Origin of the sequence: Agriterribacter sp. (assembly GCF_035497235.1) — a bacterium.
In the GTDB taxonomy this organism is placed as follows: domain Bacteria; phylum Bacteroidota; class Bacteroidia; order Chitinophagales; family Chitinophagaceae; genus Agriterribacter.
Map to the genome: position 1 here is coordinate 57,672 of NZ_DATJEB010000051.1, position 57,671 is coordinate 115,342.

General features: G+C 43.0%; 56 protein-coding genes, 2 tRNA genes and 1 pseudogene (2 of these 59 cut by a window edge). 42 read left to right on the forward strand and 17 right to left on the reverse strand.

All coding sequences use genetic code 11. The features are described 5' to 3' along the window. Positions 1–226: the 3' portion of a fluoride efflux transporter CrcB gene (gene crcB / locus VL121_RS17465; protein WP_325407745.1), read on the forward strand. It extends 146 nt beyond the left edge of the window; 226 of the gene's 372 nt are visible here — the last part of the coding sequence; its start codon lies off the left edge, out of view; it ends in the stop codon at positions 224–226. A 79-nt stretch (positions 227–305) separates the two neighbouring features. Then, positions 306–378: transfer RNA gene (locus VL121_RS17470), tRNA-Thr, on the forward strand. Between the two features lie 28 nt (positions 379–406). Here the strand turns inward: VL121_RS17470 and VL121_RS17475 are convergent. Further along, complete coding sequence (locus tag VL121_RS17475; RefSeq protein WP_325407747.1) at positions 407–781, reverse strand: helix-turn-helix domain-containing protein; 375 nt, start codon at positions 779–781, stop codon at positions 407–409. Positions 782–953: 172 nt separating this feature from the next. On the opposite strand from VL121_RS17475, the gene VL121_RS17480 reads away from it, so the two are divergent. From VL121_RS17480 to VL121_RS17490, 3 genes are read left to right on the forward strand one after another with little or no spacing between them, the layout of a single operon-like run. Beyond that, entirely contained in the window at positions 954–1,292 is a 339-nt protein-coding gene (locus VL121_RS17480; RefSeq protein ID WP_325407749.1) for a hypothetical protein, read from the forward strand. After that, a complete protein-coding gene (locus VL121_RS17485) occupies positions 1,279–1,875 on the forward strand; it encodes a hypothetical protein (RefSeq protein WP_325407751.1) in 597 nt (198 codons plus the stop codon). Before VL121_RS17480 ends, VL121_RS17485 begins: the two co-directional genes overlap by 14 nt. A gap of 1 nt (position 1,876) precedes the next feature. Beyond that, complete coding sequence (locus VL121_RS17490) at positions 1,877–2,158, forward strand: hypothetical protein (protein WP_325407753.1); 282 nt, start codon at positions 1,877–1,879, stop codon at positions 2,156–2,158. 134 nt (positions 2,159–2,292) lie between these two features. Here VL121_RS17490 and VL121_RS17495 read toward each other — a convergent pair whose 3' ends face one another. After that, complete coding sequence (locus tag VL121_RS17495) at positions 2,293–2,436, reverse strand: hypothetical protein (RefSeq protein ID WP_325407755.1); 144 nt, start codon at positions 2,434–2,436, stop codon at positions 2,293–2,295. A 366-nt stretch (positions 2,437–2,802) separates the two neighbouring features. On the opposite strand from VL121_RS17495, the gene VL121_RS17500 reads away from it, so the two are divergent. From VL121_RS17500 to VL121_RS17510, 3 genes are all read left to right on the forward strand, one after another. Then, on the forward strand, positions 2,803–3,243 hold the full coding sequence (locus VL121_RS17500; protein ID WP_325407757.1) for a VOC family protein: 441 nt from the start codon (positions 2,803–2,805) through the stop codon (positions 3,241–3,243). Between the two features lie 285 nt (positions 3,244–3,528). Continuing rightward, the gene (locus VL121_RS17505; RefSeq protein ID WP_325407759.1) at positions 3,529–3,828 is read left to right on the forward strand and encodes a hypothetical protein; all 300 of its coding nucleotides are present in this window, start codon (positions 3,529–3,531) and stop codon (positions 3,826–3,828) included. Further along, positions 3,803–4,228: a hypothetical protein gene (locus VL121_RS17510; protein WP_325407761.1), complete on the forward strand. Its 426-nt coding sequence runs from the start codon at positions 3,803–3,805 to the stop codon at positions 4,226–4,228. The genes VL121_RS17505 and VL121_RS17510 overlap by 26 nt, the downstream gene beginning before the upstream one ends. Positions 4,229–4,419: 191 nt before the next feature. Here VL121_RS17510 and fbp read toward each other — a convergent pair whose 3' ends face one another. The 5 genes from fbp to VL121_RS17535 all read right to left on the reverse strand — a co-directional run bounded on the left by fbp (position 4,420) and on the right by VL121_RS17535 (position 9,006). Then, the gene (gene fbp / locus VL121_RS17515) at positions 4,420–5,433 is read right to left on the reverse strand and encodes a class 1 fructose-bisphosphatase (RefSeq protein ID WP_325407763.1); all 1,014 of its coding nucleotides are present in this window, start codon (positions 5,431–5,433) and stop codon (positions 4,420–4,422) included. A 431-nt stretch (positions 5,434–5,864) separates the two neighbouring features. Continuing rightward, positions 5,865–6,209, reverse strand: coding sequence for an L-rhamnose mutarotase (locus VL121_RS17520; protein ID WP_325407765.1), 345 nt, complete (start codon positions 6,207–6,209; stop codon positions 5,865–5,867). A gap of 9 nt (positions 6,210–6,218) precedes the next feature. Then, positions 6,219–7,031, reverse strand: a complete 813-nt coding sequence (locus VL121_RS17525; protein WP_325407767.1) for a sugar phosphate isomerase/epimerase family protein — start codon at positions 7,029–7,031, stop codon at positions 6,219–6,221. Between the two features lie 6 nt (positions 7,032–7,037). After that, a complete protein-coding gene (locus VL121_RS17530) occupies positions 7,038–8,057 on the reverse strand; it encodes a zinc-binding alcohol dehydrogenase family protein (RefSeq protein ID WP_325407769.1) in 1,020 nt (339 codons plus the stop codon). 10 nt (positions 8,058–8,067) lie between these two features. Continuing rightward, a complete protein-coding gene (locus VL121_RS17535) occupies positions 8,068–9,006 on the reverse strand; it encodes an aldo/keto reductase (protein WP_325407771.1) in 939 nt (312 codons plus the stop codon). A gap of 187 nt (positions 9,007–9,193) precedes the next feature. On the opposite strand from VL121_RS17535, the gene ric reads away from it, so the two are divergent. The 8 genes from ric to VL121_RS17575 all read left to right on the forward strand — a co-directional run bounded on the left by ric (position 9,194) and on the right by VL121_RS17575 (position 16,134). Next, positions 9,194–10,153, forward strand: a complete 960-nt coding sequence (gene ric / locus VL121_RS17540) for an iron-sulfur cluster repair di-iron protein (RefSeq protein WP_325407773.1) — start codon at positions 9,194–9,196, stop codon at positions 10,151–10,153. 140 nt (positions 10,154–10,293) lie between these two features. Beyond that, positions 10,294–11,652, forward strand: coding sequence for an NAD(P)/FAD-dependent oxidoreductase (locus VL121_RS17545; RefSeq protein ID WP_325407775.1), 1,359 nt, complete (start codon positions 10,294–10,296; stop codon positions 11,650–11,652). Continuing rightward, a complete protein-coding gene (locus VL121_RS17550; RefSeq protein ID WP_325407777.1) occupies positions 11,600–12,052 on the forward strand; it encodes a hypothetical protein in 453 nt (150 codons plus the stop codon). Before VL121_RS17545 ends, VL121_RS17550 begins: the two co-directional genes overlap by 53 nt. After that, positions 12,049–12,861 carry a DUF2249 domain-containing protein gene (locus VL121_RS17555; RefSeq protein ID WP_325407779.1) on the forward strand — a complete coding sequence of 271 codons (813 nt, stop codon included), beginning with the start codon at positions 12,049–12,051 and terminating at the stop codon, positions 12,859–12,861. The genes VL121_RS17550 and VL121_RS17555 overlap by 4 nt, the downstream gene beginning before the upstream one ends. Position 12,862: 1 nt before the next feature. Further along, a complete protein-coding gene (locus VL121_RS17560) occupies positions 12,863–14,152 on the forward strand; it encodes a cytochrome C oxidase subunit I (RefSeq protein ID WP_325407781.1) in 1,290 nt (429 codons plus the stop codon). Continuing rightward, positions 14,149–14,472, forward strand: a complete 324-nt coding sequence (locus VL121_RS17565; RefSeq protein ID WP_325407783.1) for a metal-sulfur cluster assembly factor — start codon at positions 14,149–14,151, stop codon at positions 14,470–14,472. Before VL121_RS17560 ends, VL121_RS17565 begins: the two co-directional genes overlap by 4 nt. A 3-nt stretch (positions 14,473–14,475) precedes the next feature. Then, complete coding sequence (locus tag VL121_RS17570; protein ID WP_325407785.1) at positions 14,476–14,907, forward strand: RrF2 family transcriptional regulator; 432 nt, start codon at positions 14,476–14,478, stop codon at positions 14,905–14,907. Positions 14,908–15,192: 285 nt separating this feature from the next. After that, positions 15,193–16,134 carry a hypothetical protein gene (locus VL121_RS17575; protein WP_325407787.1) on the forward strand — a complete coding sequence of 314 codons (942 nt, stop codon included), beginning with the start codon at positions 15,193–15,195 and terminating at the stop codon, positions 16,132–16,134. A gap of 9 nt (positions 16,135–16,143) precedes the next feature. Here VL121_RS17575 and VL121_RS17580 read toward each other — a convergent pair whose 3' ends face one another. Further along, positions 16,144–17,100, reverse strand: coding sequence for an SRPBCC family protein (locus tag VL121_RS17580; protein ID WP_325407789.1), 957 nt, complete (start codon positions 17,098–17,100; stop codon positions 16,144–16,146). Between the two features lie 389 nt (positions 17,101–17,489). On the opposite strand from VL121_RS17580, the gene rplM reads away from it, so the two are divergent. The 4 genes from rplM to tsf all read left to right on the forward strand — a co-directional run bounded on the left by rplM (position 17,490) and on the right by tsf (position 20,310). Then, on the forward strand, positions 17,490–17,933 hold the full coding sequence (gene rplM, locus VL121_RS17585) for a 50S ribosomal protein L13 (RefSeq protein ID WP_325407791.1): 444 nt from the start codon (positions 17,490–17,492) through the stop codon (positions 17,931–17,933). A gap of 51 nt (positions 17,934–17,984) precedes the next feature. After that, on the forward strand, positions 17,985–18,374 hold the full coding sequence (gene rpsI / locus VL121_RS17590; protein ID WP_325407793.1) for a 30S ribosomal protein S9: 390 nt from the start codon (positions 17,985–17,987) through the stop codon (positions 18,372–18,374). Between the two features lie 101 nt (positions 18,375–18,475). Continuing rightward, positions 18,476–19,423, forward strand: coding sequence for a 30S ribosomal protein S2 (rpsB, locus tag VL121_RS17595; RefSeq protein WP_325407795.1), 948 nt, complete (start codon positions 18,476–18,478; stop codon positions 19,421–19,423). A gap of 47 nt (positions 19,424–19,470) precedes the next feature. Next, a complete protein-coding gene (gene tsf, locus VL121_RS17600; protein WP_325407797.1) occupies positions 19,471–20,310 on the forward strand; it encodes a translation elongation factor Ts in 840 nt (279 codons plus the stop codon). Positions 20,311–20,795: 485 nt separating this feature from the next. Here the strand turns inward: tsf and VL121_RS17605 are convergent. Continuing rightward, positions 20,796–20,877, reverse strand: a tRNA-Leu gene (locus VL121_RS17605). A gap of 82 nt (positions 20,878–20,959) precedes the next feature. Between VL121_RS17605 and VL121_RS17610 the strand changes: the two genes are divergently transcribed. Continuing rightward, the gene (locus VL121_RS17610; RefSeq protein WP_325407799.1) at positions 20,960–23,203 is read left to right on the forward strand and encodes a RelA/SpoT family protein; all 2,244 of its coding nucleotides are present in this window, start codon (positions 20,960–20,962) and stop codon (positions 23,201–23,203) included. 83 nt (positions 23,204–23,286) lie between these two features. Here VL121_RS17610 and VL121_RS17615 read toward each other — a convergent pair whose 3' ends face one another. From VL121_RS17615 to VL121_RS17625, 3 genes are all read right to left on the reverse strand, one after another. Next, entirely contained in the window at positions 23,287–24,819 is a 1,533-nt protein-coding gene (locus VL121_RS17615) for a glycoside hydrolase (RefSeq protein ID WP_325407801.1), read from the reverse strand. Positions 24,820–25,065: 246 nt separating this feature from the next. After that, on the reverse strand, positions 25,066–27,048 hold the full coding sequence (locus tag VL121_RS17620) for a glycoside hydrolase family 2 TIM barrel-domain containing protein (RefSeq protein WP_325408055.1): 1,983 nt from the start codon (positions 27,046–27,048) through the stop codon (positions 25,066–25,068). Between the two features lie 17 nt (positions 27,049–27,065). After that, positions 27,066–29,564 (reverse strand): ligand-binding sensor domain-containing protein, encoded by a 2,499-nt coding sequence (locus tag VL121_RS17625; RefSeq protein ID WP_325407803.1) that lies wholly within the window; start codon positions 29,562–29,564, stop codon positions 27,066–27,068. 136 nt (positions 29,565–29,700) lie between these two features. On the opposite strand from VL121_RS17625, the gene VL121_RS17630 reads away from it, so the two are divergent. The 20 genes and pseudogenes from VL121_RS17630 to VL121_RS17725 all read left to right on the forward strand — a co-directional run bounded on the left by VL121_RS17630 (position 29,701) and on the right by VL121_RS17725 (position 52,636). Further along, positions 29,701–30,237 (forward strand): RNA polymerase sigma factor, encoded by a 537-nt coding sequence (locus VL121_RS17630; protein ID WP_325407805.1) that lies wholly within the window; start codon positions 29,701–29,703, stop codon positions 30,235–30,237. A gap of 70 nt (positions 30,238–30,307) precedes the next feature. Continuing rightward, on the forward strand, positions 30,308–31,321 hold the full coding sequence (locus tag VL121_RS17635) for a FecR family protein (protein ID WP_325407807.1): 1,014 nt from the start codon (positions 30,308–30,310) through the stop codon (positions 31,319–31,321). Positions 31,322–31,390: 69 nt separating this feature from the next. Next, positions 31,391–32,509, forward strand: a complete 1,119-nt coding sequence (locus VL121_RS17640) for a FecR family protein (protein ID WP_325407809.1) — start codon at positions 31,391–31,393, stop codon at positions 32,507–32,509. Positions 32,510–32,730: 221 nt separating this feature from the next. After that, positions 32,731–36,024 (forward strand): TonB-dependent receptor, encoded by a 3,294-nt coding sequence (locus VL121_RS17645; RefSeq protein WP_325407811.1) that lies wholly within the window; start codon positions 32,731–32,733, stop codon positions 36,022–36,024. 19 nt (positions 36,025–36,043) lie between these two features. Continuing rightward, positions 36,044–37,519: a RagB/SusD family nutrient uptake outer membrane protein gene (locus VL121_RS17650; RefSeq protein ID WP_325407813.1), complete on the forward strand. Its 1,476-nt coding sequence runs from the start codon at positions 36,044–36,046 to the stop codon at positions 37,517–37,519. Positions 37,520–37,535: 16 nt separating this feature from the next. Beyond that, positions 37,536–38,393: a LamG domain-containing protein gene (locus VL121_RS17655; protein ID WP_325407815.1), complete on the forward strand. Its 858-nt coding sequence runs from the start codon at positions 37,536–37,538 to the stop codon at positions 38,391–38,393. Between the two features lie 78 nt (positions 38,394–38,471). Next, positions 38,472–40,136: a glucoamylase family protein gene (locus VL121_RS17660; RefSeq protein ID WP_325407817.1), complete on the forward strand. Its 1,665-nt coding sequence runs from the start codon at positions 38,472–38,474 to the stop codon at positions 40,134–40,136. Between the two features lie 132 nt (positions 40,137–40,268). Next, a complete protein-coding gene (locus VL121_RS17665) occupies positions 40,269–41,723 on the forward strand; it encodes a glucoamylase family protein (RefSeq protein ID WP_325407819.1) in 1,455 nt (484 codons plus the stop codon). Positions 41,724–41,819: 96 nt separating this feature from the next. Further along, the gene (locus VL121_RS17670) at positions 41,820–42,983 is read left to right on the forward strand and encodes a Gfo/Idh/MocA family protein (protein ID WP_325407821.1); all 1,164 of its coding nucleotides are present in this window, start codon (positions 41,820–41,822) and stop codon (positions 42,981–42,983) included. Positions 42,984–43,095: 112 nt separating this feature from the next. Continuing rightward, positions 43,096–43,515 (forward strand): DoxX family protein, encoded by a 420-nt coding sequence (locus tag VL121_RS17675; protein WP_325407823.1) that lies wholly within the window; start codon positions 43,096–43,098, stop codon positions 43,513–43,515. Between the two features lie 266 nt (positions 43,516–43,781). Further along, a complete protein-coding gene (locus tag VL121_RS17680) occupies positions 43,782–44,339 on the forward strand; it encodes an REP-associated tyrosine transposase (protein WP_325407824.1) in 558 nt (185 codons plus the stop codon). A gap of 102 nt (positions 44,340–44,441) precedes the next feature. Beyond that, positions 44,442–46,208, forward strand: coding sequence for a family 43 glycosylhydrolase (locus VL121_RS17685; RefSeq protein ID WP_325407826.1), 1,767 nt, complete (start codon positions 44,442–44,444; stop codon positions 46,206–46,208). 383 nt (positions 46,209–46,591) lie between these two features. Further along, on the forward strand, positions 46,592–47,314 hold the full coding sequence (locus VL121_RS17690; protein ID WP_325407828.1) for a hypothetical protein: 723 nt from the start codon (positions 46,592–46,594) through the stop codon (positions 47,312–47,314). Between the two features lie 263 nt (positions 47,315–47,577). Next, positions 47,578–47,763 carry a hypothetical protein gene (locus tag VL121_RS17695; protein ID WP_325407830.1) on the forward strand — a complete coding sequence of 62 codons (186 nt, stop codon included), beginning with the start codon at positions 47,578–47,580 and terminating at the stop codon, positions 47,761–47,763. A 48-nt stretch (positions 47,764–47,811) separates the two neighbouring features. Then, a complete protein-coding gene (locus tag VL121_RS17700) occupies positions 47,812–48,240 on the forward strand; it encodes a hypothetical protein (RefSeq protein ID WP_325407832.1) in 429 nt (142 codons plus the stop codon). Positions 48,241–48,521: 281 nt separating this feature from the next. Further along, positions 48,522–49,496 carry a T9SS type A sorting domain-containing protein gene (locus tag VL121_RS17705; protein ID WP_325407834.1) on the forward strand — a complete coding sequence of 325 codons (975 nt, stop codon included), beginning with the start codon at positions 48,522–48,524 and terminating at the stop codon, positions 49,494–49,496. A 245-nt stretch (positions 49,497–49,741) separates the two neighbouring features. After that, positions 49,742–50,404, forward strand: a complete 663-nt coding sequence (locus tag VL121_RS17710) for a GDSL-type esterase/lipase family protein (RefSeq protein WP_325407836.1) — start codon at positions 49,742–49,744, stop codon at positions 50,402–50,404. A gap of 126 nt (positions 50,405–50,530) precedes the next feature. Continuing rightward, positions 50,531–50,749: a glycoside hydrolase family 3 N-terminal domain-containing protein gene (locus VL121_RS17715; RefSeq protein ID WP_325407838.1), complete on the forward strand. Its 219-nt coding sequence runs from the start codon at positions 50,531–50,533 to the stop codon at positions 50,747–50,749. Positions 50,750–50,761: 12 nt separating this feature from the next. Continuing rightward, positions 50,762–50,935: pseudogene (locus VL121_RS17720) on the forward strand (fibronectin type III-like domain-contianing protein); the annotation flags it as partial. A 276-nt stretch (positions 50,936–51,211) separates the two neighbouring features. Next, positions 51,212–52,636 carry a sulfatase family protein gene (locus VL121_RS17725; protein ID WP_325407840.1) on the forward strand — a complete coding sequence of 475 codons (1,425 nt, stop codon included), beginning with the start codon at positions 51,212–51,214 and terminating at the stop codon, positions 52,634–52,636. 58 nt (positions 52,637–52,694) lie between these two features. On the opposite strand, the gene VL121_RS17730 is transcribed toward VL121_RS17725, so the two are convergent. Together VL121_RS17730 and VL121_RS17735 are read right to left on the reverse strand one after the other, a co-directional pair. Further along, positions 52,695–53,054 (reverse strand): SAM-dependent methyltransferase, encoded by a 360-nt coding sequence (locus VL121_RS17730; protein WP_325407842.1) that lies wholly within the window; start codon positions 53,052–53,054, stop codon positions 52,695–52,697. A 28-nt stretch (positions 53,055–53,082) separates the two neighbouring features. Continuing rightward, positions 53,083–53,457 carry a VOC family protein gene (locus VL121_RS17735; RefSeq protein ID WP_325407844.1) on the reverse strand — a complete coding sequence of 125 codons (375 nt, stop codon included), beginning with the start codon at positions 53,455–53,457 and terminating at the stop codon, positions 53,083–53,085. A gap of 287 nt (positions 53,458–53,744) precedes the next feature. On the opposite strand from VL121_RS17735, the gene VL121_RS17740 reads away from it, so the two are divergent. Next, on the forward strand, positions 53,745–54,359 hold the full coding sequence (locus VL121_RS17740) for an HAD family hydrolase (RefSeq protein ID WP_325407846.1): 615 nt from the start codon (positions 53,745–53,747) through the stop codon (positions 54,357–54,359). Positions 54,360–54,498: 139 nt separating this feature from the next. On the opposite strand, the gene VL121_RS17745 is transcribed toward VL121_RS17740, so the two are convergent. From VL121_RS17745 to VL121_RS17755, 3 genes are all read right to left on the reverse strand, one after another. Continuing rightward, positions 54,499–55,536: an NAD(P)H-dependent glycerol-3-phosphate dehydrogenase gene (locus tag VL121_RS17745; RefSeq protein WP_325407848.1), complete on the reverse strand. Its 1,038-nt coding sequence runs from the start codon at positions 55,534–55,536 to the stop codon at positions 54,499–54,501. Between the two features lie 115 nt (positions 55,537–55,651). Then, complete coding sequence (locus VL121_RS17750; protein WP_325407850.1) at positions 55,652–57,058, reverse strand: efflux RND transporter periplasmic adaptor subunit; 1,407 nt, start codon at positions 57,056–57,058, stop codon at positions 55,652–55,654. A gap of 17 nt (positions 57,059–57,075) precedes the next feature. Continuing rightward, on the reverse strand, positions 57,076–57,671 hold the 3' end of the coding sequence (locus tag VL121_RS17755; protein ID WP_325407852.1) for a TolC family protein. The gene runs 865 nt beyond the window's last position; 596 of the gene's 1,461 nt are visible here — the last part of the coding sequence; its start codon lies off the right edge, out of view; it ends in the stop codon at positions 57,076–57,078.

Genomic DNA, 57,671 nt, shown 5'->3' on the forward strand with positions numbered 1-57,671 from the left:
AGGACTATTTTATGCCCTGGCGGCTAAGGATAATATGCTCAGTATGGAATGGCGGCTATTTTTAATTACCGGGATTTGCGGGGGCTACACTACCTTTTCCAGCTTTTCGTACGAGAATATGATGCTGCTGAAGCAGGGATATTACCTGCAATTTTTATTATATGCCGGGCTGAGTGTTTTGCTGGGCTTACTGGCTACGGTGGGCGGAATGGCAGCGGGTAAATAAGCCGGTTTTAAACAAGATAAAGAATAAATGATGCACTGCCATGGCCATTTATCCTGCAGATTATACCTTTACTTTTTACGCCAACTTAGCTCAGGTGGCAGAGCATTTCATTCGTAATGAAAGGGTCATCGGTTCGAATCCGATAGTTGGCTCTAATAAATCCCCGGTATTATTATTAGCTCATTCCTGCTTGTCTGATTTGTTTTGCGACAAAAGCAACTGGTCTATCTTTTCGTCTATCTGCTTTAATTGCCCCAATATTACCCATGCAGTAAGGCTATCTTCTTCATTTAATACGCTTTGCAGTCTGTCTTCTCCATTAAGTACATCCTTCAGGGAGCCATTTTCTAAGTCGCTCAGTAAAAGGTCATTAATATTAACTCCAAATATTTTGGATAATTCTATTACTTTCTCCAGCCCCGGCCGGCTTACATTGTTTTCATAATTAGACCAGGTGTTTGGCGAAATGCCGCACCTGTCCTTCATTTCGGACTGTTTCCATTTGTTTTTTTTGCGTAAAAACCTAAGATTTTTATGTAAGTAACTCCCCGTCATTCTATTTTTTTAAAAAAAAATACCAAATTTGTTTGGAAATAACAAGATATTTGATGTATCTTGGATGTAAGTTAAAGCTTCATAGGAAATACTACCAAATATATGAAAAACGAATCAAAAAATTACCCGGATAGCTACAATTCCCAAACGTATCATCTATAATTTTCCTTGCATGACAAATAAAGAATACAGGCTGTTAACAAGCCGGCCATCAAGAATGCAATCCAGCAATATAGATAACCCAAAAGATGCTTTGGAATCTTTCTTCAGCAGTTTTACGCTGGATGATTGCAGGAATAATTTATGGGAGCTGTATGAAAGATGTGTGATGAGTTATGCGCGGGAACACACCGTTCATGAAACGGCGTCTGATATTCTTTTCTTTTACACCCATACGGAAATGCTGATGGAAGCCGCATGGCTTATCAATAATAAGAATAAGAGAAAAATGAAGAAGAGCAAGCACATTTCTTCAGATCAGCAGCAACTGTTAAGCGGTGAAAAAAGATAATAGCATAAGCGAAAGATACCATAAATCCTACCACTTTTTGAACAAAGCGGGTGACGATCCTTTTTTGTGCCTTACAGCCATATTCGATGTTTTTCACCCCAACGACTTTCGGAGGGAGATTGCTTTTTGGCAACAACTGGCTTTGGCAAATGACCAGAGTGCTTATGATGAGGGAAATGTGCGGGAGGATATGATGGATTTTTGTTATGAGCTTTTACGGATCACAGAGGCCTTCTATGTTTTAAACAAGAACAGAAAGCCGGAACAAAAAGCGGAAAAGAAAAAGAGCGTGAAAAAAGAAACCGGGAGAACAACTAACCTGCTCCACGATCCAATATTGTTAAGCGCCAGGGAAAAGGCTGATCCGCGACTGGCTGTTAGCGCTTTTTGCAATACATTCCCGCACAACTATGCAAGGATTGAGCTATTGGATATGTTGGATGCCGTTATTACTTATGAAGGAAGAAAAAAAGTTTACAAGGGCAACCTTGTGCCGGTGTATCAATGTATGGAATCCCTGCTCCATCTTGCTTATATGATTACTAAGAATAAAAAACTATTACATAATCTAAAGCCATCCTGATATGATGAACACGCAATACGTCCACCATTCTTCTGCAGAGGAACTTTGGTACCGCTCTAAAGAGCCCGATGAAAACGCTCAAAAAGCCATCTGTAAGTTTTTTGATATGTATGGACTGGGCAGCGCGCATGAACGGCTTTGGGAGATGCTCAGGCTGGCGCTGAGCAGCGGGGAAATAAATGACTGGAATGAAGTGCAACGGGCAAACATTATCCATTTTTATGAGCTGCTGGCACAGTTAATTAAGGCTAATTATATGTTGTTTTTAAAAAATGAGCAATGAAACCCGAAAACTGGTTCGGGAAACGGTAAGCCCCTATGCGTTAGCCAGATCCCTGATATCAATTATCTCCAGGATATTATTCCCGTAACCCCGCACAACAGCATGGATCATTGCGCGCCCGACCTTTTACATGGTTAAAACACTTTTAGGCGAAAAGACTTTAATGAGCGATTAATAATGAGCACTTCCGCTACCTGCGGATTGCTGAGGCACTCAAACAAAACGCCTTCGCCCACCATGCCTGTTGCCCCGGTGATGATTACTTTTATACCTGCCATGGATTGTTGTATTTAGGGCAAAGGCCGGGAGAAAAGCGGGATGGTGATTTGTTAAAGCGCCGGGATTGGATACATTTCGCTCAAAGGCTGCCGGATAGTAGCGGATACCCCGCTGAAGGCGTTGTGTATTGGGTTTGCGGCGGAGTAGCAGCGTATAGCCGGATTTGCAGTTGCCTGTTGTGCTTAGGCCCACAGCCCCCGATAAAAACTGCGAGGTAAGCAATTGCGCTGTTTTGTATTATTTTCTGTCGTAAAGCACCCTTTAAATGTCGTTATCACCCATCCCTAAATCCCTGAGCGCTTTATACCTTTATTCTATCAAAAAGATAAAAAGCTCACTTATTATTCATCAAAAAAGTTATACTCATGGCAAGCGTTAGTACCTACCTTAATTTTTCCCGTAATACGGAGGAAGCGTTTAATTTTTATAAGTCGGTTTTTGGCGGTGCGTTTTTTGGCGATGGTATCATGCGCTTTGGCGATATCCCGGCTTCGCCCGGTAATCCGCCTGTGCCAGACGAAGATAAAAACCTGGTAATGCATGTGGAGTTGCGTATCCTGGGCAGCCATTCGTTAATGGGTACTGATGCGCCTGAATCCATGGGATTTAAGGTAAATTTTGGCAATAACAGTTATATCAATTTGCAACCGGATACCCGTGCAGAAACGAAAGAGTTATTTGATAAACTTAGTGCCGGCGGTAAGATTACTATGGAACTGCAGGATATGTTTTGGGGAGATTATTTTGGTTCCTGTACAGATAAATTTGGTGTGCAATGGATGTTTAACTGCGGTGAAAAAAAATAACCGGCTTTTATATACCAAAGTGTTTATTTCATTTTACTCAATTAAAGTTAGTGTATGCGTCAATTGATCTTTCAGGAATTCCTGTTTTTAGGGTGAAATGTTTTTTATTTTCCCGGAGGCGGCCAACGGCAACGGATAGTTGATTATGGTAACGTTGAATACCTGTATGGGCGCCTGGTGTAAAATATTGAACTCCGTACCAAAATGCAATGTCGCTCGGTATCCAGCAAGCAGTGAAGCATACCCGTTCTTTGAGCCCGGTGTTGAAAACCAGGGCGTCCATATATGCGCCGGCACAAAAAACACTTTGCGGGAAATGGACAATACGATTTTCAACGAAATCCTGAAGAAAATGAGAAGATAAAGGCAATGAAAAATAATGATCTTTTAGATGAAGTCCTGAAAGTGCTCCGGGGATGTAAAGACAACCGGGAGCAACTTGAAAAATTGCATCATTATATGCTGAATGAACTTTATGCAGCAGAAGACGCAGTAAGCGAAGCAATTATTATCCCTGAACGTTACGTATCGCTTATAAAAGATACGGCGGATAGTCTTAGTGGCCGGGATAGTTTGTTATATTAATCCTGCTACCCTGGAAAAAATAGATATTCCCCGCTCAGTTATTGATACCATGATATTTGAGGAACAAGATGCAGATGATGATGTGGAAGAAGAGGATCTTTTTCATAGAGACATGAAGCGTATTGACCGGGATTGGGAGCAAACGGTTACCATCAATCCACCGGAATCAGGGGTGTCATTTACCTTTATGGAACGATTTGTAGATACGCTGCAGGAAAGCCGTATCGGGGTAATGTTGTCGGAAGCCTTGTCCGGCCGAAAGCCTTTCCGTCATTTTAATCATATCATTCATCAATCGGATGAAAGAGAGACTTGGTTTGCTTTTCGTCAAAAATGCCTCGAAACATATGTAGCCGAAATACTCGCCGGAGAATTATGGAACAATGAACCCCGCAATTAAAAGCTCAAATCACTACATCACCTGTCAAAAGCCAAAAGGAAAATACCCTCGTAAAAATCTTATACAATAGGCGTTCCGCCTTTTAATTGAACCTTAGTGGAATTACAGCGTTTTGATATCGCCCGGGTCACCCTGCACTCCGTAGCAAGATTGTGAAGGCCCCGCCTGGGCAAACGCGGAAAGAAGCTATCTCACAAATCCGTTCTGCAGTTTTCCCATTCTTCCATCATTTGCCTGCTGCCTATAAATAAGGGAGAACGCTGGTGAAGAGATGCCGGCACAATATCCAATATGCGCTTATACCCATCCGTGGCCATGCCACCGGCAACCTCCACTATAAAAGCAAAAGGATTGCATTCATACTGGAGCCTTAGCTTTCCCTGTGGTTTATTTGTTGTGGCCGGGTACATAAAAATACCTCCTTTAAGAAGATTGCGGTGTACATCACTCACCATGCTGCCAATATAGCGTTGGGTATAGGGTCCGCCTTCTGCCGCTATTTTGGCCTGGCATTGATGAATGTACGTCCTTACCCTTTCTTCAAAAAGAAAAAAATTGCCATGATTAACGGAATATATTTTTCCCTGAACCGGGCATTTAATATCCGTATGGCTCAGGCAAAATTCACCGATAGAAGGATCTAAGGTAAAACCATTTACGCCCCGGCGGGTAGCATATACCAATATGGTAGACGATCCGTAAACAATATAACCCGCGGCTACCTGGCGGATGCCGGGTTGTATAAAATCTTCAAGGGTAACTACTGATCCTTTTGGGGTAGTACGATGATACACACTAAATATGGTGCCGATGGAAACATTAACGTCAATATTGGCGCTGCCGTCTAAAGGATCAAACAGGCAAATGTATTTGGATTGCCGGCTTACCGCATCGTCAAAAGCTACATAGTCGTCCCATTCTTCACTTGCTATACCGGCACAACTGATGCCATGTTGTAAAACACCGGTAAACTGGTTATTAGCGAACAGGTCTAATTTTTTTACTTCTTCACCCTGTACATTCATCATGCCGGCTTCTCCAAGTATATCCGCTAACCCGGCTTTGTTCACTTCCACGTTCACTCTTTTTGCCGCCAGGCCAATGTCCCTCAGCAAATCCGAAAGCTCGCCGGTGGCGTGGGGAAAATTCCTTAACTGCTGAATCGTGAATTCATCCAGGGTATATACTTTTCTGTTGATAGCCATACGGGTTTGCATTATACTAACGATCGTTAGGCAAATATTATGCTTTTATTGCTAATTACAAACTCTACTCATGAAAAGTGACCATATGTAGCCTTAGTGTTTGGATGGAAATGAGATTTTGAAATTTTTGCCGCCGGCCTCCGCAACACGCATGGGTTTGCTTTTCTGAGTCGCGCAGGGGGGATTCATAAAAAGCCATTGTGAGAAGCCATGAGACCCTGCGCTGAACATATCTTTTGCGGTATATATTTTACATTTTGCCATTTTAGATTAGCATAATACTTAGTTCCGCTATACGAAATCTCCCGACTTCGCTATTAATATGTTCTTCCGGGACTATGTCTCGCAATATAGAGCCGACATAATACTGCATACTATTGAAAGTTGGAAGCTGGTTCGTGAGACACGAACCAGGGCATTAGGTATACTGCTCATTTCCCTTCAAACTGGAAAATCTTTTCCATCAGCACCCATTTTTCACCGGGCTTCGCCCAGGGAATAGCCTGCTGGTATTTCCACATCAGCGCTTCCCATTCCTGCACTTTGGCGCAATGCGCGTCTAACTGTTTCTTTTTGTCAAATGAAAAGTTGTCATCCGTTTCCAGGATCATGAACATCCTGTTGCCCGTACGGTATATTTCGATGTTGGTAATGCCGGCATCCAAATCATTTTGCCGAACTCCCGGCCAGCCCACCCCGGGCTTGTGCCAGTTTTGATATTCCTCAATGCTTTTGGGGTCATCTATTAAGTCGAGCGTAAGACAAAATTTTTGCATAATTGTTTTTTATTTGAACCAGGTATTAAAGGCATTGATTGTTTGCCTGGCCGCCGCATCGCTGTTGGGCAAGGGAAACACTTCGGCGGAAAGGTACCCGCTGTACGATATGGATTGCAAAGCCTTTGCAATATCACTCATGGGTGTATGCCCCATGCCTATGGCGCGCCTGTTGCTGTCGGCAAAGTGTACATGGCCTATATAACTGCCATATTGGTAAATTGTTTCGGGTATGGAAGCTTCTTCTATATTCATATGAAACAGGTCGGCCAGCAATTGTATATTATTTGTATCAAGCGTTTTTAACCAGGCAACGGCATCCGCGAAACAATTGAATATATTGGTTTCGTAGCGGTTCAACGGTTCGTATATCAGGCGTACGCCTTTCTTTACCGCTTTATTAGCCAGTATGCTTATTCCTTCACCCAGCCATTGTAAAGCAATAGCTCTTTCAGTACCGTGTGGTATGTTTCCCTGCATGGAACCAATAATGGCAGGCGCACTAAAGGCTGCGCCAAAATCAATCATTTCACTTATAAACGCAATGGCACGGGCACGCACATCCGCATCAGCATCTGTAAGAGTTAAACCCTGCACCACCTTCCCGGCTCCTGTGCCAACTGCGCATATCCGTATATGATAGGTTTCTAAAAGTTGTTGCAGCAGGGTGGTATTAACCGCTGTTGCCGAAGCCGTAAAAAGCTCAACCGCGTTAAATCCCAAGGCTGCCGCTTTGGCAATGGAGTCTTCTATGTTTTCCCAGAATACCCATGGCCCGCTTTTTATTTGGGGTACCAGCGCTATCGTTACTGCAGATTTCATTTTTATTTACAATGTAAAATCAACCATGATCTTGGTAATATTACCCCTGTTTTCCGACCAGTCCTGTAATGCTTCGCCGGCGTTATCAAGCGACACGGTTTTTGATATAACGGCATCAACAGGAAACTTACCAAATTCCAGGTACTGAATAACAACCGGAAAATCATCCAAGCAATTGCGGGAACCCAGTATTTCAATTTCTTTTCTTACAAATACGCCGGTATTATATTCTACCGGCCTTTTGCCATAGCCTATATATACTACTCTTCCGGTATACGACACCAGTTCAACGGCTGCCCTGTATGTTTCATGATTTCCAACCGCCTCAATAATTACATCCGGACCATCGCCATTCGTCCATTCCGCTAAGGCTTCCTTTAAATTGGTGGTAGTGGTATTAATGGCCGTGGATGCACCTACAGCTTTGGCTATCCCTGTTTTATAATCGCTTATATCTGCTGCAAAAACTGTTGCTCCCCTGTTCAGCGATCCGGCAATGGCGCCCAATCCTACTATACCGCAACCAATAACCAATACCTTGTCGCCTGCGTGTACCCTTCCCCTGTTTGCAGCATGAAAGCCAACCGTAAGGGGTTCAACAAGCGCCAGTTCTTTATATGATAAAGTTGCTGATGCATGTAATTTCTTCCAGTTCACTGCAATGTATTCCGTCATGGCGCCCGGGCGTCTGACTCCCATTGTTTTATTATCTACACAGGCATTGGGGCGGCCTTTACGGCATGCAATACACAGGCCGCAGTTTAAATAAGGATTCAACGTAACTTTCATCCCCGGTGCAAAAGTGGCAGGCACGTTTTTTCCTGCTGCTTCTATTATACCACCCACTTCATGCCCCAGTACATTCGGGTATTCCTGCATTTCAAAAAGTCCTTTAAATCCGTTCAAATCACCTCCGCAAAAACCTACCATGCCAATACGCAGCAATACTTCCTCATCCGTTGGCACAGGCATTGATATTTCGCGGATCTCCGTTTTTCCGGGTTCAACCAAAACTAAAGCTCTCATATAAAAACTATTATTGTTTGGGTATATTGTTTTCGCTGCGGCCTTCAAACCACATCTTGTTTTTTACCGGCGCTACCAGCTTTTCCATATCATGTAACAGCGCAGCAGGAATATCAAGACTGGCGGCAGCTATATTTTGTTTAACTTTTTCCACCTCACACATACCCGTAATGGTACTTGTAATATGCGGGTGGGCAATGGCGTAAGATAGGGCCACATCGCTCAGCGCCAGGCCATATTCACGGCAAAGGCCGATGAGGGCCGGTTGTATAGCAATCATTTCCTTAGGCGACCGGTGCCAGGAAGGTAAGGAAGCATCCGTTAGTATGCGCTGTAAAAACGGGGCAGCATTCAGGAGTCCGAATCCTTTTTCCAAAGAAAGGGGTACCAGTTCATCATTGATCTCATCTTCCAATAAATTATAATGTGCCCACGAAAGTACCGTATCCACGTTGGTTTGCCGGGCTATATGCGCCAAATAGCGCACCGGCAATCCGGTAAATCCTATATAACGGGCCTTACCACTTTCTTTTACTTTTAATGCCGCGGGTATAGCCTCATTGAGTAGCTGCTCTTCCGTACCAAATTCTATATCATGGATTTGCAGTATGTCTACGTAATCCGTTCTTAATCTTTTTAATGATTCATCAATGCTGCTGAGTACACGCTGATAGGAGAAATCAAAATGAGTGGCATACCTGCAACATTTGGTAGCCAGTATAATGTCCTGCCTTTTTCCTTCCAAAGCCTTTCCCAGCCTGGTTTCAGCAAGTGTATCTCCATAAAACGGCGCCACGTCAAAAAAATTGATGCCATTGTCTATGGCATAATGAATAGCGTTTATGCCTTCCTGTTCTTCTACCGGCTCAAATACATTGCCTACCGGCGACACGCCAAAACCCAGCGTGGATAGGCTTAAACCCGTTTTACCGAGAATGCGGTGCTGCATAATGATTGTTGAATTGAATGATGTGTATGCTTTTACAGCGGTTGGCAAGTTACAACTTGGCTTTGATTTATGGGAGAGGGAAAATAGTCACTAAACTGTAAAATTATAATAATAAAAGTAATTAAATACTTTTATTATAAAAAAGGCTTAGCTTTGCGCCATACATTAAACTTAAAAAAGAACAGGTATGGAAACCATTACAGAGAATATGCTTAACGTAACGTTACTGGAACCCCGGCAAAAGCATCCTACTATTTTTGCCCGGTTTGACGAATTGGAAGAAGGAGAAAGTCTTACCATTCATAACGACCACGACCCCAAGCCGCTTTACTATCAGTTGCTGGGAGAAAGGGGTAATATTTTTATATGGGAATATCTTGAAGAGGGTCCACAATGGTGGAAGATACGCATCACTAAACGTATTACGGGTGAGCAGGAAGAAACACTCGGGGAAATTGCCGTTAAAGATTTGCGTAAAGCTGAAGTATTTAAGAAATACGGATTAGACTTTTGTTGTGGCGGTAAGAAAACAGTAAAAGAAGCCTGCGCGGAAAAAGGAATTGATGTAACTAAAGTTGAAAAAGAACTGCAACAGGCAGATAAGAACCCCGCGGCACGTCCTTTGCCATACAATGACTGGAGTCTTGATTTCCTGGCAGACTATATTGTGAATACGCATCACAGCTATGTACGTAAAACATTACCCGACATCAAAGCGTATGCGTTAAAGGTAGCGCAGGTGCATGGTGCGCAGCATCCGGAATTGATACCTATTCAGCAACTGGTGGAAGAAGTGAATAAAGAACTGAGTGAGCACTTAGTGAAGGAGGAAGAAATTTTGTTCCCTTTTATTAAGGAATTAATAAGGGCAAAAGACAGGAGCCAGTCGCCACGCGCGGTGCAGTTTGGCAGCGTGCAAAATCCAATAGATATGATGGAGGCAGAACATGAATCGGCCGGCAAATGTATGGAAGAGATCAGGGCGCTGAGCAATAATTATGCTTTGCCTGAAGATGCATGTGCCAGTTACAGCCTTCTGTTTAAGATGCTGAACGATTTTGAAGAAGATTTACATATCCATGTTCATCTTGAAAATAATATCCTGTTTCCAAAAGCGATAGCACTGGAAAAGCATTTGAATCCATGAAGAGCCCTAAACACCACCAGTCCGCCATCAGACCATTGCCGTGTTTTCCGGGTTGATATTTTGGTTTAGTTATTCATCTGGAAGATAGGGCAGGGTCTGAACAGGCGGCGATTTCGGGGACATCATTAAAAGACGATATTATGGAAATTCCGGGCAGGTTAGTAACGCAGCAAAGAGTAGTAATAGTGGGGGCGGGTTTTGCCGGACTTACCCTTGCCAAAAAGCTATCACCCGCATACTTTCAGGTGGTACTGATAGATAAGCATAATTACCACCAGTTTCAGCCGCTGCTTTACCAGGTGGCTACGGCTGGACTGGAACCGAATAGCATTAGCTTCCCGCTTCGTAAAGTATTTCAAAAAAAGAAAAATGTATTTATCCGTATCGCGGAAGTAAGCGCTGTTTACCCAAAAGATAAAAAGATAGCTACATCAACAGGAGAACTGGATTATGATTTCCTGGTGCTGGCACATGGCGCCGCTACCAATTATTTTGGTATGCAGGATATTGCTCAAAACGCCTTTTCCATGAAATCGGTATCAGAAGCTTTGCTTTTACGTAATACCTTACTGCAAAATTATGAGCAGGCGCTGATAGCAGGGAACAAAAAAGAAAAAGCGGCATTATTAAATATTGTAATTGTTGGTGGCGGCCCAACAGGGGTAGAGCTGGCAGGAGCCATAGCTGAAATGAAAGCGCAAATTTTGCCGCGGGATTATCCTGAGCTAAACTTTAATGACATGAATATTCATCTCATTGAAGCTGCTCCACGGTTATTAAATGGAATGAGCGAACGGTCGGCGGTTGTAGTCAAATCCTACCTTCAAGCACTCAGAGTAAAGGTGCATACAGGTATTTCGGTAAAAAGCTATGACGGCTACTCGGTAGCGTTAAGCAACAATACTACCTTATATAGTTATTGCATGATTTGGGCGGCAGGGGTAAAAGGCAACGCGTTAAAAGGAGTACCTGCCGGTAGTGTATTGCCTGATCATAGTATTGAGGTTGATGAATTTAACCGGTTAAAAGGTCACCAGCATATCTTTGCGCTGGGCGATGCGGCAAGGATGCCAACAAAATTGAGCTCCAGGGGATACCCCCAGGTTGCTCCCGTGGCTGTGCAGCAGGCTGTGCAATTGGCTGCTAATTTTAAAAGACTGCTGCTGCAAAAAGAAATGAAGCCCTTCAGGTATAAGGACAAAGGAAGTATGGCTATTGTAGGAAGAAATCGTGCTGTAGCAGAAATGGCAGGCATAAAACTAAGGGGGTTTGTGGCATGGATGGCATGGCTGATGGTACATCTGATGTCTATTATCGGTGTTAAAAACCGTTTATTGATATTGGTGAACTGGATGTGGCAATATATTACCTACGATCAGTCGCTGCGGCTGATCATCAGGTCGTCTGAAAGGAAAAGTAAAAGCACAACAAATAAAATCAGTAATAATGAAAAAAACAGTAATGATGTTAATGCTCACCGGTCTCTTGTGGGCGTGTAATTCAAATCCTTCTCCTGGCAATGATACACCCACAGCGTCCGATGTGCATGAGCATGAAGAAGCCACATTAACGCTGAACAACGGCCAAAAATGGAAGGCGGATGCAGCTACTAATGAAAATGTGGTGGCTATGCGTACCATTGTACAGAACTTTTCGGCGGAACCGCATACCGGCTTATCCGATTACCGGATTTTAGATGGTGATTTACAAAAAGGATTAGACAAAATGATACAGGACTGCAAAATGCAGGGTCCCGATCATGATGCGCTGCACCTGTGGCTTGAGCCCTTACTAAAAGGTGTAAGTGAATTGAAGAAAGCCGGAGATATCGCGTCTGCCGAAAAAACATTTCATGCTATTGATGAAAGGCTGGGTTTATATACACAATACTTTGAATGATGATCATCAACGCCGGTACTAAAATTGCCACTATACTAAAGCAAAACAATGCCGCGCTGGAGGCTATTATAGCAGTAAGCCCGAAATTTGAAAAACTGCGTAACCCTATACTGCGTAAAGTAATGGCGGGCAGAACCAGTCTGGCTATGGCAGCTAAGGTAGGAGGATGTACGGTGGATGATTTTTTTATGAAGCTTAAACCGCTGGGGTTTGAAACAGACATGATAACAACGCTTGCAGGGGAAGAAACGAAAAAGCCGGTGCCGGCGTTTATGACTTCGCTCAAAAAAGAACAAATTATTGAGCTGGATGTGCGCCCGGTAATTGCTTCGGGAAAAGATCCGCTGGGCATTATAGTGCAGAAAGTAAAAACAATACAACCGGGGCAGGTATTAAAGATCATTAATACTTTTGAGCCAACCCCATTGATGGCTTTATTAGAAAAACAGGGTTTTGTTTCTTATGCCGATGCTATTAAAGAAGACTGGGTAGAAACTTATTTTTACAAAACCGATGTTGCTAAAACCCCGGTTAAGGATGTACCCGCAGGCAGCAGTGAAGGGTGGGATATGGTATTGCAACAATTCGAAAGCCATATAAAAACAATTGACGTGCGGCATTTGGAGATGCCGGGGCCAATGATGACAATACTGGAGTCGCTGGAAACATTGCCTGCAGATACGGCATTGTATGTTTATCATAAACGCATTCCGGTTTTTTTGCTTCCTGAACTGGCCGAAAGAAAATTCGGTTATCGTATAAAAGAGATCAGCGATGGGGAAGTACATCTTTTAATATTTAAAGACTGATATGTTAGGTGCATCCATGGGTACAGATCCGGTTAAAACCACCTCTTATAAAGTGGTATTGCCTTTCTACGCTTATGCTTCCATAGCTTTTTTTATTGCTACCCTGCTTTTATTTTTTTCGGCGCCGGCATTCGGCAGGCATTATTTCCACCCGCACGTAATAGCTATTACGCACACCATGGCTTTGGGCTGGGGTACAATGGTAATACTGGGCGCCAGTCACCAGTTGGTACCCGTGCTTATTGAAGGGAAATTATACAGTAATGTATTGGCCTATCTTTCTTTTGCCCTCGCCGCAGTAGGTATTCCGCTGCTGGTGTATGCCTTTTATGGCTTCCATATGAACTGGATGGCCAGGCGGGGAGGCGAATTGGTTATTGACGCTATTGTTATATACCTTATAAACATGGGTATAAGCATGGCTAAATCAAAAACAGAGAATGTGCATGCGGTATTTGTATTCACGGCCGGGCTGTGGCTGCTGATTACTACTATTGTAGGGCTGCTGCTGGTATACAATTTTTCAATACCCCTGTTTGCCGAAGATTCCCTGCATTACCTTTCCCTGCATGCGCATATGGGTATTATTGGCTGGTTCTTATTGCTGATCATTGGTGTGGGCTCCCGGTTAATACCCATGTTCCTGATTTCAAAATATGCCAATGCCAAATTGCTGTGGTGGGTATACGTGCTTATTAACCTGGGATTGATAGCATTTGCTTTTATGTTTTTATATGCCCTCCCTGTTTATTGTTACCTGTTGCCTGTTACCGCTGTTACGGCAGCGCTCCTGTTGTTCGGTTATTATTGCAGGCAGGCTTACAGGCAGCGTTTACGTAAACAGGTAGATGAGCAGCTTAAAATATCCGTGCTCTCTGTGGCAATGATGCTGCTACCCGTTATTTTATTGATTATTATGATCATTGGCCTATGGGTGGCAGGCGAAAATACCCGCCTGGTAGTAGCTTATGGCTTCACTGTTTTTTTTGGATGGATTACAGCCATTATTTTGGGTATGACATTTAAAACCCTGCCTTTTATTATCTGGAACAAAGTATATCATAAAAAAGCGGGACTAGGTAAAACGCCCAACCCCAAAAATTTATTCAGTAACCGGGTATTCACCGGTATGGCGGTATCGTATCTGGCGGGGTTTATTTTATTTGTAACCGGTATTTTATTATCTGTTGTTTTGGTTTTACAAATTGGTGCCCTGCTTTTATTGCTGGCCGCTGGTTTGTATAACTTTAACGTAATGAAAATAATACTGCATAAACCTGTAATGTTATGAATGTAGTAACCAACAGCGATATTAAATCCACCATTGCCCTGGCAACGCTGCACAATGTAATAGATCCTGAAATAGGATTGAATGTGGTGGATCTGGGATTGATTTACCAGATTGATTTTGATGAACCAGGCAGGAAGATTAGTACAACGATGACGTTAACCACACAATTTTGCCCTATGGGTGAATCCATAGTAGACGGGGTAACGCAGGCCATGCAGCAAACTTTTCCCGATGATGCCATACAGGTTGATCTTACCTTTAATCCGCCCTGGAGTTACGATCTGATATCGGAGGAGGGGCGAAAATTCTTAAACAGATAGCACATGCTGAGTTATACCTGTAAAACCGCTATAAAGGCCGTTATTTACCTGGCTTCAAAACATGATATTCCCACCAACGCGGGTATTAAAGAAATTGCGGAATATATTGACGCCAGTGAACATACGGTAGGAAAATTATTGCAAACCCTGGTAAAACAAAATGTAATCAATAGTGTAAAAGGTCCGTCCGGAGGATTCCACATTTCTAAAGAACAACTGAAGCAACCCATTGCTAATATTGTTGCGGCTATTGACGGTGACGAAGTATTTAAAGAATGCGGACTGGGGCTTAGCAAATGCTCTTCTGCTCATCCATGCCCTATTCATGATGAATATAAGGTAGCGCGCGATTTAATTGAGCAGCTTTTTGCTACTAATAAGATATGCGACTTATGTAAGCCTGTTAACACCGGGTTAGCCTACCTCATTGGATAGTATAGCGCTAATGTAATATGTTCTATTGTTCCCAGAGTTTACTTAGCTTAACACCAGCTCCTGCAGGTATTTCCCGTGGAAACAAGGCTGCTTTAACGAAGCATACCGCCCTCTCATCGAAGCTTTTGGGGCAATCATCGAAATCAGCTCTTAAGAACCATTAAGGCTCATAATTTTACGCGTATATCCGTGCCGGCGTTAACCCGAAGGTGATTGCGAAAAATGTAAAATAAACGGTTGAAGCTGCCGGGCATTAAAATTCGATACTTGTAAATTAACCTATTCATGCAGGGAAAGAAAATTGTACTTATCGTTTTAACGGTGCTTTTAGGGGCACTATTTTTTCTGCTAACTATTCCCATGCGCCGTACCTACCGTGCAGAAATTGTTGTGAACTCGGATGAACTTATTACCTGCCGTACTCTGCTGGATACCATCAATTGGGAGCATTGGTATTCCGATAATGAAATTACGCGGCCCAGTCCGGATTCGCTGACCATGCAGTCCATAAAAAAAAGTAAGTTGTTTGCCTATCATTTGAAGGATCAGAACGGCTATGAAAAGGAAGGGCAAATAGAGGTATCACGGAAGAACCGCTGGAATATGCAAATAAGCTGGTCGGAAGAAGTAGTATTTAAGAACAATGTGGCTAAAAAAATTCAGCTTCTTTTTAATCCCTCTGAATTCAGAACAGCGTTTTTGCAAAATATGGTGCAGTTTAAAAATGCCATTGAACATCCCGACAATATTTTTGGAGGTTTAACTTTTGAACGGAAAGAAATGCCTGCCAATAAGCTCGTAATCCTGACTGATACCGTGGCGTTGAGCGAAGTAAAAGAGCAGATTGCTTATTTGCACGATAAAATAATTGCTCAGTTACCTGCTGAAGAAATAAAACATCCCGGAATTTATTTAAGTCAGCATGAAGCGCTGAATGATTCCACAACAATGCTATGTGTGGCGGTAGCGGTAACAGACGCATTGCAGGAAGTTAAAGAGCCTTTTGAAATGATAGAAATGGATGAGCATCCGGCAGTGATCATAGAAACGCAGAAAAGCTATACCGATATGGATGAGGATATTGGCATTATGTATGAATGGCTCAAAAAAAATGATAAACGTCCGGCAACAAGCTACTGGATCAGGCATACCCCATCTGCCGACATTGCAAAAGCAACAGGTAAAAATAGCTTTACCATCATCCAGGAAGTATATTCCATAAAATAAAACAGGCAGCTAAAAAACCGGGTAACAAACCTGCACTTTCACTTCGGCACTGTCATTAACCGGCAGTGTGGCTGTAAAATATTTTTCATAACTCAGCGCTATCTTTTTCAGCGACCTGTCACTAATATATTGCTGCAGGGCCTTATGGGCTTTACCTATATTGCGGTATAAGCCTTTATACATTGTGGTTACTATTTTACCACCTTCAGGCATTCGCAGATACATGATACCGTTTTTTTCCGGGGCTTTATGGTGAACAGGTATGTTGGCAATAACTTCCGCAGAGTCTTTGCCAACCGGGAACACACCCAAAATCCTTGAACTTTCTATTGCAGGCCGGTAAGTATGGGCATACAATAATAAATCGTCAAAAAGCTGTTCGAGTCTTGCGGGGGCGTTCCGCATGAGAACCGTATCTTTTTTGCTGATCAGTAAGGTATCCGTGATCCGTTGCATTTCAATGGGAAACCCGTAATAAAGCAAAGGGGTTTCAATGTATTCTTTTAAACTCCTTATACTATGGTCTATTCCTCCTGTAGGATGTATTTTTTCACTTAACCACGAAAAAAAATTAAATGTTGCCGACCATTGCACACGGGTATGCACGCCCAACTGATCGGATACGGCAATAACAGCATGATAGACCAGTTTTTTGCCTGCCGCTTCTTTAATATTTATTTCTTCGGGATTTACCCGCATAACAGTATACAGGCGTTTCCCGCATTGTAAAGTGGCATTTACCTGTGTAGTGTTACCCGAATACCGAATGAAAGCGCTGTCTGTTTCCTTTACCCGAGGATACCATTTTTGCCAGTTGTGCAGGTCTGTAATTTGCCTGCTTACTATAAACAAAGAAGCGTTAACCGTAATTTCTTTTTTTACCCGGAAAGAAAGCCGGCTCAGCAAAAAAATGCCCGATCCAATAATCAATATAATACTTGTAATTATCCAACCTTTCCCTGACATCCCTGGTAATTTTTTCAATTCGTAAATACAATGCATCTAAAAAAGCAGTACTGCAATAGCCTGTGCTATAAATATAAACATACATCCCATACTATTCAGCGGCATGGAAACCACTTGCCCAATATAATGAACCGGGGAAGGAGATGGGGTTTAAAAGCAACATTTTTGTACACCAAAGATGGGTTTTCTTTTGTTATTTATAATTTGATTCAAAATTTTTACTGATTATCAGCCGATTGTAAAGGTGCCTTTAAAAATAATAGCTTTAAATTTTGGTAATCTTATTTGATTACACCTACCTTTGCGCTCCAATTTTTAACCGGTAACCGAAGGGATGGCAACGGTACCAACTCCTTGTTTTAAACAAGCAGGAGTAAAAAAAGATAAGAATGAGTAAATTACATTTCACTACCAAACATGCGAACGCAGCTTCCGTACAACATAACTGGTATGTTGTGGACGGCACCAATCAAACTGTTGGTCGTATGTGCGCCCGGATTGCAGCCGTACTGCGCGGCAAAAACAAGGCTTATTATACTCCTCATGTTGATTGTGGGGATTTTATTGTAGTAATTAACGCCGACAAGGTGAAATTCACGGGCAATAAAATTGAAGATAAGCTCTATATCAACTTTTCCGGTTACCCCGGAGGTAAAAGAGAAGAAACAGCAAAAAGCTTGCTTAACCGCCGGCCCGAAGTTGTAATAGAAAGAGCCGTAAAAGGGATGTTGCCTAAGAATCGGCTGGGACGCAAGATATATAAAAAATTATTTGTGTACGCGGGTTCAGCACATCCGCATATTGCACAGCAACCCAAAGCATTGAAATTTTAATTAGTAAAACTGCTAATAGCGGTTTCGCTAATAGCCTAAAGCTTAAAATAAATGGAAAAGCAAAAAAATGGCGTTGGTCGTCGTAAAGAAGCAGTGACCCGTGTTTTCCTTTCTAAAGGAGACGGTAAGATCATTGTAAATGACAAGGACTATAAGCAATATTTTTCCCTGATCTACCTTCAAAACAAGGTTGAACTTCCGTTAAAAACCATTGAAGGGTTAGATAAATTTGATATAAAAATCAATGCTTCAGGCGGTGGTGTTAAAGGCCAGGCCGAAGCTGCAAAGCTGGGTATTGCACGTGCTTTGCTGGAAGTAAGTGCAGACTATCGTCCTGCATTGAAAGCCGCCGGATTGCTTATGCGCGACCCGAGAGGTGTTGAACGTAAGAAGTTTGGTAAGAAAAAAGCAAGGAAGAGCTTCCAGTTCAGCAAACGTTAAACCATTATTTCCTGCAGAGGAATATTGGAGATTTTATACAATTTTCAAAATAGCATAATTTCAAACCAGCCTGCCGCCCGGCAGGTTTTCAAATCAGATAAATGGAAAATAATACTTCCCTTCAACAGCAACTCCTCGAAGCCGGTGTTCACTTTGGTCACCTGCGTAAGAAGTGGAATCCAAAGATGCTGCCTTACATCTTTGCCGAAAAAAAAGGCATTCATATTATTGACCTGAATAAAACAGTTGAACACCTGCAGGAAACGGCGGCGGCATTAAAAAGCATTGCCAAGAGCGGTAAAAAAATAATGTTTGTAGGCACCAAGAAGCAGGCAAAAGAAATTGTTACCGAATGTGCACAGCGGGTTAACATGCCGTTTGTAACGGAAAGGTGGCTGGGCGGTATGCTAACCAATTTTAACACGGTACGCAAGAGCGTTAAAAAAATGCAGAGCATTGAGAAAATGCTCAACGATGGTACTTTTGACAGCATTACCAAAAAGGAAAGGCTAACCCTTAGCCGAGATAAAGAGAAGATGGAAAAGGTGTTGGGGGGTATTGCCCAGTTAGGACGTGTTCCGGCAGCGCTGTTTATTATTGATATCGGCCACGAACATATTGCGCTTGCTGAAGCTAAACGCCTGGGTGTTGCTACTTTTGGTATGGTGGATACCAACTGCGATCCCAATAAAGTAGACTTTGCCATTCCTTCAAATGACGATGCTACCAAGTCTATTGCTATTATAACCAATTATATTGTTGCTGCCATAGCTGAAGGACTGGCAGAAAGGCAGAATGAAAAATCGGAAGAAGAAGCGGAAGAGGAAGTAGTAGATAAAGGCCCAAGGATGGATATAGATGAAGCAGGCGGAGCAGATAAGGAAAGAGGTGGCAGAACGCCCGGAAGCCGTCCCGGACCTGGTGGCGGCGGAAACCGTCCTGGTGGCGCCGGTGGTAACAGGGGAGGAGGCGCTCCGGGTGGACAAAGAAGACGTACGACCGGCGGTGGACCCGGCGGACCTGGCAGACGCCCGGGAGGTGGCAGATAGGAAGACGTACTATCATAATCTTATTTCTAATTAAACTATTGTCCGATATGTCAGCAATAACAATTACAGCAGCAGATATTAATAAGCTGCGCCAAATGACAGGTGCAGGTATGATGGATTGCCGTAAGGCCTTAACTGAAACCAATGGTGACTTTGAAGAAGCGATTGACTGGTTGCGTAAAAAAGGCGCGAAAGTGGCTGCACTGCGTGGCGACAGGGAAGCAAAGGAAGGCGTGGTAATTGCACAAACTACGGCAGATAACAAAACAGGCATTGCTGTTTGTATTAGTTGTGAAACAGATTTCGTAAGTAAGAACGCGGATTTCGTGGCTTTTGCTCAAACCATTGCCGATGCGGCCGTTCAGCATAATGTGAAAAGCGCAGACGAACTGAGCAATGTGGTTATTAATGGTGCTAAAATTTCCGACCTGGTAAATGATAAATTGGCCAGCATTGGTGAAAAAATAGGGATCAGCAAATTTGAGCGTTTAGATGCACCTTATGTGGCTTCCTATATTCATGGCGCCTATCGTATAGGTGTGCTGGTTGGATTAAGCAAAGCGGCAGCGGATGCCGGAAAGGATGTGGCGATGCAGATTGCCGCTATGAATCCCGTGGCAGTAGATCCTGATTCAGTAGCTGCCGATATAGTAGCAAGGGAAAAAGCGATTGTAACGGATCAAATTAAGAATGATCCTAAAATGGCAGGCAAACCCGATGCAATGATTGATAAAATTGCTGAAGGGAAACTTAATGCTTTCTTTAAAGAAAATACATTAACCGCCCAGCCTTTTGTAAAGGATGGAGGGAAAACTGTGGGCGATTACCTGGTAAGCGTAGACAGCGGATTGAAAGTAATTGATTTTAAAAGAGTAGCTTTAGGATAAGATCATTTCAGTTTACATTATATGGATTCCCGGCAAAACAATTTGCCGGGATTTTTTTATGAGGATGGTTTTCTTTATAAAATGGCAGACCTTCTTTTTTCGGCGGCAGGCATTATTTTAGCGGTGGCCAATTTGTAATGATTGGGGCAGCCATTCCTGCCAGGAAAAAATCCTTCAGCAACTTATCTTTCAATGGAAGTTATGGGAATATGGAACTGGTGACTTACAAAAGCCAGGTTTTTGTTGTTCGGGTACGGGACCTCTTTAATGGCTGATTTTACACCTTCAACTCCATATTTTATTTAGCATAAAACAGCAGTCACCCGGCTATCCGCTTTCTACTACCGTTTGTACAACAATATTTTGCATTTCATTGTAATCGAAACTGGCAGGATCGTACTTCCATAATAGCCCGCAGGCTAATGGGGAAGTACGAAATTTTTAAAAATCACTGAAATACATGCTTTTATGGTAAAACCTTTATGTGCGGGTGGAGGGACTCGAACCCCCATGCCTCGCGGCGCCAGATCCTAAGTCTGGTACGTCTGCCAATTTCGCCACACCCGCTTTTTGTTCCCCTGGCTTATCAATGTCTTTTCGTTTTTTGGGGACGGCAAAGGTAGTAGATTTTACTTAAATTTGGATTTATATGGACAATGATGTTAAAACGCCAAAATATAACCTGAGCGAAGAAGAGGAAAAAAAAGAAATTGTTCGTCAGTACAGGGCATTGTTGCGCTGCCTTAAACCTAAATTAAAGCCGGGGCACAGGGAATTATTAAGGCTGGCTTTTGAAATGGCTGCCGATGCACACCAAACCATGCGCCGCAAAAGCGGCGAACCTTATATTTTACATCCTATTGCCGTAGCGCGGATATGTGTGGAAGAAATAGGACTGGGCGTACGCTCAACTATTTGCGCCCTGCTGCATGATACGGTAGAAGACACCGATCTTACCCTCGAAGATATTGAAAGGGCTTTTGGCGGCGAAATTACACGCATTATTGACGGGCTTACCAAAATAGCCAATGTGGTGGATACCAATACCACCCAGCAGGCAGAGAACTTCAAAAAAATATTGATTACCCTCACCGATGATCCCCGGGTTATCCTTATCAAATTAGCCGACCGGCTGCACAACATGCGAACCTTGGACAGCATGAAGCGGGAAAAGCAATTGAAAATATCGAGCGAAACGGTATATGTGTATGCCCCGCTGGCTCATCGTATGGGGCTGTATACCATTAAAACGGAAATGGAAGACCTGGCTATGAAATACCTGGAGCCGGATATTTACAGGGAGATAGCAAGGAAGCTGGCAGAAACGCGGAGAGAGCGTACCCGGTATATTAATGAATTTATAAAGCCTATAAAAGAAGGATTGGAAAAAGCGGGGCTGAAAGTGGAAGTATACGGCCGGCCAAAATCAATCCACTCCATCTGGAACAAAATGAAAAAAAAGGGAGTGGCATTTGAAGAGGTGTATGATCTTTTTGCCATCAGGGTTATCCTGGAAACCCCAACCGAACGGGAAAAGGAAGATTGCTGGAAAGCCTATTCCATGATAACGGATATGTATAGCCCATCGCCGGAAAGATTGCGCGACTGGCTAAGTAACCCCAAGGCCAACGGCTACGAGGCCCTGCATACCACGGTAATGGGGTCGCAGGGCAAATGGGTGGAAGTGCAGATCAGGACAAAGCGCATGAATGAAATTGCGGAAAAAGGGCTGGCGGCGCACTGGAAATACAAGGAAGGCGCCAATGATGAAAGCCGCTTTGATAAATGGTTTACGCAAATACGCGAGGCATTGGCGCAGGATGTAAGTTCTATAGATTTTCTGCAGGATTTTAAGACCTCATTTCTGGCAGAGGAAATTTATGTGTATACTCCCAAAGGCGATGTAAAAATGCTGCCCGTAGGCGCCACGGCATTAGACTTTGCTTTTTCTGTACATAGTGTTGTTGGCTCAAAATGTATTGGTGCCAAGGTAAACCACAAGCTCGTTCCTATCAGTCATAAGCTTCGTAGTGGCGACCAGATAGAAATTATTACCAGCAATAAGCAAAAGCCGCATGAAGACTGGTTAAATTTTGTGGTAACCACCAAAGCAAAAAGCAAAATAAAAGACGCGCTGAAAGAAGAAAAGCGCAAAGTGGCCGGTGAAGGAAAATATACATTGCAACGCAGGCTCGAAAGTATAGGCGCCGCGGTAAGCCAGACGAATATAGAAGAGCTGACTTCCTTTTATAAATTGGCCTCGCCGCTGGATTTGTATTACCAGATAGCAGTAAAGAACATTGACCTTAAAGAATTGAAAGAAGATTTCCAGGTGCTGGGTGATAAGCTGGTTATGCCCAAACCGGCAAAGCCGGAGCCTGAAATAAAGCATTATGAGCCTGATATGAACCGGGCATCGCAGAAGAAGGAAAATGAATTAATTATTTTTGGGGAAAGCAGCGACAGGATTGTGTATACTTTGGCCAACTGCTGCAAACCCATTCCCGGAGATGATGTTTTTGGGTTTGTGAGCACGGGTAAAGGATTAATTATTCATCGCACCAATTGCCCTAATGCCGCAAGGCTTATGTCTAATTTTGGCCACCGGGTAGTAAAAACCAAATGGGCCAAAAACAAAGAGATTTCCTTTCTTACCGGTTTAAAAATTGTGGGGCTTGATGACGTGGGTGTAATACATAAGATCACCAACCTGGTATCGGGTGAATTAAAGATCAATATAGCCGCGCTAACCGTAGAGGCGAAAGAAGGGCTTTTTGAAGGCAATGTAAAATTATTTGTGCATGATAAAGAAGAGTTGGATGAGCTGGTAGAGCGCCTTAAAAAGCTGCCCGGCATTGAAGCGGTAGAAAGATATGATACGGAAGCGGTATAGTGTTATCAGGAATCGGCCATTACCTGTGTACAGGCTGAAGATCATTAAGCGGTTGTTAGCTAAACACGATGAAACCGTTATATTCAATATGAAATAACGATGGTTGTTACACTTTCTGCGGGAAGGGTAAGATCGTTTAACATACCGGGGGTTTTGGCAAGATCCTTTGTTGCGGTGGTAAGAAAGATATCGGCTTTTTGTATAGCCGTATTTCCCTCTATGTTACATACTATTTTTTTGTCGCTTTTGCTTTCGTTAACCGTAACAACAACCAATTTCTTTTTAGTTTCGTCAACGTATGCTGATGCATGAATTTCCGGTGCAGAAAGTTTGAGTTCCACTCTTTTCATGCCAGGACGGATAAAACGGCTGTAGTTGCCCAGGGCCCACATTATTTTACTGCTGTAATATTTTCCATCCATTTTATTCATATCAATATATATGAGTCCGTCTTTGTAATCGTAGGGAGATACAGCCAGCCACCACTGCCAGGCTGTGGCATTGGCATTTACGAGGTCGTTGTAAACCAGTTTAGCCACATACAGTGCAGGCGTGATGCTCAGATCCTTTCCTTCACCTTTTATTTCTCCGTAATTATCGCCCAGGATGCAGTACTCCGATTGCCAGAATTTCAAACCATTGATCTTAGAAATGTTGAGTTGAACCTGCTTTCTGATCTTTATTGCTTCATCAAAAGGTGAGCTGGTGAAATAACTATGTGCCGTTATGATTTTCTCAACATTTGAAAGATTACCGATATAGTCGGGTGAGGCTGCATTAAAAAAAGCGTCCGTTTGTGTTCCCTTGCCAGGTTTGCCCCGATTTTCATACAGATAATTAAGCTCACCTGCCTCTGATAAAATAATTTTTGTAGATAATTGATTCTCCTGCAAAGCCTGGTTAATAGATTTTACAAGACCGCTGATATCTGAGTTGTAGTAAGGACTTCCTTCCTGTCCGCCATCACTCCAATCCCATTGCGGCTCGTTCACCGGACTAATATAATTAATATCCACCCCTGCTTTTTGCCTGACCCCCTTTATGGTACTGGTAATATAGCCGGCAAAATCCTGGTAACGGTTACTGCCTATGTTACAAATTTTATTGCTGGCAAATGCTTTCCCGTTTCGCGTAAATTGTATTGGCGGGCTGTTATAAAAACCAATAAAATCTTTTACGCCTCTCTGTTTGGCAGCCTGCAAAAACCAAACCTGTCCCTGTTGCCGGTTCCAGTTATAATTGTTATCTGCATCCAGAAACGATTCAGCCCTGCGCCATTCATCTTTTATACCACTGGCTTCACCTTGCCGGGCGCTACCCGCGCCAAAATTAAAACGCCAGGCAGAAAGCCCGATCCCTTTGGGAGAACCGTCCTGTAGCGTATCGAGGCTGAATAACCAATCTGCCATTGCATTTCTTTTATCTTCGGGCCAGTTACCTGCAAACTGGCAGGACCATGCATCTGAAGCGCCGAAATTATCTATTGTCTGAAAAGTTCGTGCAGGGTCAATCTTAACTTCTATTATCGCTTCATCAGTTTTTTTCTCTTTAATTTCTTTACTGCTGCAGGAGAGCAACACATATGCTGCAGCAAATAGAAGGTATTGTTTATTCATGTTTTATTTATTAAGACGGAAGTTATTAAGCCGCTTGCACTAATCAAAGCTGCTGTATAATTTGTAGTTATACATATCTGCACTCAGCATTACGCTTAGTCCAAAACGTTTTCTTCTGTTTTTATATCTTTCTCCCAATACGCCATTGGAAGTACAAGGCAGCTAATGAGCAAATACATTTTTTTCATACAAAATGTTTATCCGGCTGCCATTGCCATATAATACTAATCAATTTATGCTTACTGGTTATTTTGCCTGAATAGTAATAGCAGCGGTTTTAAGCCATGGAGATAAAAAGCTCACATTAATATCTCCCTTCCCTGTTGCCTCCACGTATGCAATCAAGTGTCCCCGGTAAACGCGTTGTCTGTTATCATTATAATTTTCCATAGCTGTATTATCACCGCCTTCCAGTCCCAATAGTTTGCCAGGGCCTTCAATTCTGCAGGTTACCAGGTTATCTGCTAACACAACAGGTATACCTTTATCATCCAGCAATTGTATTTCTATTTGCGCTACACCCCCGCTTTTGCTGATTTCATTTTTGTAAACGGTGAGGGCAATAGTGGTTGGAGGGTTGGAAGTACGAATGGTTTGTTCAGAAGCCTCCTTGTTATTAGCATCATAACCTTTTACGGTTAACGCTCCCGGCTTGTATGGGATATCCCAGAATATTACACCTGTATTATCATCATACTGCTTCATTTCACCCACTACCTCGTTATTCAGCAATAGTTGTGCTTTTGCAGCATTGGTATAGCAAACTATCCGAACCTGCTGACCTTCTTCATAATTCCATATTGGCCAGGCATCAACCGATGGGGGAGTTTGTTGCCGCCCGGTGATATAAGTACCCGGGTATATAAACGGTTTATCACTCCATAACGATTGCCGGAAATATCCTCTTGGTTTAATGAACCCACCAAGGTTCATTAAGCCTGCGTCTGAACCACGTGCAGGCCAACGGCCGGATTCACCCAGGTAATCAATGCCTGTCCACAGAAACTGGCCCAATATAAATTCCTTATCTCTTACTGCTTTCCATGCGGGCATATCGTGCCGGTTTTCGCTGCCATATAAAATCCTGTTGGGGTAGGTTTTGTGATCGGTGTCATATCTGTTTTCAGTATAGTTATAGCCGGCTACATCTACCACATCGGGATAGCCGGTAAAGTTGCTCATTACCACACCTGCAAGTGCAGCAGTAGACGGACGTGTTGTATCGTTTGCTTTCACTACCTGCACCAACTTTTTTGCTATAACATCCAGCTCCATAGCATCAGGGTTATCCGGCAGGTATCTTCCAAATACCTGTTGGCCTATTACGGCGCTGTCTAATACAGGATGTGAGTAAGGATCGTTCGGGTAGTCTACCTCGTTACCTATGCTCCACATAATGATGGAAGGATGACGTCTGTCACGCAAGATCATATCTGCCAGGTCTTTTTCACCCCATTGTTCAAAATATGGGGCATATCCATCAAAGCCCGGTGTGCCAACATTCCATCCTTGTATCCATTTTTTCTTAGGATATTTCCATTCGTCAAAAGCTTCATCCATTACCAGGAGACCCAGCTCATCACACAGATCGTAAATATCAGGGTTTTGCGGATTATGACTGGTTCTGATAGCATTTACCCCTATCAATTTCAGATTTTTCAATCTCCGTTCCCATACTTCCCTGTGTACCGCGGCACCCAGCACCCCCGCATCATGATGTATGCAAACGCCTTTTAGTTTCATCCGGTTCCCATTTAATGCAAAGCCTTTGCTGGCATCGAATGTAAGTGTACGAAAGCCGATAGCAGTAAGCTCTTCGTCTGCCACCTCCCTGTTATTTACAACAATAGTTTTAAGCGTATATAAATGAGGTGATAATACAGACCAGGATTGTGCTCCGGGAACTGTCATCTTTATGTTAACCAACTGGCTGGCACCTGCTTTTAGCAGTACCTTCCGGCTCGCTTTTGCCAAAAGCGCATGACTCTTTTTATCATACACTTCCTGTTGCAGGGTAGCAGCCGCAGGTTGTGAACTATTATTTTGTACGGTACTACCTACCAATACTACAGCACCTTTTTTATCAATACGGCTGGTATAATAATTGGTACCCCATTGCTGCAGATGCAGGCAGTTTTTTGTAAGGAGATAAACATTACGTACAATTCCTGAACCAACATACCAGCGGGAATCATTATACTTTGTTCGATCTACCCGAACGGCTACCAGGTTGGAATCGCCGTACTTTAAATGGGGCGTAAGATCATAAGAAAAGGATACATACTATCCTTATCTCTTGCGAGGTTTACCAGTTTCACTTCGTATTTCAAACGTTCCTGCTTACAGGTATAGCGGTTGTATATAAATATAGACCCTGCTATCGCCCAAAATCCGGCAAGATAAGCCCACCAGGTCCGGTACCATGGCGGCAGCACCTGTATGTGTAACAACTGCACCTCATTGCCCCATTTTCCATCCGGGCCTGTTACCTTTACTTTAAATACATAATTGCCCTTATTGAGCTTTGAATAATTAGCCCGCCTGCTTTTTTGAACGTAGTTCCAGTCTTTATCCCAACCTTGCAGCAGGTAGGCATAATTAATTTTATCAGCGCCTGTATAAGCCAATGCCAGATAATCAATAGAGACCACCGCCTTTTCATAAGGAAGTTTTATTTCTTTAATTTGATCCGCTTTAAGCCGATGAACATAATTGCTGTTTCCCTTTACTGCGGTATTGCTAATTGTTAAGCCGTTTAAAAAAACAGAAGCTACAGACTGATCGTCTTTTATTTGATCGGGATGAAAAATATTCCAGCCGTTAATTCCTCCAAATAAAAATTCACCCGATTGAAGCCTTAATCCGGCATTAAAACTAAACTGGTTGCTTTGTAAACCATCAGATATTGAAAAGTTGCGGAACGATTTTCTTGAAGGATCGAATTTGCTGATGCCATTATAAGTGCTTAGCCATAAATTACCACTCCGGTCTTCAAGTATCCGCAAAATTGTGTTCCCTGGCAATCCATCGGCTTCAGTATATCTTGTAAAATCGCCTGTTTGCCTGTTGAATAACAGGAGCCCTCCTTCCTGTGTGCCTACCCAAAAGTTTTTTGCCTTGTCTTCATATATACAACGTATCGTATAGCCAATGGGGTAACTATAGTGCTGTTTATTGTTTCGGTCAATCTTAATAAGAGAAGAATAGTTGCCTCCCCAAAATTCTCCATTGTTTGTTTCTGTAAGCGCCTGCAAATCGGTGATGCTTTCATCAAACAATTCAAACTGGTTGCGGCTACGGTTAAAGCGATATAAGCTTCCCGTATTGGTAGCGCTTGCCCAAATATTTTTGTTTGCATCTTCAAATAATAACCACACATTGCGTTCACTGGCACCGGTAATGGGATTGAAGCAATTAAAGTATTCAAAGCTTCCGGTTAGGCGATTCAGCCGGTTAATACTCCCGAACCATGTAGAAGCCCATATGTCATTATAGGTATCACGAATAATGCAGGTAACAAAATTACTGCTAATGCCTCTGCCCCGACCCCGGTGATGCCGGTACTCCCTGTAACTATTGTTTTTCCTGTTCCAGTACCGCAAACCGGCGCCATCGGTTCCTATCCATACATTTTGGTATTCATCTTCACAAAACGATAAAATAAAATTATCGGCAAGGGTCGCGTTGCTGCTTTTGTAGGTATGGTCTTTAAATAGTTTTTCCTCCGGCTCAATAATACTGATGCCGCCGCGTAAAGTGCCAATCCATTTTCTGCCGTCTTTATCTTCAAGTATTTGCCAAACGGAATTACTTTTTACAAGAGGCGTTTCAAAAACATCTCTTTCCTGCCGGGCAAGGGGGAAACCGTTATCAAGAATATATACTCCGTTACCGTCTGTAGCTGCCCATAACTTTTCATTTCGATCGTATGATATATTGATCACCGGACTGGCATTGGGCAGATAGTTTCCTGAAATGCTGTTTTGTTTGATGTTATACAAAAACAATCCATTACCGGTACCGAGCCAAAGTCCTTTTCCAGGAACATATTTCAGGCAGTTGGCCTGGGTTATAATACTGCTACACAGTTTTAAAGAAGGGTTACTCTGGTCAAACCTGTACAACCCTTTTCCCTGGATAAAAACCCATATAAACCCGTCTTCCTTACGCTGTTCAATAGCAGTAACATCATAATGCTGTACAGTTCCTTCTTCCAGGGCTATTTGCAGGCTGGAGGTAGACTCCTTATCAAAAAGAATTAAGCCTGTATGCTGCGCCCCAATCAGCATTCGCTGATCTGCCAGCATTTTAATACGGTGAATATTGGCGGTTAATGGTAATATTATGTCTCTTTCAACCGGTTTATAGCTAAGTTTTTTAAATGCTGAGCTGATGGGATCGTATACGGAAGCTCCTTTTTGTCCACCAATCCAAAGCCTGTGCAGGGCATCTCCTTCTATAGCATACACTGTATTATTAGGAAGAGAGTTGGTATCTCCTATAATATTATGAAAAATCTTGAACTCATAACCATCGTACCGGTTCAGTCCGTCATAGCTGCCAAACCATAAAAATCCGTTATGGTCCTGGCAGATGCTCATTACCGTGTTATTGGATAAACCGTTTTCGATACCCAGAAATTTAACAGGATACTCCTGCGCAGGCAAGGCTGTAAAGTATAGGTTACATATAACAGCAACCGCCAGTATTTTATAGTAAATCCGACAAGTCCTTAATGTACACATACTTGCAAGCCTCCTTTTGCTAAATATATGTATTTATCTTTTACATCAGGAAAAGGAAAAACACGGCGATTCTGATTTTTTCGTTATTTTTAAAAAAATAAATAACTGTATTGATTAAATCTAAAACAGGTGTTTGATGACCACCCAAAGTAGTGCGCATACGCTGGAGCTTCGTTTTACGGATATTTTTAAACAGCACGAGTATAAACTGTACACGCTTGCTTTAGCCCTAACCAAATCGGATCAATACGCCAAAGATATTGTTCAGGATGTTTTTATGAAACTATGGGAGCACCGTAACCATATACACACCATTGCCAATATGGATGCCTGGTTGTACCGGCTTACCGAAAATAAAGTGATTGATTTTTTGCGTAAAACCGCGGCCGACAAAAGATTGAGAGATGCTTTATGGACGAATATGCAGCATATGGTCAATGAAACGGAAGAAACAGTGTCATCCAGGGAATATAACCAGGTTATTGAAAAAGCAATCAGCCATTTACCACCCCAGCGTAAACGCATTTACCGCCTGAGCAAAGAACAGGGACTTAATTACTGCCAGATCGCGCATGAACTGGGTATCTCCCGGCATACAGTTAAGCACCAGCTTTTTTATGCTTTGCGCGCTGTCAGAAGCTTTTTTACCCGCACAACACAACTGTTTTTTTAAATTTTTTCCACACCAATAGGAACAATGCTGTATTGCTTCGTCAATAGCGGTAAGGATATATATTTATGTAATGGAAGAAAGAATACGATACCTGCTTCGCCAATATGAAAATAATAAATGCTCGCATGAAGAGCTGGAAGAATTATTTGGTTATATACGAAATGCCCGGAGCAGTGATGTTCCTTTAAAACGCACAGTAAAAAAAATATACGATGATATCCGTAAAAATCATCCCTCCTTTACCTATGTGGATGAGAACGGGCGTTTAATACTTACAGAACCCGAACAAGCTTTTTTACCACCAAAGGAAGCAATATCCGGAAAAAATATAAAAGCGCCTGTATGGATGATACTGATAACAGGAGTTGTAATGATAGCCGCTGTGTTTTGGATAATGCGTAAAGATAAACCAGGCAATCATGCCACTTTCCGCGCCGGTGGCATTGCCTTAACCAAAAAATTTAGTGAACGTTCCGAACAAAAGTTCCTGTTGCTGCCCGACAGCACGGAGGTGTGGCTGAACGCGGCCAGCTCGCTTGAGTTTCCGGATGAGTTTGCCGGAAATAAAAGAGAAGTAGTGCTAAGCGGGGAAGCGTTCTTTAAGGTGAAAGATGCGGAAGGGATGCCCTTTATTATTCATACAGGTAAGGTGTCAACGGTGGTTTTGGGTACTTCTTTAAATATAAAAGCATACCCCGGCGAAAGAGCGGTTACTGTATCTGTAAGTGAAGGTAAAGTAAATGTAAAGCGCAACGGTAATATTGTGGCTATACTCGTTAAAGGTCAACAGGTTAGAATGGATAATGCCGGGAAAAAAGTGGATGAAAAAAATATTGCAGCAAGCAAGGTAGCCGCCTGGATGCAGGGCAATATGATATATGATGATGAAAACTTTACGGATATAATTGCCGACCTGGAAAGGATATATAATGTAAATATTTTGATTTCAAATAAAGAAGTACAAAGCCTGCATATATCCACTTCATTCAGAAAAGACACAGGCATATCACAGGCGCTGCTTACGCTTTGCAGGCTAACAGGCACCAAACTGCATTCCGGCGACCGGCAGTTTGAAATACAATAAAAATGGCTGTTGCTTGGGGGTAAATGATGTTTGCTGTTGTCATCATTATACTAAAACAGCAGCCTGCTCATGACAGTAGACAGCATCTGGTACATTCTTGGTAAAAAACTTTCCGGAGAAGCCTCCCCGGAGGAACTGGAAGCGTTGGAGCAAATGCTGCGCCAGCACCCCAACCTGCACTATCCCATTCAAAATATTACGGACCTGTGGCGTTTAAAAAAACCAATAGATCAAACAGAAGTATTAGCCGCTCTGCAAAAGCATCTTTTACGCCTGGGGGAGACGGAAGATCCAATACCATTAACTGCTGAAGATGCCTGCCCGGGATATACGGGAAGTTTTGTAATAAAAAAAAGCCGTTATTTCATGCGGGTTGCCGCTTTTAGCACTTTAGCGTTGCTGCTTTCCTATGCCGTTTATTATTGGGGCCGTGCAAAAACTGCAGAGCGGGAAGGGGTAGCCGTACAGGAAAGTTATACAGTTGAAAAAAAAGAGATCACTACCCGGCCCGGAGCACATACCAAAATCATTCTCCCGGATGGCTCAACGGTTTTGCTGAATGCCGGCAGCAAATTAACGTACAATAATAATTTTGATGCCGCTGTTCGTGAAGTAGCATTATCGGGCGAAGCCTATTTCGATGTAAAAAAAGATGTACGGCGTCCATTTATTATCCATGCGCAAACAATGAACATTAGAGTATTAGGCACTGCCTTTAACGTAAAATCCTATCCTGGCGATAAAAGCTCCGAAACCAGCCTGATACGCGGCTCCATAGAAGTAACAATGAATGACCGTCCGGATGAAAAAATAATACTGCGCCCTTCCGAAAAGCTGGTAGTAATGAACGATAGAGAAATGAAGAAAGATGCAGGGAAAATAAACGCGGGTATCCCGTCTTCCATAACCATAAGCAAAATCAATTATGCGCCGGCCGACAGTGCCGTTATTGAAACCTCGTGGATAGATAACAGGCTGATTTTTCGCAATAAAATTTTTACTGAACTGGCAGTGGAACTGGAGCGTAAATATGGACTACCGTTCAGGTTTGAGGATGAAAATGCGAAACAGTTGATGTTTGACGTGAACTTTAAAAATGAAACCATTCACCAGGTATTGCAGGCATTGCAGTTAGCCAACCCGTTTAATTACAGCATAGAAAAAGAAGCCATTATAATAACAAAATAGTATAACAGCAGGCATATGAATATATACAACAGTTCTTAGCTGCATAAAAAAGAAAACGGGAAATGTTGGAGCATTTCCCGATACGGTTACAAACTTGTCTTACGGCTGAAAACGAAAGATGCAAGTTTATTTTTATAACCCTTAATGATAAAAGTATGAAAAAAAAACGGCTCTGTTACGGGAGCAAATTACCGGCTGCTTATTTAAAAGTATGGTTGATTATGAAACTTACCGTTTTATTGATATTCATTGGCGTTTGTCATGCGATGGCGAATGTAAATGCCCAGGGAAAAGTTACCCTGAACCTGAAGCGGACGGCGATCAATAAGGCTTTTAATTCAATTGAAAAGCAGGGTTTTTATCGTTTTGTTTTTAATAGTAACCTGAAAGCGCTGCGGCAAAAAGTTTCTATTAGTGTGGAAGAAGCGCCTATTAACGAAGTGCTTAACCACATCCTGCTGGGAACGCAGCTCACCTACCAGTTGCTGGACGATAACCTTATAGTGGTCCGTTTACAGGATCAGCAATATGAGCAGGTGAAACAGGATAGAACGATAACCGGTAAGGTAACGGATGAAAATGATTTGCCGCTCCTCGGCGTTTCTGTTACCCTTAAAGGGGGTAATGAAGGCGCAACTACTGATGCGGAGGGCAACTATACCATTACGGTTCCCGACAACAGCACGCTGGTGTTTTCCTTTGTAGGCTACCAGCCTGTTGAAATAGCAGTAGGCACTCAAACCATCATTAATGCAAAATTGCAGCCATCTGCTTCACAGGAACTGGAGCAGATTATTGTTGTAGGATATGGCACGCAGCGAAAAATTGACGTAACGGGTTCCGTAGCTAATATTGGTGGAGAAGAAATTTCAAGGCAGGCTTCACCCAATCCCATAAGCGCATTACAGGGCAAAGTAGCAGGCGTGCAAATAACCAATTCCGGCGCGCCCGGCGCTTCACCCCAAATAAGGATCAGGGGAGTAGGCACGGTGTACGGTAACGCAAATCCGCTATACGTGGTGGATGGCATTTGGTTTGATGATGTTAGCTTTTTAAACCCGGCCGATATTGAAAGCATCAGCATATTAAAAGATGCTTCGTCTGAAGCTATTTATGGCATCAGGGCGGCTAATGGTGTAGTGCTGATCACTACGAAAAAAGGCTCAAGAAATAAAAAAGCCGTAGTGAATTACAATGGATCTGTTGGTAATCAAATAGTGACCAATCAGATAAAAATGGCCAACGGTCCGCAATATGCTGAAATGGTAAATGATTTAGATAAGATTGGTGGCGCGGCAACCGGCAGATATGCCGATCCGGGCAGCTATGGCACTACCGACTGGTATCACCAGATTTTACGAAATGCGCTGATCACTAATCACCAGGTTTCCGTAAGTGGCGGAGGTGAAAGATCAACATACAATTTCTCATTGGGCTATTTGCTTCAGGATGGTATAGTAAAAGACAACAGGTTTGAAAGGTATACAGCCAAGTTTCAAAATGATTTCCAGGTTTTTAACCCGCTGAAAGTAGGCTATATCGTTACCGCCTCAATGAACAATTCCAATGATATCAATGGCTCCATCTTCCATCAGATATATGCAGGCGTTCCCATAGTGCCTGTTTATTACGCCGATGGCACTTATGGCGACCCCAATGATTTTAATGTTACCAGTTCAGCTAATTTCAATCCGCAGGTAACCCTGGATTTCTTCAACCAGAAATCTAAGAATTACCGGCTGACCGGAACGGTATATGCAGATTTGAAATTCGCTAAAAACTTTACATTCCATACCAATGTGGGGGGAGAATTCGGGGAGAACGAAGTAAGAAATTATTCACCCCGGTATACGGCCACATTAGTGCAACGCAATTCCGTAAGCAAACTTACACTTACCGATGCCGCTACACGCAACTGGATACTGGAAAATACGCTAACCTATGATAGCCGCTTTGGTGATCATAACTTAAAAGTACTGGTCGGACAGGGGGCGCAGTCCTACAGGTTTAAAAAAATGATAGCATCTGCTGAGAATGTTCCCAATAACAGCGAAGGAGATTATTATCTTAGCCTGGGCGACAACAGGAATATAGAAGATGTAGGCGATGGCTATCCCTCCTTCAGCACTGTGGTATCTTACTTTGGAAGGATTAATTATTCCTTTCAGAACAAATATTTATTAACCGCTACCATGAGGGCGGATGGCTCTTCCAAATTTAGCGGCGATAACAGGTGGGGCTATTTCCCTTCTGTTGGTGTGGGTTGGGTGATTAGTGAAGAAAATTTCATGAAGAATCAAACTTTTTTTGATAACCTGAAATTGCGGGCAAGCTGGGGAAAGATCGGTAATATGTCTGTTCCGGCCAATCTCTCCCTGCTGAAAGTTACCCAAACGCCGGAATTTATTTATGTGGGTGGAAATGGCGCTACCGCAACAGGAGCCAGCATTAATACCATTGTACCTCCGGTTACCTATTGGGAACGGGGTGTGGGTACAGATGTAGGGCTGGAAGCATCTTTGCTCTCCAATAAATTATTTGCGGAAATCAATTACTATAACAAAAAAACGGAGAAAGCCATTTTTGATATTCCCGTCTTAGGTTCATTGGGAACTTCCGGAAGTTCCATCATTGGTAACCAGGCTACATTTCAAAACCAGGGTATGGAGTTTTTGGTAACCTGGAAAGAAAATAAACGGGACGGACTGTCTTATTCTTTAAGCGCCAACCTGGGTGTTAACAATAATAAAGTGTTAGATGTTTCAACAGGCGCCAACCCCATTTACCAGGCAGTAGGTACCACCGGTTCCAACAACTGGAACACCCGAACCATTGCAGGACGGCCTATTGGTGAATTTGTAGGATTAGATGTGCTGGGTGTTTTTCAAACGGCAGCCGAAATTCAGCAGTATGTTTCAAAAGATGGCGTGGTGCTGATGCCCAATGCTGTACCCGGCGATTTAAAAATGCGTAATGTAAATGAGGATGGCGTGATAGATGACAAGGATCGCGTTGTATTGGGCAACCCCAATCCAAAATTCACCTACGGCTTCAACACCAGTTTTAACTACAGGCAATTTGACCTGTCTTTGGACTTCCAGGGTATAGCAGGTGTTGAAATTTATAACGCCAATATCGGTCTGCGTTTTGGTACGGAAAATTTTTCGGAAGATTTTTATAATAACCGCTGGCATGGGGAAGGCACTTCCAATACCTATCCTTCCGTATATCTTGCCGGGGGGCTGAACCCGCGCTCCAATTCATTTTATGTATCTGATGGCAGTTACTTCCGTATACGAAATGCTCAATTGGGCTATACCATTGCTTCTGCCATTACCGACAGATGGAAAATAAGCAAACTAAGAGTATATGTTGACGCACAAAACGCTTTGAATTTCTTTTCCTATAAAGGATTCAGCCCCGAAGTAGGGGGTACGCCAACGAGAGCAGGTGTAGATAATGATGTGTATCCCTTATATGCAACCTACCGGTTTGGTGTAAACGTAACTTTTTAACTTATTAATTCTTTGCAACATGAAACTCAATTATAAAATAACCGGGATGGCATTGGGAATGATCCTGCTTATTTCCGGGTGCAGCAAAAATTTCCTTGAAGTACCTCTACAGGGACAGCAGCCCTCCACCCAGTTCTGGGTATCGGAAGATGACGCTACAAAAGCGGTGAATGCCATATATGCCAATTTGCGAAGCTGGACGGAAGTAGCATTTGCTCCCATAGCTATAGAGAGCCTGGGTTCTGATGATACGGAAACCGGCAGCGACCCTTCCGATGGATCCGTTCCCTTTATGAATTCTTACAATAACTTTACCGTTACTTCTACACAGGGACAGTTGTCTGATTTTTGGAATGGCAGGTATCAAACCATTAATTTATGCAACCAGGTGCTGGATAATATTCCTGCCATAAAGATGGATGGAAATATAAAAGCCAGGTATTTGCTGGAAGCCAAATTTGTAAGGGCGTATGCTTATTTCAGGCTCGTTCGTGCTTTTGGCAGCGTGCCGCTCCGCTTACATATCCCTGCTAATGCGTCTGAATATAATTTTCCCCAAAATTCGAAGGCAGAGGTATGGGCAGCCATTGAACAGGACTTAACCGATGCTGCCGCAGGCCTTCCGGTCAGCTATTCAGGCATAGATATAGGGAGGGCAACCAGGGGTGCTGCGTTGTCTCTGCACGCCAAGGTGGCCATGTACCAGTCTAAATGGGATGAAGTAAAAACATATACAGACCAGGCGATTGGTTTGGGCATCTATGCTTTGTTCCCCGACTACGAAAAGCTTTTCAGGGTACCCAATGAAAATAACAGTGAATCTGTATTTGAAATTCAGGCAGATCTCATTGCCGGCAATTCGGATGCTTCTAATTCCCAGTATTCGCAGGTGCAGGGGGTACGAAGCGTTACAGGCGGTGGCTGGGGCTTTAATGTGCCTACCGAAAACCTTTCCGGCGCGTATGAGGCAGGTGATCCGCGGAGAGATGCTACAATAATTTTCAGGGGCGAAACTACTCCGGAGGGTGATGCCATTCCCAACAGCGTGCCTAACCCAATGTACAATCAAAAATCGTACGTGCCTTTCGGTATGTACGTGTCGGGATATAATGAAGGCTGCCAGCAGAATATCAGGGTTATACGTTATGCGGATGTTTTGCTGATGAATGCTGAAGCCAACAATGAACTGGGTAATACGCCCGATGCGCTGGCAGCGCTGGAAAAAGTGAGAGAAAGGGCAAGAGGGGGAGATGATACCCTGTTACCCGAAGTGACTACCACCGACAAAGCAGCGCTGCGCAATGCCATATGGCATGAGCGAAGAGTAGAATTTGCTATGGAGTTTGACCGCTATTTTGACGTGATACGCCAGGGACGCGGAGCTGAGGTGTTTGGTTCGTTAGGCTGGAAAGCCGGTAAAAATGAAGTATGGCCTATTCCACAGGGAGAAATTGATTTGAGCGCCGGGGTACTTATACAAAATCCGGGGTATTAATTTTAAAACTATTGGTATGAAAAAATTACATATTCAAACATTGATGGTTGCAATCATCTGTTTGATGTTAACATCCTGCTATAAAAAATTTGATCCCAAAAGTTACGCGCCTCTATTTACCATTAATGGCTTTTCAACTGTGAAGGAAATACAGCCTTCCGCCCTTGTAGCCTACTGGGCCTTCGATGGCGGATTGGCCGACAGTGTTTCTTCCACAGCAGGAACAAATAAAGGAACTACTTTCAGCAATGGATTTATGGGACAGGCCTTAACCATGAATGCGGCTAATAAGGCGCATATGCTTTTTGACCCGGGTGCTGCTATAACAGGATTAAAAAGTTTTACGATCTCTTTCTGGGTTAATCCTGTTTTTGTGGATGTTAACAATGACAATGGTATTGATGGCGTTCTCGGTTTGGTCAATCTTTCCAATACAACAGGTTTTTGGGGCAATATTGACTGGTTTGTGGAAAACGGAAGTAATAATAGTGCAGCCATCATCAAAGCACATATTACCAGCGGCACAAAAGAAACATGGGTTGAAGTAAAAAATTATCCGGGGTTCTTCGGCGTATGGTCAAATCATACCCTCACCTATGATGCGGGCGCTTCAACATTCAGGTATTATATTAACGGCTCCGTAGTGGCAACAACCACTGCGGCATGGACAGGTGATATTATTTTCACCAACAGCGGACCAATGGTTTTTGGCTGTGTGCAGTTCCAGGCAAATCCCAGTTTGGGTACTGCCGGCGGTCCGCAGGATTGGGCCAGTTATTTAACGGGTTCCCTGGATGAAGTGAGAATTTATAATACCGCGTTGCCGGCTTCTGAAATTAATGCCCTGGTAGTGTTACAGGGAAAGGGGAAATAAAATAAGATAATGTAAAAGAGGTTGTGCTTTATTAAGGGGCATCCTCTTTTACATTTTAAAAAGTGACGGAAAATTTTAATGATGAAAAGCTTTTGCCTTGCGCTATTCATAACAATATTTTTTTGCAGTTGCGGGAAAGATAAAAATAAGCTTTCGCCGCAGCCTCCGCCTCCCGCATCATTTAGCTTCAATACTTTAAAAGTAAATGGCCGGTTTAACGGTTTTACTTATTATGGAATAAGCACATCTTCCGTATTTACATTTTCATTTTCCGCCCCGCTGAACCGGAGCTCTGCCAGCAATAGTGTAGTCTTAAAAGATAGGTCAGGTACTAATGTGGCTTATTCAACTGTGTATGCAAACGGCGATAGCAATATGGTTATTCAGCCTTCAACCCCTTTGCATTACCTGAATGGTTACGAGCTCACGGTTACCGGCGCACTTACATCTGCCGCCGGTTCAAAACTGCTATCACCCGTTACCGTTAGCTTCACTACACCAATTGATTCAACCGATAAATTTCCGCGTATTACCGGTGAAGCATTGCTGGATACGGTACAGCGCCGCACTTTCAGGTACTTCTGGGATTTTGCACACCCGGTGAGCGGGCTGTCGCGTGAAAGAAGCAATGGCGATAATACTATAGTTACCACCGGCGGTTCGGGCTTTGGAGTGATGGCGCTTATTGCGGGCGTTAACCGCGGCTTTATTACCCGGGCGGAAGGATTAGGCAGGATGCAGACTGTTGTTGAGTTCTTGAAAAATACAGCACAAATCTTTCATGGCGCGTTCCCTCATTGGATAGATGGCACTACGGGCAAAGCCATCCCTTTCAGTGCAAAAGACGATGGCGCCGACATTGTGGAAACAGCTTTCCTGGTGCAGGGATTGCTGGCGGCCAGACAATATTTTAATGGTGCAGACAATGCGGAAAAAACAATACGCGATGACATCAATGCCATCTGGAACAGGGTGGAATGGAGCTGGTTCCGCAAGAATAGCGAAGAGGTGTTATACTGGCACTGGAGTAATCAATATAACTGGGAGATGAATATGCAGGTTAAGGGATGGAATGAATGCCTGGTAACTTATGTGCTGGCCGCTTCTTCCACCACGTATCCTATTGAAAAGGCCGTGTATGATAACGGATGGGCATCTAATGGAGCGATGGCAAACAATAAGTTGTGGTATGGCTACCGGTTACCATTAGGCCCTGATATGGGCGGCCCGCTGTTTTTTTCACACTATTCATTTCTCGGTATCAATCCCAAAGGGTTGTTGGATGCGTATGCTAATTATGAAACACAAACAAGAAACCATGCCCTCATCAATTATAGTTACTGCAAGGCTAACCCGCGCAACTACTTTGGTTATAGCGAAGATGTGTGGGGGTTAACGGCAAGCGATATTCCAAACGGGTATTCCGCAAGTTCACCTGCTAATGACTTAGGTGTAATTGCACCCACTGCGGCTATTGCTTCTATTCCCTACACGCCGGCAGAATCTGTAAAGGCGCTGGAATTTTTTTATTATACTTTAGGCGATAAGCTTTGGAAGGACTATGGATTTGTGGATGCCTTTTCATTACAGGATTTGTGGTTTGCCGATTCCTTTCTTGCCATTGACCAGGGGCCTATAATAATAATGATAGAGAATTACAGGAGTGGTTTACTATGGAATTTATTCATGAGTTGCCCTGAAATTAAAACGGGGATGCAAAAGCTGGGGTTTAACGGGCAGTGAGGACATTGTCCATGGCGGACGCCCTGGTTGGTGGAACACCAGCCGGCGACAATTTGAAACGCGCGCTTCCCTTCTCACCGCTTGCAAAAGAGATACAATCTACTATGCTTAACTTAACACTAATTTTTAAGTATGACAAGCATGCAATTTGAACTATACTTTCATATAAATAATTACAGGCATAAGGCCGCTATGCGCAACTGGCTTGCTGTGCCGGTGAAAATAGGAATAGGCCTCATGTTCCTGTTGTTCACTACTTTTTCATTCGCACAGAAAAAGCAGGCTATTTCTTCTTTCCATGCTACAGAACGGCCAAACAATCTTTCCGATTCGGCTTTGCTGGACCTGGTACAAAAGCAAACCTTTCGTTATTTCTGGAACTTTGCTCATCCGGTGAGTGGTATGGCCCGGGAAAGAAGCAATGAAGCATACGATTACGGCAATGAAGTGGTAACTACCGGCGGAACAGGCTTTGGCGTAATGGCCGTTATAGCAGCTACAGAACGGAAATGGATTGCCAGGGATACCGCTGCAAGGTTTTTATTAAAGATGGTAAAGTTCTTATCTAAAGCCGATGCCTATCATGGGGTGTTCGCTCACTGGCTGAATGGCGCCACGGGCAAAACCATTCCCTTTAGCCGCAAAGACGATGGTGCCGACCTGGTGGAAACCTCTTTTTTATTTCAGGGTTTGCTTTGTGTGCGGCAATATTTTACTGCGGATAATAATATTGAGAGCGAATTGCGTAACCGGATTAACGGGTTGTGGGATGATATTGAATGGGATTGGTTTACCCGCGATGGAAGGGATGTATTGTATTGGCACTGGAGTCCCAATAACGGCTGGGCAATGAATTTTGCGGTGAGAGGTTTTAATGAATGCCTGATCATGTATGTGCTGGCAGCCAGCGCCGAAAGATACCCTGTTCCTGCTGCGGTATATGATAAGGGCTGGGCGGAAAGTAATTTCTTTAAGAATGGCAAGAAATTTTACGGTATAGAACTTCCGTTGGGTTTTGATTATGGCGGCCCTCTGTTCTTTTCGCATTATTCTTTTCTTGGACTGGATCCCCGCGGTTTAAAAGACCGGTATGCCGATTACTGGGAACAAAACCGGAACCACACTTTAATCAACCGTGCTTACTGTATAGATAATCCCAAAGCATTTAAAGGTTATGGTGAAAATTGCTGGGGACTAACGGCCAGCGATACCTACAATGGATACAACGCGCATTCACCCACCAACGATTTTGGAACCATTACCCCAACGGCCGCTTTGTCGGCATTTCCATACACGCCTGAATATAGTATGAAGGCACTGAAACATTTTTACTATGATCTTGGCGACAAAATATGGAGCGAATATGGATTTGTGGATGCATTCAATGAAACAAAGAACTGGTATGCTAAAAGCCATTTGGCTATAGACCAGGGCCCGATAATAGTAATGATAGAAAATTACCGGAGCGGATTACTGTGGAAGTTATTTATGAGTTGCCCGGAAATTCAGCATGGGTTAAAAAAATTAGGATTTGAGAGCAACCGGATAAAATCGGGAAAAGAGAAGGAAATGGCAGGGACTGAATGATCAGGGCGAATGTTCAGTAGTGAGTTCCGGCAGTGGGCGAATTACCGCTCTTTTCCTTAACCAATATATTTATTAAATTACACTAAAGCGATTGTTATGAAAACCTTCACCCGCCAGCAGTTCCTACAGCATACCGCTATGGCAGGAGCCGCACTGCTTTTATCCTCTTTGGAAGGCTTTGCATTTACAAAACCGGATAAAAAAATTAAAGTGGCCGTAATAGGCTGTGGCAGTGTTTCCGGTGTATACTTACCCCATTTGTCAAAATCGCCTTTTGTTGAACTGGTAAGTGTATGCGATATTATTTTTTCCCGTGCTCAAAAAAGAGCGCAGGAATTTAATATCCCCCATCAGTATCCGCACATTGATCAGCAATTAGCAGGCGCTCCTTTCGACTTACTGGTAACGCTAACCGATATGCAGGAACATGGCCGGCTGAATAAGCAGGCGCTGCAGAACGGAAAGCATGTGTGGAGCGAAAAGCCGATGGCAAATACTTATAAAGAAGGCAAGGCATTATTAGACCTGGCTAAAAGTAAAAACCTGCGGGTATGGGGTGCACCGGCAGTGGTAAACAGTCTGCAATTTGCATTTATGTCACAAGCAATCCGTGAAGGTAAATTAGGAAAAGTTTCCGGTGCACATGCGCATTATGGCCACCTCGGGCCTACCTGGTCGGCTTTCTTTTATGAAAAAGGCGGCGGCAGTCTGCCCGATCTTGGCGTGTATAATATTGCCACTTTAACCGGATTACTTGGCCCGGCAAAACATGTGATGGCCATGACCAGTATTGTAACTCCCGAAAGAACGGTAGATAATAAAGGGAAAATTAAAGTAGAAGCAGAAGACAACACGATGCTTTTAATGGATCACGGTGAAGGGATTATCTCGCATGTGCAATGCGGGTTCAACTATTTTGATCCATACGGTCATGAGGGAAAAGGACAGCAAAATCCTACGGTTACCATTTGGGGAACAAAGGGCAATATGGGGCTAATAGGGTATGACTGGGCGCCGTTCGGCGTGGATCTGGCTACTTCATTTACAGAACCACCGGTAAGACATGTACCCGACCCGGGGACCTATGTATGGCAACAGGGGGCAAGTGTTATTGCAGAATCGCTGATCACCGGCATAGAGCCATTGATTGCTGCCGAACACGCCTTGCACGTGCTGGAAGTAATAGAAGCGGCAAGGGCTTCCGGCGATACCGGCAAAAAAATACAGTTGCAATCTGTTTTTAAATGGCCGGTGGTATAGCTTATTGCTATCGCCCGGAGGCGATAATAAAACTGTTCGTGGCGAATCTGCTGACGGCAGTCAGGGACGTCACGAACAGCAATACAATTTATTACAACATTAAATGTTGGTTATGGTAAAGCTACTTTCATCCTCGCCTGTTGCACAACAAAGCGGACTTGCTTTTATCCGCATCATCGTAGGTTTATTAATGATTTACCATGGATGGGAATTTTTTGATGCCGGTAAGATAAAAGAATATACGGAATGGGATTTCTTTAAAAAATTTGCATCACCCTTATTTGTGGTATATATCGGCAAGGGTGCAGAATTACTGGCGGGCATATTCCTGACTATCGGATTATTCACCCGTCTTGCTTCGCTGGTATTAATAGCCACCATGCTGTATATTGCTTTTTACGTAGGCAACGGTAAAATATGGTACCAAGATCAGCACCCTTTTTTATTTGTGTTGCTGGGATTGGTTTTCTTTTTTTCAGGTTCCGGAAAATGGAGTGTTGCCGAATGGCTTCAAAGGAAAAGAAGTAAATAGATGTATAGTTAGCCTCAGATTCGCAAACATATTGTTCAGGTGCTTGTTGTGTGCGCTTTTGTACGATGAGCCTTCAAATGATGTGATGAGCCGCAGATGCACAGATAGATACAAGGCTTATTCATCGCTTAAAATAGAAACTATGAAACAACACTTTAATTGTGCTGCATGCAATACAAACGCTGTATGAAAAACGCTGTGTGAGGCGATGACGCCTCACACGATATTGTCGATGCGGATCATTAACCACCTTAAAAACACCACCTGTGAGTTACGAAAACGCTGATGGCTATAAAATTCGCAACCAGCACGGATTGCATTTTATGACTTTTACTGTTGTAGACTGGATAGATTTGTTCAGCCGCCAGTGTTACAGGGACATTTTGGTAAAAAACATGGAGCATTGCAGGTTAAAGAAACAGCTTTCGATAGGCGCTTATGTAATAATGACGAATCATATGCATATTATCTGGCAGTCTGAGTGTGGAAAGCTGAGTGATACGGTCAGGGATTTTAAATCCTTTTGCACAAAGGAATTCATTCATGCCATACAAACCGAAAATGAAAGCAGGAGAGAATGGCTGCTGCGTATGTTTCAATTTCATGCGCAGCAAACCAATCAAAATAAAGAGTATAAAATATGGACAGGTACAAATCATCCGGAAGAAATTGTAACAGAAAAATTTTTAAAAACAAAGATGGATTATATCCATAACAATCCTGTAAAAGCAGGTTGGGTGGCAGAGCCTGAAGATTATTTGTATTCCAGTGCTTCCAACTATATAACAGGCAGGGGAATAATGGAAATTGATTATTTATTTTGAAGATATGCTATCGCCCGGAGGCGATAATAGAACCGTTCGTGGCGATGACGCCACGAACAGCGAAAACACGAACAGCGAAAACTACGGCTTAAACATCACTATATGAGCAAAAGAATTACCGTGTTTATAATAGCTATGTTGCTGGTATATGCCGCAACAGCGCAGCAGCGTACGTACTGTAATCCTGTTAATATAGACTATGGCTACACGCCCATACCCAATTTCAGCGAGTGGGGCAGGCACAGGGCTACTGCCGACCCGGTGATTGTTACCTATAAGGGCGATTACTATTTGTTCAGCACCAATCAATGGGGCTACTGGTGGAGCAGCGATATGCTGAACTGGAATTTTATTTCACGGAAGTTTCTGAGACCCTGGAATAAGGTATATGATGAACTCTGTGCACCGGCGGTAGGAGTTATCGGCGATACCATGATCGTATTCGGTTCTACCTATACTAAAAACTTCACCATCTGGATGAGCACCAATCCTAAAACGGATGACTGGAAGCCATTGGTGGATTCCTTCGAAATCGGAGGCTGGGATCCCGCTTTTTTTACAGATGATGATGGACGGCTGTATATGTACAACGGCAGCAGTAACCGCTATCCGCTGTATGGCATTGAGCTGAACCGAACAACATTTCAACCGATAGGAACGAGAAAAGAAATGTATTTTTTAGAAGAATGGCGCTATGGCTGGCAGCGGTTTGGTGAACATATGGATAATACTTTTTTAGATCCTTTTCTGGAAGGGGCATGGATGACCAAACATAACGGTAAATATTACCTGCAGTATGGCGCACCGGGTACGGAGTTCAGCGGTTATGCGGATGGGGTGGTGGTGGGCAACAATCCGTTAGGGCCTTTTACACCGCAAAGCGATCCTTTCAGCTACAAGCCCGGTGGCTTTGCAAGAGGCGCAGGCCATGGCGCTACCTTCCAGGATAAGCAGCACAATTACTGGCATGTGTCTACAACCGTGCTGTCGGTAAAAAATAATTTTGAAAGAAGGATCAGCATTTGGCCTGCCGGGTTCGATAAAGATGATGTGATGTTCTGTAACACGGCTTTTGGCGATTACCCGCATTACCTTCCCGGCGTAGATGTTATTGGAAACACTATAAAAAGTGGTGCTCCTTCGGCATATTTTACCGGGTGGATGCTGCTGAATTACAATAAGCCGGTTACGGTTTCGTCTACCCTGGGTAATTATACTTCCAATAACGCGGTGGATGAAAGCATTAAGACCTACTGGAGCGCCGCCACCGCAAATAAAGGAGAGTGGATACAAACCGACCTGGGAGAAGTGAGCACCGTTAATGCCATACAGATTAATTATGCCGACCAGGATGTGGACAGCAGTTTCCTGGGTAAGTCCCTCGGAGCTTACCATCAGTATAAAATGTATTACTCCGCAGACGGCAAGAAATGGAAAATACTCGTTGATAAAAGCGGTAATAAAAAAGATGTGCCGCATGATTATGTGGAACTGGAAAGCCCTGTGCAGGCGAGATACATTAAGCTGGAGAATATGCACATGCCCACCGGTACATTTGCCATCAGCGGGTTAAGGGTTTTTGGAAAAGGCAACGGGGCAAAGCCATCAGCGGTAAAAGACTTTATTGTATTGCGTACAGAAAAAGACAAACGAAGCGCCTGGCTCAAATGGCGGCCGGTAAACAATGCGTATGCCTATACTATTTATTACGGCACAGCACCGGATAAATTGTACAATTGCATTATGGTGCACAATGCCAATGAATACTGGTTTAAGGCAATGGACAGCCAGAAAACCTATTACTTTAACATAGAGGCGATTAATGAAAACGGGGTATCGGGGAAAGCCAGCCTTATAAAGGCGAAGTAAGTGTAAATCCTTATAACATAGACATTTTATTCGGCAAATCGGTATACTTATGGGGTTGCGAATGTCAAATTTCCTTTTTATATTTGTTTTCATAGACTTTACCACTAAAATCTCAAAACAGTTTAGCTTTCTAATTTTATATTGCTTCCCAACGGGGTCTACCCTGCAGGGCAACTGTGAGAAGAGTGAGATCCCGGCGAATCGTTCGGTGCCAGCGTCTCATAGCTATCTGCAGTGGCTTTTCATGAAAACCCCGTTGCGACTTAAAAATTTAATTCTCACCCAGGTTGAAAACACCTCCGAAAGCAGCCATTGGTTTGCTATCTGAAAAATGCGATAAAACCTAAAAGGGAGTACTTATACAACATTGTTTAAGGAAAATCATGAAAACGCGTCTCCTCATCGTCAATTTCTTACTGTTGGCCTATTGTGTCTGTTCCCAGGATCAGGGCAATTCCATTGAAGGGGAATTCTATTTCAGATACGATAAATACCCTGCATTTTCTTATTCTCCCAATCCTACGCGGATGCACAAAGTTAATTCATCAGGAACAAGTTTTGGAGCAGCGTTAGCTTATCGTTTGCAAATGCAGCAGCGTTTCTTTTTAAAAGCAGGCATTGGCTATTGTAAGTATTCCTTTAGCAAAATGAAAGTTTATGATCCTATTTTCGGTGAGACAAATGCACGTTTAACTTTATACATGCCTCAAAACACTAGAGTGTATCTCGCTACTCCCAAGTATTGGTATAATTGTATTTCCATAAATATAGTTCCGGAGTATCATTTCGCATTGGGCAAAAATTGGTTGGTGGCTACAGGTTTGGGCATTAAAAATTACCTGACCTTTTCGCAGGTTTATAGTTTTAAAAATATTGAAAGTGCTAAATCCCGGAGATTCCATTACCAGGGATATTCTATTTCAGGTCAGTTTTCATTTTTTCGTCAATCCGGAAAGGTCATGTTTGGCCCCAGGATAATAGTCCCTTTCTTTGACTGCTACAAGCAGGATAATATTTTCCCCAGCGAGAATAATTCTCTTAGCAGGAGTAAGTGGTTTCAGGGATTAGGATTAGGTATCAGTTGTGCGTATTCACTAAAAAAATAATCTATATGAAACACAAATTACTCTTCCTGGTAATAGCGCTTTTCTTATTAAATACCAGAGATACCTAAGCACAAGTAAAAACAAAAGTATTTGAAAAAGACATTCCTGAAAATCTGTTACCTGTCATAAGATCAACAAGCAAGGAATTCGTCATTTTTCCTCCGCCAGACTTTTTTAATAAGAGGGCTCTGGGTAACGAGCAGGAGAAAGATAAAACCGGATTATACGAAATAGCGCTTCCGCAAACCACGACTATTGATTTTATGAAAGAGGCAGAAGTATCTGAAAGTGGTAATCTGGTTATATATTCGTTGAATATAAAGGCTAATGACGCACTGGGGTTATCTCTTGAATTTAGTGATTTTGAGTTGTCTGAAAATGCGGTATTAAGTATTTTTTCAAGATTTGAGTTGACAGATAGTATAACGAATAGTGAAAATAATGATTAACGTCAATGGGGTACTCGTTTTTATCATGGTGATTTACTTCATATTGTTTTGAAAGCACCTATTGAGGAAGCAAAGAGAATACGGCTATTTATAAATGAGGTGTTTTTTGTTTACAGAGATTTTGATAGATTTGGCAGTCTTGGTGCATCTGCTCCCTGTAATATTAATGTCGCATGTCCTCTTGGTAATGGATTGCAGAGTGTACGTAATGCCGTTACTATTATACAAGTTGCAGGAGGATTTGCTACAGGAGTTATGGTTATGAATACTTGCGGTACCAATATTCCCTATTGCTTAACAGGTAAACATGTTGTAGATATCGCTGGCCCTGTCACAAACTGGAAATTTCAATTTTTTTACTTTAGTACTCAATGTTCTACTAACGTGGGTTTTCGGGAAGATATGCAGTTCACTGGTTCCACATTAAAGGCGAGTTATTATATTATTATAATTCTGACTTTGCTTTGGTACAACTGAACCAGGTTCCACCGTCCAATTCCAATATTCACTATGCTGGCTGGAATCGCGGAGCAATTCCAGGACAATCTTTTCCCGGGCAAATCTATTTAAGGGGCATACATCATCCGAAGGGCGATCTGATGAAGATAAGTGGCTCTGGCGGCCCTTTAATAAGGACTGGTGGAGGTACTGGATATGATCCAAATGGTCATTGGCAGGTAACCTGGAATCAAGGAATTACTGAGACTAGCTCTTCCGGCTCACCCCTACTTGATCGCAATGATAGAATTATTGGACAATTGCACGGCGGAACTTCTTTTTGTTCGACCCCTAATTCACCTGATTGGTATGGTAGTTTCGACATTTCCTGGGCAGGCGGCGGTACCAATGCAACACGCTTAAGCAATTGGCTTGATCCTAATAATACCGGGGCCTTAACTACAAATACCACGAACGTATCAGTCTTAACACCTCCCACTATAACAGGTGATTTTAACATCTGGTGCGCTTATTCAACCCGTAATTTTTCTGTTACAGCTACCCCAAATACTACCTACAACTGGTTGGTTAACGGGAAGCTCTATATTTCCGGCGGGCAGGGTACCAACCAGGTAACTTTAGGGCCGGGCTACACCGGCGCGGGCGTTATAAGCCTTACAAGAAATATCTGCGGCTTTGCCAGTACTGAAAACGCGAATATTACAGTGGCTGCAGCCGGTGTTGGCGGTACAGTACGGCAAACCGGACAATCCAATAAAGAGATGAACACCGTTAATTTTATTAAAGCCGGCTATGCCGATGTGGATCTGATATTGCCAGGAACCACTTCAATAGGTTGCTCCCGAACTTCAGGTACGGGGTCGTGGGGCTATAATAGTTCTACACGAATACTTAGCTTAAATTTTTCCGCAGGCCAAAGTTCTAATTTTTATATGAGCGGAACCGGCAGTTGTGGCGCTACCAGCAAAACGGTAGCATTTGCGGTAAGCTCCGGAGGTTATGGATATATAGTGTCACCCAACCCTACTAATGATTATGTAACCATAACGGCTGTAAAAGATGAAAGCTCGCCAGAAGGTAAAATGGCTAAGGATGAGGACTTAAATTATGAAGTTTCAGTTTATAACGTTAATCAGATCCTCATGAAAAAGAGTAGAAACGTAAAGGGACAAAAACAAATTAAACTGAGCATTGGAGGACTTAGAACAGACGTGTATTTTGTAATAATCAAAAATGGAAAGCATGTGTCGCACCAGCAATTGCTGATACAATAACAAGAATTTTAATTTACCGGCATTGATCATCAGGGCTCCGAATTTTGGCAACTGCATGTTGCAAAGGTTTGGAGTCCTTTATATCAGCCATCATACCGGAAGGCTGTACCCCCATCGCGCCTTAGTTAACAGAAAGTTTTACCTTCAATAACCTTTACCCTTATATGGGTGAGGTATATTATTTGATTATAATCGCCGCTAAAGCCTGAATCAGTCGTATTTTTGAAATGATTAATAACTTGTGAATGAAAATCATAACCAGGATCATTACTGTACTCCTTATTGTATTTGTTGTAACAACTGTATATGCTCAGCAACCCCCTTTCTATAACGATATACAGCATTTCAAAAAACTCGACAGCGCCCATTTCCCTCCAAAGCAGGCTGTTCTGTTCATTGGCAGTTCATCGTTTACCTTCTGGAAAGATGTGCAGGAATATTTCCCACAACACACTATTATTAACCGCGGTTTTGGCGGCTCATCGCTGCCCGATTTGATCCGTTATGCCGATGATATTGTTTTTGCCTATGATCCCAAGCAGGTGGTGATCTATTGTGGCGAAAACGACCTCGCAGCATCCGATACCGTTAGTGCTGCAACGGTTACGCAAAGATTTATTACATTCTTTACAATGATCAGGAATAAATATCCCAAAATACCGGTGTTGTATGTTTCCATGAAACCCAGTCCCAGCCGGGCGCACCTGATGCACAAAATGGACGCGGGCAATTGGGCCATAGAAGAATTTTTAAAGAAGCAAAAGAGAACCGTGTATGTTGATGCCTATCATTTAATGTTGGACGCCAATGGCAAACCCCGGAAGGAGCTATTCGTTGAGGATATGCTGCACATGAATAAGAACGGCTATGCGATATGGCAAAAAGCGATAGGACCTTATCTGAAATAAGTGAGTTGTGAGTGGTCAGTGGTGAGAAGTGAGAGGGCAGAAGTGAAAGGAGCACTGTGTTGAGGATTAATTTCCATGAGCAAATTGTAGTTGAAGCAATCTTTTTATAGTCTTAAATAGTTGCTTATGAAACTCCTCTTTATTGTTATTGCCTTCATTCTGTCTGCCAATCATACATTAATGTGCTGTATTAAACATTTTGCATTGTATGGCGCAGCCGAAGACGGACGCGATTACAACACCACCAATATGAGTCGTGTAAAGAAGTACAACGAATACCTCGCTCCATACAAAGCCGCTATGGATATATGCGTGGGCAGTATCACCCGCCCGGTAAAGGAATGAAAAGGATTTCAAAAAATTGGACTGGAACCCGGTGAATCCAAAAAAGTTGAATTCACCATGTCAGTAAGCGACCTGAAATTTTATAACAGCGATCTTCAGTATGTTGCCGAACCCGGAGATTTTAAAATTTTTATTGGAACCAACAGCAGGGATGTGAAAGGTGTTGATCTTAAATTACTACCTTAATAAAACTAAATTTAAAATCCAAAGACGGAATCCCGAAATTCGAAGAAAAAAGTGAGAAGAGAGAAGTGAAAGGCGGGAAGTGAGAATGAGAGTGTTTATCCTATTATTAGTAGTTCTCACCTGATCGCTGATACCTTATTGCCGTAACTTATACCCTGAAACCTGAAACCTGTATCTTGCAACCTCACTAAAAAGAACGATATGCGTTTTCTGTTATTGCTGCTGTTCATCGCATCCGCAAAGTGTGCATTCCCTCAACCGGGAAACCAAAAGCCCATGAATATCATTTTCATACTGGCGGATGATCATCGCTACGATGCTATGGGCTTCATGAATAAAATACAGGGCTTGCAAACGCCGGGTATGGACCGCATGGCACGGGAAGGGATGCATATAAAGAATGCATTTGTGTCTACGGCCCTGTGTTCTCCCAGCAGGGCGTCTATATTAACCGGCCAGTATGCGCATACCCATACCGTTGTAGATAATAATTCTCCATTGCCCGGAAGTCTTAAATTCTTTCCGCAGTACCTGCAGCAAAAAGGCTATCAAACTGCGTTCCTGGGAAAGTGGCATATGGGTGCCACCAATAATGCTAATCCCCAGCCGGGCTTCGATTACTGGATCAGTTTCCGCGACCAGGGTGTATACTATAACCCGGTGTTTAATATTAATGGTAAAGAAGTAAGATTTGCCGACAGCACCTACACTACCGACCTGCTAACGGATTATGCCATCAACTGGTTAGATAAAACCAGTAAAAGCAAACCCTTTTTTCTTTATTTGTCGCATAAAGGTGTGCACGCCGAATTTTATCCTGCCAAAAGACACAAAGGGAAATATGCGGATATTCCGATAGTTTGCCCGCCTTCCATGTATCTAACGGTAACGGATAGTAGCAAAACATTCGGCACTGTTACGGCCCCTCAAACAAAAGTAAATTACCGCGATATTCCGCAATGGGTACGCAACCAACGGTATAGCTGGCATGGGGTGGATTATATGTACCACGGCACTATTGTTTTTGATGATTTTTACCGGCGCTATCTCGAAACCCTGCAGGCTGTTGATGATAGTATTGAGAAAGTATTAGAATGGGTAAAAGCGAACGGGCAGGAACAAAACACCATAGTTGTGTATATGGGTGATAATGGCTTTTCATTTGGCGAGCATGGCTTAATTGATAAGCGGCACGCTTATGAAGAATCTATGCGGGTTCCCATGCTGGTATGGGCACCGGGTATGGTAAAGCCTTCATCGGTACTGGAACAGGTGATCATGAATGTGGATATTGCACCTACATTCCTGCAACTGGCTGCCGTTGATAAACCATCGCAGATGCAGGGCTATTCTTTTGCGGGCCTATTGAAGGGGCAGACAGCAGCCTGGCAGCGCGACAAAGTGTTTTATGAGTATTACTGGGAGCAGGCTTTTCCCCAAACTCCTACCACTTTTGCGCTAAGAACGGATCGCTATAAGTATATTTATTACAATGGTGTGTGGGATATTAATGAACTGTATGATTTGCAAGCTGATCCCTATGAAATGAACAACCTCATACGCGATACAGCTTACAGGAAAACAGGCCTGCTGTTGAAAACCGAATTGTTTAACTGGTTAGATAAAACAGGCGGGTTGCAGATACCGCTAAAAAGAGCAGCTCCTATAAAAGGAGATAATTTATACAGGGGAACGTATTGAGGAAGTTTATGGTTTGTGAGTTTATGGTTTGTATTTTTTTAACTCAAATCATAAGAATCTAACCGTTCACCTTCAACATTTGCCGGATCAACCGTAATGCCGGCGGGTTAGGTTTGAGAAATACATTTACGTTAAAGGCGGTTATCTTATCAAAGCGTTCGGCTTCATCCATTGCTTCAAGCGCCATGGTGTTGAATACCGCTTTGCCGGATTGAATATATTTTTGATTGCGCGTTATGGCTTTTTGTATTTGTGCCGGCGACTTGTCAATAGCATGCAGTCTTCCGCTCCTTAGCCGCATGGCAATTTGTTCGGCCATAATACCTGTGCCACAGCCAATTTCAAGTACCTGATCATCCGCCTGAATGTTGAGCAGGGCTATTGCCCATTTATAGCGTTCATGCATTTCCGTGTGCATTCATATTTGTTGATGTGTTTATGAATCTTTATTGTACGCCTGTGATCCACCAGGTATTTCCCGAAGGATCTTTTACGCCGCAGGCGCGTCCATAGCTCTGATCGGCGGGTTCCATCAGTGATGAAGCGCCGTTTTCAAGCGCAGTAGCATAGCTTGCATCGGCATTGGTTACATAAATAAAAAGGTTAGCTGTTTGCGAAGGCCATTGTTCCGTGGCCTGCGCAAACATAATAGTGCATTCACCTATTTTTACTTCGGCATGCATAATGGTAATGCCATCATCCCTTAAATGCTCATTGCCGGGCACAGCGCCAAACACAGTTGAAGCAAAGCGGATAAAATCCCTGGGATTCTTTGATATCAAATAAGGCATTAGCTGCTGGTGACCGTTTGGAATGTTCATATTTATGCATTTAATAATAAGAACAAAAGTATTTAGTTGTTGCAAAACAAAATTGAAAAAAAGGGGCATTGTTTGGGCATTGTTTCACACAGCCTGACCGGATACACAGGGACGGGAACAGATCATTCGTACTGAATATAAAGCCAGCTCCTCCGCATTAATATTTACCCCACAACAGGATGGAAGTAGAAACATGTTGGTTACGAAAAGAGGTATAGAAAAAAGAAGAAGAACCGGTCCCGATTGCTGCAATACATATCTTTATAAAATCCTCCGTATTTTAGCCCATGCAAAATATTGAAAACCTGATCTTCGACCTGGGAGGCGTTATACTAACATTAGATATGCCCCGCGCTGAACAACATTTTACGGCTTTGGGTGTAAAAGATTACAATACACTTTTCCGCAGTGGTAATGTTTCCTCTTTTTTCAAAGCATATGAAGTGGGCAGCATAACGGATGCGGAATTCATGGAAGCGCTGAGAAATTTAGCCGGGCTGCCTTTAACGGACAAAGAACTTGTGACGGCATGGAATGCCATGCTGGGTTATTTTCCCGAAGAAAGGATTGCGTTATTGCACCGCCTTAAAACCAAATACCGCTTGTTCCTGTTCAGCAATACCAATGCCCTGCATTTAACCACTTTCAGAAAAATGTATGCAGACGCATTTAACGGCAATGTTTTTGACGATCACTTCGAAAAAGCCTATTACTCCCATACCTTAGGTATGCGCAAACCCGATAAGGAATCGTATGCGTACATCATCAGAGAAAATAATCTTGACCCCTCAAAAACAGTTTTTATAGACGATTCTATCTTAAATATTGAAGGCGCGGAAGCTACGGGTTTAAAAGGAATACATATCAAACCAGGCATGTCTATTCTTGATATTGATTTATAGATAGCCCCGGCTCTCGATGCGAACCGGAAGCTGGGGAAAGAGAAAGCCGGGTCGCACGAACACGAGCTTTGAAGTTGGTTCGTGAGACACAAACCAGGGCATTTGGAAATTGGTTCGTGAGACACGAACCAGGGCATTTTTACACCAGGCTGTCTTCAATATATTTAAAAGCAACACGCGGGGAACGCTTTTTCCATAATACCTGGTAAATGTTTTCGGCGATAGGCATACTGGCGCCGATCTCTTTATTGAGTTCATGAATGCTGCGGGCTGCGTTATATCCTTCAGCCACCATCTTCATGTCTGTTTGAGCAGAAACAACGGAATGTCCTTTGCCGATTAATGCGCCAAAGCTCCGGTTACGACTAAACAGGGAATAACAGGTTACCAGCAAGTCACCGAGGTAAACGGAAGCGGCATAGTTTGGTGATTTTTTTACATGAAGGGCGCTGGCCGCGGTGTGAACGCCCACTTTTACATTGCGTATACCCGCTTTACGCAAAAAAACCGCCATTTCATCGGCGCTGTTGGCGATCAGCACGCTTAAAAAGTTATCGCCATACCCAAGTCCGTTTGCCATACCAGCCGCTACAGCATAAATATTTTTGAGTATGGCCGCATATTGTACACCATATATATCATGATTGACAATAGTATTAATGTAGGGCGTGGAAAAATAACCGGCAATAGCTTTTGTGGTAGCCTGCTTTGTTCCTGAGAAAGTAAGGTACGATAATCTTTCCGCAGCCACTTCTTCGGCATGGCAGGGCCCCATAATAGTAAAATAATCGTCAATGCTGAAATCAAACTTTTTTTTCAGGTAATCATTTAGCAACAGGTTCTGTTGCGGTAAAATACCTTTAACGGCGGAAATAATTTTTTTTCCTGCGAGGTCTTTTGCCGTAATGCCGGAAAACTGCTGTATTACATAAGCGGAAGGCGTAACGATAACGATATGGTCTGATGCAGCAAATACCTGCCTGGCATTGGTAAAGAGGGTGAGTAAGCCTGCATCAAAAGACACGGATTGCAGGTAGTTGGGGTTGTGCAATCTTTTCATAAGATGCTTTGCTATGGCATCATTGCGTACACACCAGTTAACAGGTATGCCGTTGCCCGTAAGCATTTTTGCCAATGCCGTTCCCCAGCTTCCGCTGCCGATAATGCCAAACTGCATAAAAAAAAGTTTGAGCCTCAAAAGTAGGCCTCAAACTTTTAAAATAGGGCTATAGTTTGTAGTTTATAGTTTTTGAAGATAATCCCATCATAAACAGCAAACTTCCAAACTCCCTTTATTGCTTTATTTCAAATAATTGCTCTTTAGGTACCACCTTTACCTTCGATTTGTTTCTCAGCGTTTTGCTCACGATGGTATAAGGCCCGGTGATCACTTCATCTCCTTCATTAAGCCCTTCTGTTATTTCAATATTATTAATATCCTGTATGCCTGTTTTTACCGTTACCAGTTTCACGGTATTATCTTTTTGCAACACAAATGCTACTTCCAGCAGATCGTCTGATGCAGCGGCGGGAGCGTTTTCATTATTTGCGTTATTGCTGCCGGTAGCGGCCTGGTCTGTTTTTTTAACGTCTTTCACTTTAACGCCTTCACTTGCCGTATCTTTTTTATCGCGTGTGGTTACAGCGTTAATAGGAATAGAAAGTACATTCCTGTGTGTTTTGGTTTGTATATCGGCGCTGGCGCTCATGCCAGGGCGAAAAGGAAATTTTTTGGGTTTCAAAGGATCAAAAAGATCGGCATAAGAATCGCGGAGAATGCGGACCTTTACTTCGTAATTGGTAACATCAGTGCCGGAGCCCGATGAGGCGGCAGTTTGCAAAGCCGCTCCCTTCTGGCTGCTGGCAATTTGCGTAACAATGCCTTTAAACTTACGGTTGTTATAAGCATCTACTTCAATAATGGCAGTGTCGCCCAGGTCAATTTTCTGCACATCGTTTTCGCCTACTTCCACTCTTATTTCATACACGCTGATATCTGCTATACGCATCATTTCAGTTCCCGCCATCATGGAGTTGCCTACTACTCTTTCGCCTTTCTTTACATTTAATAAAGACACCACGCCCGTCATAGGCGATATCAGTTCAGTTCTGCTCAGGTCTTTATTGGCCTTTTGCAGGTTGGCCGCCGCGCTTTTTACCTGCGCCTGGTTGCTGCGAACACTTTGCGTAGCGGCATCATAATTGGCCTGCGCTGTTTTTAAGGTATTATCGGCCTGCTCAAATTCTGCTTTTGAAATTACTTTATCATCCAATAGCTGCTTTTGCCTGTTATAAGTAAGTTTGGCCAACTCCAGCGATGACTTTAACGCCTCCAATTGAGCCTGTGCATTGGATACCAGCGACTGCTGTCCGGCAACCTGCGCTGCTGCCTGATCGCGCTGGGTGGCATAAATGTCGGCGTATATGCGTGCCAGCACCTGCCCCTTTCTTACACTGTCGCCTTCTTCTACATTGAGTTCCGTTATTTCGCCCGAAACATCGGGACTGATCTTTACTTCTATTTCGGGATAGACCTTACCGCTTGCCGTTACAATTTCTGTAATATCCCTGCGTATTACTTTTTCTGAAGACACTTTTATGCCTTCTTCCTTACCTATTACGCCGTTTTTTTTCAACACGACCAGTAATATTACTAACGCTACCAGGCTAATAATAATCCATAGCAGTTTTTTATTCATGTGTTGTTGTTTAGAAGTTATAATCTGATGCCCTGTCCCTTATAAAATTCAAGTACTTTCATTTTAAATACATAATCGTATTGGGCAATAAGTTTATTGATCCTGGCATTGTATAAATTGCTTTGATTGGTAAGCCATTCAATGGTTTGCATAGCCCCGATATCATATCTTTTGGAAGCGAGGTTAAATGAGCGTTCCGCGGTTGACACTTCCTTTTGCCGCGCATTGAAAGTATGGAAGGAACCCAGGGCCTGATTAAACGCAGTATATACATCCTGCTTTAACTGTAAGGTATCCTGCTCTATGACCAGCGCTTTGCTTTTTATATCCCATTTGGCTCTTTCTATATTGGCACGCGCCGACCAGCCGTTAAAAATGGGAATGCTTAAACCAATTCCAATGCCTTGTCCGAAATTATTTTTTACCTGGGTACCATATCCGTCCCACAATTGCCCGAAACGCTTTTTACTGCTAACGGTACCGGTTTGCGGCGTATACACATATATTTTATCTGTTCCGTTCAGTATGTAGGCAGGAGTTTGCTGGTCGCCCCGGCTGACTTCACTAAAAGCTTTAAAAGAACTGTTAAAGGCTGTGCCCAACTGTCCAAATA

What these genes read in the sequence shown, in the direction of transcription:
- VL121_RS17475 (WP_325407747.1), bottom strand. Translation starts at nt 781, where the DNA reads ATGACGGGGAGTTACTTACATAAAAATCTTAGGTTTTTACGCAAAAAA.
- VL121_RS17480 (WP_325407749.1), top strand. Translation starts at nt 954, where the DNA reads ATGACAAATAAAGAATACAGGCTGTTAACAAGCCGGCCATCAAGAATG.
- VL121_RS17490 (WP_325407753.1), top strand. Translation starts at nt 1,877, where the DNA reads ATGATGAACACGCAATACGTCCACCATTCTTCTGCAGAGGAACTTTGG.
- VL121_RS17495 (WP_325407755.1), bottom strand. Translation starts at nt 2,436, where the DNA reads ATGGCAGGTATAAAAGTAATCATCACCGGGGCAACAGGCATGGTGGGC.
- VL121_RS17500 (WP_325407757.1), top strand. Translation starts at nt 2,803, where the DNA reads ATGGCAAGCGTTAGTACCTACCTTAATTTTTCCCGTAATACGGAGGAA.
- VL121_RS17505 (WP_325407759.1), top strand. Translation starts at nt 3,529, where the DNA reads ATGCGCCGGCACAAAAAACACTTTGCGGGAAATGGACAATACGATTTT.
- fbp (WP_325407763.1), bottom strand. Translation starts at nt 5,433, where the DNA reads ATGGCTATCAACAGAAAAGTATATACCCTGGATGAATTCACGATTCAG.
- VL121_RS17520 (WP_325407765.1), bottom strand. Translation starts at nt 6,209, where the DNA reads ATGCAAAAATTTTGTCTTACGCTCGACTTAATAGATGACCCCAAAAGC.
- VL121_RS17525 (WP_325407767.1), bottom strand. Translation starts at nt 7,031, where the DNA reads ATGAAATCTGCAGTAACGATAGCGCTGGTACCCCAAATAAAAAGCGGG.
- VL121_RS17530 (WP_325407769.1), bottom strand. Translation starts at nt 8,057, where the DNA reads ATGAGAGCTTTAGTTTTGGTTGAACCCGGAAAAACGGAGATCCGCGAA.
- VL121_RS17535 (WP_325407771.1), bottom strand. Translation starts at nt 9,006, where the DNA reads ATGCAGCACCGCATTCTCGGTAAAACGGGTTTAAGCCTATCCACGCTG.
- ric (WP_325407773.1), top strand. Translation starts at nt 9,194, where the DNA reads ATGGAAACCATTACAGAGAATATGCTTAACGTAACGTTACTGGAACCC.
- VL121_RS17545 (WP_325407775.1), top strand. Translation starts at nt 10,294, where the DNA reads ATGGAAATTCCGGGCAGGTTAGTAACGCAGCAAAGAGTAGTAATAGTG.
- VL121_RS17550 (WP_325407777.1), top strand. Translation starts at nt 11,600, where the DNA reads ATGAAAAAAACAGTAATGATGTTAATGCTCACCGGTCTCTTGTGGGCG.
- VL121_RS17555 (WP_325407779.1), top strand. Translation starts at nt 12,049, where the DNA reads ATGATGATCATCAACGCCGGTACTAAAATTGCCACTATACTAAAGCAA.
- VL121_RS17560 (WP_325407781.1), top strand. Translation starts at nt 12,863, where the DNA reads ATGTTAGGTGCATCCATGGGTACAGATCCGGTTAAAACCACCTCTTAT.
- VL121_RS17565 (WP_325407783.1), top strand. Translation starts at nt 14,149, where the DNA reads ATGAATGTAGTAACCAACAGCGATATTAAATCCACCATTGCCCTGGCA.
- VL121_RS17570 (WP_325407785.1), top strand. Translation starts at nt 14,476, where the DNA reads ATGCTGAGTTATACCTGTAAAACCGCTATAAAGGCCGTTATTTACCTG.
- VL121_RS17575 (WP_325407787.1), top strand. Translation starts at nt 15,193, where the DNA reads ATGCAGGGAAAGAAAATTGTACTTATCGTTTTAACGGTGCTTTTAGGG.
- VL121_RS17580 (WP_325407789.1), bottom strand. Translation starts at nt 17,100, where the DNA reads ATGTCAGGGAAAGGTTGGATAATTACAAGTATTATATTGATTATTGGA.
- rplM (WP_325407791.1), top strand. Translation starts at nt 17,490, where the DNA reads ATGAGTAAATTACATTTCACTACCAAACATGCGAACGCAGCTTCCGTA.
- rpsI (WP_325407793.1), top strand. Translation starts at nt 17,985, where the DNA reads ATGGAAAAGCAAAAAAATGGCGTTGGTCGTCGTAAAGAAGCAGTGACC.
- rpsB (WP_325407795.1), top strand. Translation starts at nt 18,476, where the DNA reads ATGGAAAATAATACTTCCCTTCAACAGCAACTCCTCGAAGCCGGTGTT.
- tsf (WP_325407797.1), top strand. Translation starts at nt 19,471, where the DNA reads ATGTCAGCAATAACAATTACAGCAGCAGATATTAATAAGCTGCGCCAA.
- VL121_RS17610 (WP_325407799.1), top strand. Translation starts at nt 20,960, where the DNA reads ATGGACAATGATGTTAAAACGCCAAAATATAACCTGAGCGAAGAAGAG.
- VL121_RS17615 (WP_325407801.1), bottom strand. Translation starts at nt 24,819, where the DNA reads ATGAATAAACAATACCTTCTATTTGCTGCAGCATATGTGTTGCTCTCC.
- VL121_RS17625 (WP_325407803.1), bottom strand. Translation starts at nt 29,564, where the DNA reads ATGTGTACATTAAGGACTTGTCGGATTTACTATAAAATACTGGCGGTT.
- VL121_RS17630 (WP_325407805.1), top strand. Translation starts at nt 29,701, where the DNA reads ATGACCACCCAAAGTAGTGCGCATACGCTGGAGCTTCGTTTTACGGAT.
- VL121_RS17635 (WP_325407807.1), top strand. Translation starts at nt 30,308, where the DNA reads ATGGAAGAAAGAATACGATACCTGCTTCGCCAATATGAAAATAATAAA.
- VL121_RS17640 (WP_325407809.1), top strand. Translation starts at nt 31,391, where the DNA reads ATGACAGTAGACAGCATCTGGTACATTCTTGGTAAAAAACTTTCCGGA.
- VL121_RS17645 (WP_325407811.1), top strand. Translation starts at nt 32,731, where the DNA reads ATGAAACTTACCGTTTTATTGATATTCATTGGCGTTTGTCATGCGATG.
- VL121_RS17650 (WP_325407813.1), top strand. Translation starts at nt 36,044, where the DNA reads ATGAAACTCAATTATAAAATAACCGGGATGGCATTGGGAATGATCCTG.
- VL121_RS17655 (WP_325407815.1), top strand. Translation starts at nt 37,536, where the DNA reads ATGAAAAAATTACATATTCAAACATTGATGGTTGCAATCATCTGTTTG.
- VL121_RS17660 (WP_325407817.1), top strand. Translation starts at nt 38,472, where the DNA reads ATGATGAAAAGCTTTTGCCTTGCGCTATTCATAACAATATTTTTTTGC.
- VL121_RS17665 (WP_325407819.1), top strand. Translation starts at nt 40,269, where the DNA reads ATGACAAGCATGCAATTTGAACTATACTTTCATATAAATAATTACAGG.
- VL121_RS17670 (WP_325407821.1), top strand. Translation starts at nt 41,820, where the DNA reads ATGAAAACCTTCACCCGCCAGCAGTTCCTACAGCATACCGCTATGGCA.
- VL121_RS17675 (WP_325407823.1), top strand. Translation starts at nt 43,096, where the DNA reads ATGGTAAAGCTACTTTCATCCTCGCCTGTTGCACAACAAAGCGGACTT.
- VL121_RS17685 (WP_325407826.1), top strand. Translation starts at nt 44,442, where the DNA reads ATGAGCAAAAGAATTACCGTGTTTATAATAGCTATGTTGCTGGTATAT.
- VL121_RS17690 (WP_325407828.1), top strand. Translation starts at nt 46,592, where the DNA reads ATGAAAACGCGTCTCCTCATCGTCAATTTCTTACTGTTGGCCTATTGT.
- VL121_RS17695 (WP_325407830.1), top strand. Translation starts at nt 47,578, where the DNA reads ATGAAAGAGGCAGAAGTATCTGAAAGTGGTAATCTGGTTATATATTCG.
- VL121_RS17710 (WP_325407836.1), top strand. Translation starts at nt 49,742, where the DNA reads ATGAAAATCATAACCAGGATCATTACTGTACTCCTTATTGTATTTGTT.
- VL121_RS17715 (WP_325407838.1), top strand. Translation starts at nt 50,531, where the DNA reads ATGAAACTCCTCTTTATTGTTATTGCCTTCATTCTGTCTGCCAATCAT.
- VL121_RS17725 (WP_325407840.1), top strand. Translation starts at nt 51,212, where the DNA reads ATGAATATCATTTTCATACTGGCGGATGATCATCGCTACGATGCTATG.
- VL121_RS17730 (WP_325407842.1), bottom strand. Translation starts at nt 53,054, where the DNA reads ATGCACACGGAAATGCATGAACGCTATAAATGGGCAATAGCCCTGCTC.
- VL121_RS17735 (WP_325407844.1), bottom strand. Translation starts at nt 53,457, where the DNA reads ATGAACATTCCAAACGGTCACCAGCAGCTAATGCCTTATTTGATATCA.
- VL121_RS17740 (WP_325407846.1), top strand. Translation starts at nt 53,745, where the DNA reads ATGCAAAATATTGAAAACCTGATCTTCGACCTGGGAGGCGTTATACTA.
- VL121_RS17745 (WP_325407848.1), bottom strand. Translation starts at nt 55,536, where the DNA reads ATGCAGTTTGGCATTATCGGCAGCGGAAGCTGGGGAACGGCATTGGCA.
- VL121_RS17750 (WP_325407850.1), bottom strand. Translation starts at nt 57,058, where the DNA reads ATGAATAAAAAACTGCTATGGATTATTATTAGCCTGGTAGCGTTAGTA.